This window comes from Trichloromonas sp. (assembly GCF_034006665.1).
In the GTDB taxonomy this organism is placed as follows: Bacteria; Desulfobacterota; Desulfuromonadia; order Desulfuromonadales; family Trichloromonadaceae; genus Trichloromonas.
Genome location: NZ_JAVESI010000005.1, coordinates 1 through 57671, shown reverse-complemented (window position 1 = coordinate 57671; position 57671 = coordinate 1). Strand labels below are relative to the sequence as shown.

54 protein-coding genes (1 of these 54 running past the window's edge) are annotated in these 57671 nt (G+C 60.4%); 23 read left to right on the top strand and 31 right to left on the bottom strand.

Going from position 1 to position 57671, the window contains the following annotated elements:
• The 8 genes from RBR25_RS03740 to rnc form a co-directional block, all read right to left on the bottom strand.
• Positions 1 to 567 carry the 5' portion of a chemotaxis protein CheW gene (locus RBR25_RS03740; RefSeq protein WP_432818190.1) on the bottom strand. It extends 66 nt beyond the left edge of the window, so the window shows 567 of its 633 coding nt (coding positions 1–567); its start codon is at positions 565 to 567; the stop codon falls past the left edge of the window.
• 17 nt (positions 568 to 584) lie between these two features.
• Complete coding sequence (locus tag RBR25_RS03735) at positions 585 to 2627, bottom strand: chemotaxis protein CheA (protein ID WP_432818189.1); 2043 nt, start codon at positions 2625 to 2627, stop codon at positions 585 to 587.
• Between the two features lie 9 nt (positions 2628 to 2636).
• Positions 2637 to 3005 (bottom strand): response regulator, encoded by a 369-nt coding sequence (locus RBR25_RS03730; protein WP_432818188.1) that lies wholly within the window; start codon positions 3003 to 3005, stop codon positions 2637 to 2639.
• A gap of 25 nt (positions 3006 to 3030) precedes the next feature.
• Positions 3031 to 4227, bottom strand: a complete 1197-nt coding sequence (locus RBR25_RS03725; RefSeq protein ID WP_432818187.1) for a DUF4388 domain-containing protein — start codon at positions 4225 to 4227, stop codon at positions 3031 to 3033.
• A 125-nt stretch (positions 4228 to 4352) separates the two neighbouring features.
• On the bottom strand, positions 4353 to 5675 hold the full coding sequence (der, locus tag RBR25_RS03720; RefSeq protein WP_432818186.1) for a ribosome biogenesis GTPase Der: 1323 nt from the start codon (positions 5673 to 5675) through the stop codon (positions 4353 to 4355).
• Positions 5676 to 5748: 73 nt separating this feature from the next.
• Complete coding sequence (gene era, locus RBR25_RS03715; RefSeq protein ID WP_432818185.1) at positions 5749 to 6648, bottom strand: GTPase Era; 900 nt, start codon at positions 6646 to 6648, stop codon at positions 5749 to 5751.
• Complete coding sequence (locus RBR25_RS03710; protein ID WP_432818184.1) at positions 6645 to 7673, bottom strand: elongator complex protein 3; 1029 nt, start codon at positions 7671 to 7673, stop codon at positions 6645 to 6647. The genes era and RBR25_RS03710 overlap by 4 nt, the downstream gene beginning before the upstream one ends.
• On the bottom strand, positions 7674 to 8384 hold the full coding sequence (gene rnc, locus RBR25_RS03705; protein WP_432818183.1) for a ribonuclease III: 711 nt from the start codon (positions 8382 to 8384) through the stop codon (positions 7674 to 7676).
• Positions 8385 to 8584: 200 nt separating this feature from the next.
• Between rnc and RBR25_RS03700 the strand changes: the two genes are divergently transcribed.
• Positions 8585 to 8875: a PxxKW family cysteine-rich protein gene (locus tag RBR25_RS03700; protein ID WP_432818182.1), complete on the top strand. Its 291-nt coding sequence runs from the start codon at positions 8585 to 8587 to the stop codon at positions 8873 to 8875.
• A gap of 81 nt (positions 8876 to 8956) precedes the next feature.
• Here the strand turns inward: RBR25_RS03700 and RBR25_RS03695 are convergent, their stop codons facing one another.
• The 17 genes from RBR25_RS03695 to rimI form a co-directional block, all read right to left on the bottom strand.
• Positions 8957 to 9646 (bottom strand): LrgB family protein, encoded by a 690-nt coding sequence (locus RBR25_RS03695; protein WP_432818181.1) that lies wholly within the window; start codon positions 9644 to 9646, stop codon positions 8957 to 8959.
• Positions 9639 to 9995, bottom strand: a complete 357-nt coding sequence (locus tag RBR25_RS03690) for a CidA/LrgA family protein (RefSeq protein WP_432818180.1) — start codon at positions 9993 to 9995, stop codon at positions 9639 to 9641. Before RBR25_RS03690 ends, RBR25_RS03695 begins: the two co-directional genes overlap by 8 nt.
• A gap of 10 nt (positions 9996 to 10005) precedes the next feature.
• Positions 10006 to 10791 carry a tetratricopeptide repeat protein gene (locus RBR25_RS03685; protein ID WP_432818179.1) on the bottom strand — a complete coding sequence of 262 codons (786 nt, stop codon included), beginning with the start codon at positions 10789 to 10791 and terminating at the stop codon, positions 10006 to 10008.
• An 11-nt stretch (positions 10792 to 10802) separates the two neighbouring features.
• Entirely contained in the window at positions 10803 to 12107 is a 1305-nt protein-coding gene (locus RBR25_RS03680; RefSeq protein WP_432818178.1) for a DUF512 domain-containing protein, read from the bottom strand.
• A 195-nt stretch (positions 12108 to 12302) separates the two neighbouring features.
• A complete protein-coding gene (gene hfq / locus RBR25_RS03675; RefSeq protein ID WP_432818177.1) occupies positions 12303 to 12536 on the bottom strand; it encodes an RNA chaperone Hfq in 234 nt (77 codons plus the stop codon).
• Complete coding sequence (gene miaA, locus RBR25_RS03670; protein WP_432818237.1) at positions 12529 to 13479, bottom strand: tRNA (adenosine(37)-N6)-dimethylallyltransferase MiaA; 951 nt, start codon at positions 13477 to 13479, stop codon at positions 12529 to 12531. The genes hfq and miaA overlap by 8 nt, the downstream gene beginning before the upstream one ends.
• Before the next feature lie 2 nt (positions 13480 to 13481).
• Positions 13482 to 15305 (bottom strand): DNA mismatch repair endonuclease MutL, encoded by a 1824-nt coding sequence (gene mutL, locus RBR25_RS03665; protein WP_432818176.1) that lies wholly within the window; start codon positions 15303 to 15305, stop codon positions 13482 to 13484.
• A 74-nt stretch (positions 15306 to 15379) separates the two neighbouring features.
• Positions 15380 to 16282, bottom strand: coding sequence for an ExeA family protein (locus RBR25_RS03660; RefSeq protein WP_432818175.1), 903 nt, complete (start codon positions 16280 to 16282; stop codon positions 15380 to 15382).
• 29 nt (positions 16283 to 16311) lie between these two features.
• Positions 16312 to 18570, bottom strand: a complete 2259-nt coding sequence (locus tag RBR25_RS03655; RefSeq protein WP_432818174.1) for a tetratricopeptide repeat protein — start codon at positions 18568 to 18570, stop codon at positions 16312 to 16314.
• A 111-nt stretch (positions 18571 to 18681) separates the two neighbouring features.
• Positions 18682 to 19395 (bottom strand): pseudouridine synthase, encoded by a 714-nt coding sequence (locus RBR25_RS03650; RefSeq protein WP_432818173.1) that lies wholly within the window; start codon positions 19393 to 19395, stop codon positions 18682 to 18684.
• Positions 19392 to 19955, bottom strand: a complete 564-nt coding sequence (gene scpB, locus RBR25_RS03645) for an SMC-Scp complex subunit ScpB (RefSeq protein WP_432818172.1) — start codon at positions 19953 to 19955, stop codon at positions 19392 to 19394. The genes RBR25_RS03650 and scpB overlap by 4 nt, the downstream gene beginning before the upstream one ends.
• Positions 19948 to 20712 carry a segregation and condensation protein A gene (locus RBR25_RS03640; protein WP_432818171.1) on the bottom strand — a complete coding sequence of 255 codons (765 nt, stop codon included), beginning with the start codon at positions 20710 to 20712 and terminating at the stop codon, positions 19948 to 19950. Before RBR25_RS03640 ends, scpB begins: the two co-directional genes overlap by 8 nt.
• A gap of 14 nt (positions 20713 to 20726) precedes the next feature.
• The gene (locus RBR25_RS03635) at positions 20727 to 21407 is read right to left on the bottom strand and encodes a site-2 protease family protein (protein WP_432818170.1); all 681 of its coding nucleotides are present in this window, start codon (positions 21405 to 21407) and stop codon (positions 20727 to 20729) included.
• A gap of 93 nt (positions 21408 to 21500) precedes the next feature.
• On the bottom strand, positions 21501 to 24161 hold the full coding sequence (locus RBR25_RS03630; RefSeq protein WP_432818169.1) for a CBS domain-containing protein: 2661 nt from the start codon (positions 24159 to 24161) through the stop codon (positions 21501 to 21503).
• Between the two features lie 57 nt (positions 24162 to 24218).
• Positions 24219 to 25154: a dihydroorotate dehydrogenase gene (locus tag RBR25_RS03625; RefSeq protein ID WP_432818168.1), complete on the bottom strand. Its 936-nt coding sequence runs from the start codon at positions 25152 to 25154 to the stop codon at positions 24219 to 24221.
• Between the two features lie 11 nt (positions 25155 to 25165).
• On the bottom strand, positions 25166 to 26023 hold the full coding sequence (locus tag RBR25_RS03620; protein ID WP_432818167.1) for a dihydroorotate dehydrogenase electron transfer subunit: 858 nt from the start codon (positions 26021 to 26023) through the stop codon (positions 25166 to 25168).
• Positions 26024 to 26083: 60 nt separating this feature from the next.
• Positions 26084 to 26545: a ribosomal protein S18-alanine N-acetyltransferase gene (gene rimI / locus RBR25_RS03615; RefSeq protein WP_432818166.1), complete on the bottom strand. Its 462-nt coding sequence runs from the start codon at positions 26543 to 26545 to the stop codon at positions 26084 to 26086.
• Between the two features lie 187 nt (positions 26546 to 26732).
• Here rimI and purM point away from each other — a divergent pair, with 187 nt between their 5' ends.
• From purM to rpmB, 5 genes are all read left to right on the top strand, one after another.
• Complete coding sequence (gene purM, locus RBR25_RS03610) at positions 26733 to 27782, top strand: phosphoribosylformylglycinamidine cyclo-ligase (protein WP_432818165.1); 1050 nt, start codon at positions 26733 to 26735, stop codon at positions 27780 to 27782.
• Between the two features lie 20 nt (positions 27783 to 27802).
• Complete coding sequence (gene purN, locus RBR25_RS03605) at positions 27803 to 28450, top strand: phosphoribosylglycinamide formyltransferase (RefSeq protein ID WP_432818164.1); 648 nt, start codon at positions 27803 to 27805, stop codon at positions 28448 to 28450.
• Complete coding sequence (locus RBR25_RS03600; protein ID WP_432818163.1) at positions 28447 to 28965, top strand: DUF523 domain-containing protein; 519 nt, start codon at positions 28447 to 28449, stop codon at positions 28963 to 28965. Before purN ends, RBR25_RS03600 begins: the two co-directional genes overlap by 4 nt.
• Positions 28966 to 28996: 31 nt before the next feature.
• The gene (locus RBR25_RS03595; protein WP_432818162.1) at positions 28997 to 30238 is read left to right on the top strand and encodes a hypothetical protein; all 1242 of its coding nucleotides are present in this window, start codon (positions 28997 to 28999) and stop codon (positions 30236 to 30238) included.
• Positions 30239 to 30325: 87 nt separating this feature from the next.
• Complete coding sequence (rpmB, locus tag RBR25_RS03590) at positions 30326 to 30517, top strand: 50S ribosomal protein L28 (RefSeq protein ID WP_432818161.1); 192 nt, start codon at positions 30326 to 30328, stop codon at positions 30515 to 30517.
• 75 nt (positions 30518 to 30592) lie between these two features.
• On the opposite strand, the gene RBR25_RS03585 is transcribed toward rpmB, so the two are convergent.
• From RBR25_RS03585 to RBR25_RS03560, 6 genes are all read right to left on the bottom strand, one after another.
• On the bottom strand, positions 30593 to 30979 hold the full coding sequence (locus RBR25_RS03585; protein WP_432818160.1) for a RidA family protein: 387 nt from the start codon (positions 30977 to 30979) through the stop codon (positions 30593 to 30595).
• Between the two features lie 38 nt (positions 30980 to 31017).
• Complete coding sequence (locus tag RBR25_RS03580) at positions 31018 to 33162, bottom strand: RelA/SpoT family protein (RefSeq protein ID WP_432818159.1); 2145 nt, start codon at positions 33160 to 33162, stop codon at positions 31018 to 31020.
• A 111-nt stretch (positions 33163 to 33273) separates the two neighbouring features.
• A complete protein-coding gene (rpoZ, locus tag RBR25_RS03575) occupies positions 33274 to 33483 on the bottom strand; it encodes a DNA-directed RNA polymerase subunit omega (protein WP_432818158.1) in 210 nt (69 codons plus the stop codon).
• Positions 33484 to 33518: 35 nt separating this feature from the next.
• Positions 33519 to 34145, bottom strand: a complete 627-nt coding sequence (gene gmk, locus RBR25_RS03570; protein ID WP_432818236.1) for a guanylate kinase — start codon at positions 34143 to 34145, stop codon at positions 33519 to 33521.
• A 27-nt stretch (positions 34146 to 34172) separates the two neighbouring features.
• Positions 34173 to 35051: a YicC/YloC family endoribonuclease gene (locus RBR25_RS03565; RefSeq protein ID WP_432818157.1), complete on the bottom strand. Its 879-nt coding sequence runs from the start codon at positions 35049 to 35051 to the stop codon at positions 34173 to 34175.
• 56 nt (positions 35052 to 35107) lie between these two features.
• Entirely contained in the window at positions 35108 to 35239 is a 132-nt protein-coding gene (locus tag RBR25_RS03560) for a hypothetical protein (RefSeq protein WP_432818156.1), read from the bottom strand.
• 45 nt (positions 35240 to 35284) lie between these two features.
• Between RBR25_RS03560 and RBR25_RS03555 the strand changes: the two genes are divergently transcribed.
• The 17 genes from RBR25_RS03555 to RBR25_RS03475 all read left to right on the top strand — a co-directional run bounded on the left by RBR25_RS03555 (position 35285) and on the right by RBR25_RS03475 (position 57515).
• Entirely contained in the window at positions 35285 to 35986 is a 702-nt protein-coding gene (locus tag RBR25_RS03555) for a Bax inhibitor-1/YccA family protein (RefSeq protein WP_432818155.1), read from the top strand.
• A 192-nt stretch (positions 35987 to 36178) separates the two neighbouring features.
• Positions 36179 to 37222: a 3-oxoacyl-ACP synthase III gene (locus tag RBR25_RS03550; RefSeq protein WP_432818154.1), complete on the top strand. Its 1044-nt coding sequence runs from the start codon at positions 36179 to 36181 to the stop codon at positions 37220 to 37222.
• A 158-nt stretch (positions 37223 to 37380) separates the two neighbouring features.
• Entirely contained in the window at positions 37381 to 38292 is a 912-nt protein-coding gene (locus RBR25_RS03545; RefSeq protein ID WP_432818153.1) for an alpha/beta fold hydrolase, read from the top strand.
• Positions 38271 to 39929 carry a fatty acid CoA ligase family protein gene (locus RBR25_RS03540; protein ID WP_432818152.1) on the top strand — a complete coding sequence of 553 codons (1659 nt, stop codon included), beginning with the start codon at positions 38271 to 38273 and terminating at the stop codon, positions 39927 to 39929. Before RBR25_RS03545 ends, RBR25_RS03540 begins: the two co-directional genes overlap by 22 nt.
• Complete coding sequence (locus tag RBR25_RS03535; RefSeq protein ID WP_432818151.1) at positions 39926 to 40921, top strand: NAD-dependent epimerase/dehydratase family protein; 996 nt, start codon at positions 39926 to 39928, stop codon at positions 40919 to 40921. The genes RBR25_RS03540 and RBR25_RS03535 overlap by 4 nt, the downstream gene beginning before the upstream one ends.
• Positions 40922 to 41016: 95 nt before the next feature.
• The gene (locus RBR25_RS03530; RefSeq protein WP_432818150.1) at positions 41017 to 41607 is read left to right on the top strand and encodes a 4'-phosphopantetheinyl transferase family protein; all 591 of its coding nucleotides are present in this window, start codon (positions 41017 to 41019) and stop codon (positions 41605 to 41607) included.
• A 304-nt stretch (positions 41608 to 41911) separates the two neighbouring features.
• Entirely contained in the window at positions 41912 to 42481 is a 570-nt protein-coding gene (locus tag RBR25_RS03525) for a TetR/AcrR family transcriptional regulator (protein ID WP_432818149.1), read from the top strand.
• Between the two features lie 31 nt (positions 42482 to 42512).
• Positions 42513 to 43085 carry a TetR/AcrR family transcriptional regulator gene (locus RBR25_RS03520; protein WP_432818148.1) on the top strand — a complete coding sequence of 191 codons (573 nt, stop codon included), beginning with the start codon at positions 42513 to 42515 and terminating at the stop codon, positions 43083 to 43085.
• Between the two features lie 105 nt (positions 43086 to 43190).
• Positions 43191 to 44381 carry an efflux RND transporter periplasmic adaptor subunit gene (locus RBR25_RS03515; RefSeq protein ID WP_432818147.1) on the top strand — a complete coding sequence of 397 codons (1191 nt, stop codon included), beginning with the start codon at positions 43191 to 43193 and terminating at the stop codon, positions 44379 to 44381.
• Between the two features lie 85 nt (positions 44382 to 44466).
• Complete coding sequence (locus RBR25_RS03510) at positions 44467 to 47616, top strand: efflux RND transporter permease subunit (protein WP_432818146.1); 3150 nt, start codon at positions 44467 to 44469, stop codon at positions 47614 to 47616.
• Between the two features lies 1 nt (position 47617).
• Positions 47618 to 49030, top strand: a complete 1413-nt coding sequence (gene adeC, locus RBR25_RS03505) for an AdeC/AdeK/OprM family multidrug efflux complex outer membrane factor (protein ID WP_432818145.1) — start codon at positions 47618 to 47620, stop codon at positions 49028 to 49030.
• Between the two features lie 26 nt (positions 49031 to 49056).
• Positions 49057 to 50133 carry an HlyD family secretion protein gene (locus RBR25_RS03500; RefSeq protein WP_432818144.1) on the top strand — a complete coding sequence of 359 codons (1077 nt, stop codon included), beginning with the start codon at positions 49057 to 49059 and terminating at the stop codon, positions 50131 to 50133.
• Positions 50130 to 52910: a ribosome-associated ATPase/putative transporter RbbA gene (gene rbbA / locus RBR25_RS03495; RefSeq protein ID WP_432818143.1), complete on the top strand. Its 2781-nt coding sequence runs from the start codon at positions 50130 to 50132 to the stop codon at positions 52908 to 52910. The genes RBR25_RS03500 and rbbA overlap by 4 nt, the downstream gene beginning before the upstream one ends.
• A gap of 2 nt (positions 52911 to 52912) precedes the next feature.
• Complete coding sequence (locus RBR25_RS03490) at positions 52913 to 54034, top strand: ABC transporter permease (RefSeq protein ID WP_432818142.1); 1122 nt, start codon at positions 52913 to 52915, stop codon at positions 54032 to 54034.
• A gap of 67 nt (positions 54035 to 54101) precedes the next feature.
• Positions 54102 to 55301, top strand: coding sequence for an MFS transporter (locus RBR25_RS03485; RefSeq protein WP_432818141.1), 1200 nt, complete (start codon positions 54102 to 54104; stop codon positions 55299 to 55301).
• A 312-nt stretch (positions 55302 to 55613) separates the two neighbouring features.
• The gene (locus RBR25_RS03480) at positions 55614 to 56753 is read left to right on the top strand and encodes an MlaE family ABC transporter permease (protein WP_432818140.1); all 1140 of its coding nucleotides are present in this window, start codon (positions 55614 to 55616) and stop codon (positions 56751 to 56753) included.
• A gap of 3 nt (positions 56754 to 56756) precedes the next feature.
• Entirely contained in the window at positions 56757 to 57515 is a 759-nt protein-coding gene (locus RBR25_RS03475; RefSeq protein ID WP_432818139.1) for an ABC transporter ATP-binding protein, read from the top strand.
• The last annotated feature ends 156 nt before the right edge of the window (positions 57516 to 57671 follow it).

Here is a 57671-nt window from a genome sequence, read left to right as displayed (position 1 = left end):
GCCGATGCCGGCGATGAATTCCCGATCAAGGCCGGAAAGCATGGCCGGCGCCGCTTCGATCTTGCGCTCATTGAGGCGTACCACTTGGGCGATGCTGTCGACCAGCAGTCCGATGAGACCTCCACCGTGGTGGCAAACGATGATTCGCGACTGGGCTCCGAGCTCCACCTGGCCGAGGTTGAGGCGCCGCGCCAGATCGTAAACCGGAACGACGATGCCTCTGAGCGAAACAATCCCCAGAATGAAATCGGGCACCCTGGGGATATCGGTAATCTCCCGGGGCTTGATGATTTCATTGACCGTTTCGATATCCATGGCATATTCCTCCCCTTGCAGGAAGAAGGTCAGCCATTGCCGATTCTGCTCGGAGAGTAAAAGCTCATCCGCCCGTGCCTCATCGGTGTTCGCGTCGCGAACCCGATCGATCCGATAGGGCGCGTTGAACAGGGCATCGATGGCGGTGGCCTGACGACCGTCGCCTTCCGCGGAAGAGCGAGCGGGAAGATGGCCGTTCGCCTCCGCCGTATCCCCTTGCGCGAAGAGTTTTTCATCCATGCTGTTACTCACGCCACCTTCCCTCCCGCTCAGGCGAAGAACGCCGAATCACCCCGCAGGGTTTCACTCATCAATCCGCCGACGTCCAGAACCAGAATCGTTTTCTGATTACCGAGATCGGCCGCGCCGGCGAATCCCTGGACAAAGGCCAGGGATTCGCCCAGGGACTTGATGACCACATCCTGCTGACCGAGCAGTTCGTCGACGACAATCCCGATTTTCTTCTCGGCGAAGCCGACCACCGCCACGAAAAAGCGCTCACGCCGGTCGCCGCGGTTGTTCAGCTGGAAAATATCTCCCAGCCACAAGAGCGGCAGAGTACTCTCCCGCAGTTCGATCACTTCCTTGCGTTCGATGGTTCGAACCGCCGAGGCCTCAACCATCATCGTCTCCATCACCGAATTGATCGGAATGGCGTAGGTCTTGTCGCCGATCCGGATAATCAGGGCCTTGATGATCGCCAGAGTGATCGGCAAGGTGATGGCGATCGAGGTGCCCATGCCGACTTCGCTGTCGAGTTCGATCATGCCGGAGAGCAGGGCGATGTTGTTCTTGACCACATCCATGCCGACTCCCCGTCCGGAGAGGTCGCTAACCGTCTCTGCCGTGGAAAAACCGGGCATGAAGAGCAGATCGTAAACCTGCTCCCGGGAAAGCTTGGCGGTTTCCGGAATCAGTCCCCGCTCCACGGCCTTGCGCCTGACCTTTTCCGGGTCAATGCCGCGACCGTCGTCGCGCACTTCGATGACGACATGATTCCCCTTTTGTGCGGCGGTCAGGCTGACCACGCCCTTTTCCGCCTTGCCCTGGAGACGGCGCTCCTCGGGGGACTCGATGCCGTGATCGATGGCGTTGCGAATGATATGCATAAGCGGGTCGGAGAGATCCTCGACGATCAGCTTGTCCAGTTCGGTGTCGGCCCCGCGGATTTCCAGGGCGATCTGCTTGCCGAGTTCCCGGGCGACCTTGCGGACAATGCGGTTCATTTTGTCGAAGAGCTGGGCCACCGGAACCATGCGCACTTCCATGACCCCTTTTTGCAACTCCTCCAGGCGCCGTTCGAGAACCCGGGTCGCCTTCTGCAGCTCGCTGGCGAGTTCGGTAACCCCGTCCCCTTTGAGCTTTTCGCAAACCCGGGCGATGGCGGCCTTGGCCAGCACCAGTTCGCCGACCACGTTCATCAGCAGATCGAGCTTGTCGATGTCGACCCGCACCGTACGGCTGATGGAACGGGCGGAAGATTCGGTAGCGGTGGAATCCACGGCCGGTTCCTGATCCGTCACCCCTTCCGGCTCGCCGTCGATGACCATTTCCCGAACGGACGGCGGCGAATCGAGAGGAGGGAGCAGATTTTCCACCGCGACAGCGGGGCCGACTAGGGCTTCCAGCTCGGCCGCGGCAAGGTCGGTGCCAAAGAGCAGCTGGAAGGCAATGCGGTCGGTCAAATCCGCGGCAAGGGGCAAGGTGCTGATGACCTCTCCCTCTTTCTTGAGAAGGTCGGTCAATACGGACAGCTCCTGATCGAAGCTGGCCAAATCGAAATCGACTTTGACTTTAAAGAGGTAGTGACGATTTTTGAGGTTTTCCCGCAACCGGTGTTCTTCGAACTCGGTCAGTACGGCGAGAATTTCCGGGTCGATCCGATCCATCGCCGAAACATCTTTTTCGGCGTCATCGCCGGCAAGAAACTGCTCGACCCGCCGGCGCATGGCCGTGACGTCGAAGGTGAAGTCGGGGTTTTCTCCCTTGCCTTCGACCAAGCGCGACAAAGTCTCGAAACCGTCCGTCAGCAACTGCACCAGATCGTCGCCCAGAGGGATCTTGCCCAAGCGCAAATGGTCGAGAAGATTCTCCAGATGATGGGCCAGGGAGGCGATGTCGTCGAAACCGAACATCCCCGCCAGCCCCTTGAGGGAGTGGGCACCGCGAAAGATCCGGTTGAGCAGATCGGGATCACAGTTCCCCTGCGCCGCACAATCGTCGAGCAGAATCAGGTCGTTATTCAGATTTTCAATGATTTCTTCGGCTTCACCGAGAAAATCACTGATCGCCCGGGACGATGAGGAACTCACCCTGTCCTCCTAACCGAGAAATTTCCGGATCAGTTGTTGCAATTCTTCGGGAGCGAAGGGCTTGACCAGATAGGCGTCGGCACCGAGGTCGAGCCCCTTGAGGCGATCCTTTTCACTCCCTTCGGTACTGATGATCACCAGCGGCAGATGTTTGTAATTGGCATTGCCGCGAATGAAGCTGACCAGCTCCAGACCGTTGATGTCGGGCATATTGATATCGGTGAGGACCATGTCCACCTTTTCCCGGGGAAGAATGCGCAAGGCTTCGAATCCGTTGGCAGCCTCGACAACTTCATAGTCGCCGATGGCGGCGATGGTCGAGCCGATCAGCGCGCGCATGGTGGAGGAATCTTCGGTTACCAGAATTTTTTTCGCCACAACAGCCTCGTCTCGACCTTGAACGCTAGGAAGCAAGTTCGCGAAGCCTGCGTTCCAGAAGATTTTTTTCCATGGTCAGCCCGGCATGCATAAGGAAGATCTCCAAGGCTTCCGTCTCCCCCACGGGAAGATTTTCCGGCAGATTGTCGCCGTAGAGGATAGCCACCACCCGGCCCTCGCTGAGCAGTGGGCCGATAAAGACCTCCTCGGGATCCCCGCCGCCTAAGGACTCCTTCAGATAATTGTCCCAAGGGCAATCTTCCAGAGCCAGTTTGCGGGCGACCTTTTCGTTGAGAACATCACTGAAAACCGAGGGTTCATCCGCAGGAATCTTGATTTTCCGGATCCTCACATCGGCCGATTCATCCTCGAACTCTATACCAAACTGTCCGAGACCGACAATCTCTTTTTCCTTGACCATAAAGATCACGGCACGGTTCATGAATTCACTGGCGAAGCGCAAAACGAGAAGAAGAATGCCCCCTCCCAGAGCCGCGTTGTTCAATTCCTGGACCATGCCCTGCAACTGTTTCAGCGCTCCGGAGCGGAGGCTCTTGGATGACGCGGCGACAGCATCCGCCTCACCGATCTCCTTGAGAAGATCCGAGGCAAAATCGTAAACCGAGGCCTCGCGCTCTTCCGGCCCGAAAATCGAGGTCGGTTCCCGGAGCGGAATCGGTGGCGCCAAGGAAACCTCGGAAAGATCGCGATGCCGGCACTCGTCGATCTTGCGGCTCCCTTCGATCGCCAGGAACTGGGTATTGAGTCCCTGATGAAGGATTGGGCTCCCCTCCCCGGCCAAGGAGTCCGCCCACTCCGCCATCTCTCCCAGTTCGAAGGCGAAGGTACCGTCCGACCAGCCGAAAAAGCTGAAGACCACTTCCTCGATCCGTTCCCGAAGCGCCTCCTGCAACAGCTGCGGAGAAATGCCGAAATTGTGGGAAAGAACCGCCTCCAGGGTAGGTTGCGGACTCAGGCTTTTCCGCAGAGCCCGCGCCCCTTTATAGGTCTCGAAATCAATCACCCCGCGGCGAATCAGAAAATCAGCGAACGCCTCGGGAAAGACGCTGGAGTTTGCTTGTACCACCTTGCCGTTCAGAAAAACGACCTTCCCCTCCCGGTTGCGACTGCGCAGGGTCAGGACTCCGGATTTCTGGCTGAGGCTGACAATCTGGAGGATATCTCCCAACCCCAGATCCTCAAGATTTCCGACTAGGCTCATGACTTTGGTATCCGACCGTGAAAGAGCTCCGGGAAGTTCTTCAGTGTGCGTGTAACAAGCAGAAATTAAATGATTTTTACTATATAGCAAGGAGTTCTTCCCTGTAAAGACCTTTCCCGACTTTTTTAATCCTTGGTGTCACGATCCCGGTCCCGGTAGTGAATGCGGATAGGAACCCCGGAAAAGCCAAAGGCCTCACGCAACTGGTTGGCCAGGTAACGTTGATAGGAAAAATGCACCCCTTCTGCCTTGTTGACAAAGACCACGAAGGTCGGCGGACGGGTTTCGACCTGGGTCATATAAAAAAACTTCAGGCGCTTGCCCTGAAAGACCGGGGGCTGATGGCTACGCTCCGCTTCTGCCAACACCTTGTTGAGCATGGCCGTGGGAATGCGCCGATCGAATTCGGCGGCGACTTTTTCCACTTCCGCCATGATCTTCGCCACCCGCTGTCCGGTCAGAGCGGAAACAAAGATAACCGGGGCGAAACTCAAAAACTTGAAAGTGCGCTGCAATTCCTCCTGGTAGCGTTTCATGGTGGACTGGTCCTTAGCGACCGCATCCCACTTGTTCACCACCAGAATAATGCCGCGTCCCTTCTCAAAGGCATACCCGGCCACGGTAAGATCCTGTTCGGTCACCCCCTCGACGGCATCGATCACCATAAGCACCACATGGGCCCGATCCATGCCCTTGAGCGCCTGGATCACACTGAACTTTTCCAGCTTCTGGCTGACCTTGCCCTTGCGCCGGATGCCCGCTGTGTCGATCAGCACATAGCGCCGCCGGTTGTAGGTAAAGGGGGTATCGACACTGTCACGGGTGGTGCCGGCCTGAGGATTGGCTACCACCCGTTCGTAGCCGAGCAACCGGTTGACCAGGGAAGATTTACCAACGTTGGGCCGACCGATGACCGCCAGGCGGGTCTCCGGCTCGCTTTCGGCATCGCCTGGGGCTTCGGGGAGATGCTCCAGCAAAGCGTCGACCAGATCCGGTATCCCCCGGCCGTGCTCGGCGGATACCGTGTGCAGTTCCCCGACCCCTAGGGCATAGAATTCGGCGGCGATATTTTCAAGCTTGTCGCTGTCCACCTTGTTGACCACATAAAGCACCGGTTTTTCCACCCGACGCAGCATGGCGCAGACTTCGTGATCGGCGGGGGTGAGCCCCTCGCGGCCATCCATGACGAAGAGAATGAGATCCGCCTCCTCCACCGCCAACTGAGACTGCTCCCGCATCTGCACCAGCAGGCGGTCTTCGCTCACGGGCTCAAAACCGCCGGTATCGACCAGAGTGAAGGGTTTGTCGTAACGGGTCACCTCGGCGTAATGACGATCGCGGGTCACGCCCGGAAAGTCCTCCACCAGCGCCTTGCGCTGGCCGAGAATCCGGTTGAAGAGAGTCGATTTGCCGACATTCGGGCGCCCGACGATAGCTACCAAAGACATAAAAGAACTTTCTTTTTCAAATAAGTGGAAGCATTTCTTAAGAAATTGGATGAAGGGCTCAAAAACCCTTTCATCAATAGCCGAATTCCTTGAGCAGGCGCTCGGATTCGGTCCAGTTCTTCTGAACCTTGACGAAGAGTTCGAGGAAGACGCGGGCATCGAGCAAACGCTCGATATCGATCCGGGCGGCTTTGCCGATAGCGCGGATCGTCGCTCCCTGCTTGCCGACCAGAATGCCTTTATGGGATTCCCGATCGACGATGATCACCGCCTGGATCACCACCAGATTCTTCTCCGGCTTCTCCTCAAAGCGTTCCACCAGGGTCGCAACCCGGTAGGGAATTTCCTCGTGGGTCTGCTTCAGCACTTGCTCGCGGATCATCTCGGCGACAATAAAGCGCTCGGGCAGGTCAGTGATCATGTCCTCAGCGTAGTAGGGCGGCCCCTCCTTCAGGTAACGGGGGAGCAGCTTCAGCAGATAGTCGACATTCTCCCCGCTCTGACCGGAAACGGGTACAATCTCGCGGAAGGGAAAGCGTTCACCGTAGGCGGCCATCAGTTCCAGTTGCCGCTCCTTGGGCAACTGGTCGATCTTGTTGATGAGCAGAATCACCGGCAGTTGCGACTGGCGCAGGACATCGAGAATGAAATCGTCGCCGGGGCCGGGGCGGTCCTTGACTTCGACGACGTAGAGGATCAGGTCGACACCGGAGCAGGCGCTCAGGGCCTGATCGACCATGAAGCGGTTGAGCTTGCCGACGGCCTTGTGAATGCCGGGGGTGTCGATAAAGAGCAACTGCGCGCCGGGCATGGTGTGAATACCGAGAATCCGGTTGCGTGTTGTCTGGGGCTTGTTGGCGGTTATAGCGATTTTCGTGCCGAGAATCCGGTTGAGCAGGGTGGATTTACCGACGTTGGGACGACCGATAATTGAGATGAATCCGGATCGAAAAGGCGTGGTTGATTCAGTCAAATGACCAGCTCCTCTGGGGAATAGGCGGAAAAAGACCACAGCGAGGCCTGACCGGCGGCGCTGCGCAGGGTGTGGGGCTCAAGATTGGGATCGCCAAATAGGACAAAACCCGGATAACGCTCCCGCAGGGAACGAAGATTGTCGCAACGGTGCCCCTGGGCGTCACTGAACTCGACCCTCGGCACGGTCACTTCGCGCTCCCCTTGCGCAGCCAGAACGCTCAGCGCCCTAAACCAGAGCCGCGCCCGCACCAGCTGTCCGAAGGCCGGATGCCAGGGACCGGCGAGCAGCGTTGCCCCGTTCGTAAGTTCCGGCTGGTTGTGCAGTCCCCAGCGGATGACCGGCACGTTTTGGTGCCGGCAGCGCCGGGCCATATCGGCGCAGAGATCCACGGCCAATTCAAGGGGCCAGGGACGATAGCGACCGGCAAGATATTCATTGGCCAGGGGCGTGCCCCGCAGCACCACTGTAGGATAGATCCGGAGAAAATCCGGGCTCAACGCCAGAGCTGCATCGAGAGAGCGCAGAGCCTCGGCGCGATCGCCGCCGGGGAGTCCCGGCATCAGCTGCAGACCGACCTGAAGGCCGGCGCGACGCAGGCGCGGGACAGATGAAAAGACCGCCTCGGCGCCGTGCCCCCGTTCGCTGCGCTGCAACACCTCCGGCGCAAAAGACTGGACGCCGATCTCCACGGTCGTCACGCCCCACTCCCGCAGAAACGCGACCTGTTCTTCGCCAAGGGCATCGGGACGGGCGGAAACGCGAATGCCGTCGACGCGTCCAGAGGAAAGGCTCGGTACCACCGCAGCCAGATAGGCTTCTTGGCTCGCCGGTGACAACGAAGTGAACGACCCCCCATAAAATGCGACCTCGCCACCCCGACGACCAGTGAGCATCTGTTCGAGTTGCGTGCCGACAGCAACCGGATCAGGAGGAAAAAGACGGCCGCTGATCTTCTCCTGCCGACAGAAGATACAGCGATGGGGACACCCGGCATGGGGGATGAAGAAGGGATAGATGCGCACCTATTCCCCCAAAGCTTCGAGGGCCTGGCGGGCGGCCTGCTGGGAAGCCGCCTTCTTCGTCACGCCGGTCCCCATGCCAATGCCGCGTCCTCCGTGGAGAACCTCGATGGTATAGGTCCGGTCGTGATCGGGGCCCTCGGCTCGTACCAACCGGTAGGCGGGAGGCGAACACTGGCGCGCTTGCAGAACTTCCTGCAGACGGGTCTTGTAATCGATTCCGGACTTGCGGCGAAAGGCCTGATCGGTAGCGGCGGCAAAGAAGCGATCCACCACCGGGTCCACCGCCTCCAGTCCCCCATCAAGAAAGATGGCGCCAAGCAGGGCTTCGACGGCGTTGGCGATAAGACTCTCTTTGTGACGGCCGCCGCTCTTCTCCTCGCCCCGCCCCAGCCACAGACAATCGCCGATGCCCAAGCGCCGGCCCACCGCCGCCAGGGCCGGTTCGCTGACCACCTCGGCACGGATGCGCGTCAGTTCGCCTTCGGGAAGTTGCGGGTAATCGAGGAAAATACGCCGACTGATCACCATGTCCAAAACGGCGTCGCCGAGAAATTCGAGGCGTTCGTTATGTCCGGGAACGGTGTCCGGGTGTTCGTTGCTGTAGGATTTATGCGTCAGGGCTTCGCGTAACAACTGCTCGTGCCTGAATGCATAATCGACCTGAGCCGCCAAGGATGCAGATCGGGCGGAAATCGCGGGACTATTTTCCATGACGAGGGGAGTTCCAGGCTAATGATTAAAAACTGGCGGTAAGTATACAGAAGCATGCCCGAAGTGGCAACGATTCCCCGTGGGTTTTAGAGGCGATGGTTGTGAAAAAAGGATTTTGAAAAAAGAATTGACAAATGACTTAAGGGAGACTATAAGCAGACTTTATTTCGTAAAAACCGCATACGCAAGGAGATCGACCCATGCAATGTCAAACCGTTCTTCCCGGTACTGAATGCACCTTCTGGTCCAAAAAAGGTTGTACTTTTGAAGGCAACAGCTGCCAGCTGGTGATCGACAAGTGCCAGGGTTGCGAGCGCATCGTCGAAGGAACGATCGGTCAGGTCTGTTCGGTGGCCCCCTCCCCCGCGCAAAAGTGGCGAGGCGGTCTGTGTAACTTCGCCACCCACCAGAAGATCGAAATCAAGAGCGTCGAAGCCAAGGTCAACCCCCTCAAGGCTTCCAAGAAAGCGGCCAGCAGCAAGAAGAAGTAAGTCGACCGTTTGCAACCAACAAACACAAAAAACCGCCTCACCGGCCTGTTCCGGGAGGCGGTTTTTCTTTTTGCCTTAATTTCAAAAGAAGACAAAGAGTAATGGCAGCAAAAAGGCCGTCGTCAGGCCGTTGAGTCCGATGGCCAACCCGGAAATCGCCCCGCCCAGGCGATCGACCTCAAGCATACGGGCGGTTCCAACCCCATGGGTCGCCGTACCTACCGCCAGACCCATGGCTGCACCGTCACGGATGCCGATACTTCGGCAGAACTCGGGACCGCACATGGCACCGAGACAGCCGGTGACCACCACCAACGCGGCAGTCAGGGGGGGGACGCCGCCGATCTTTTCCACGATGCTGATGGCGATCGGTGTCGTCACCGATTTGGGCGCCAGAGAAAGCACCACTTCGCGGCTTCCGCCCAGAAGCCAGGCCAGGCCCGAGGCGGACAGGATTGAGGTCAGTGAGCCCGCAAACACTCCGACCAGAATCGGCAGTTTACGCGCCAGAATCTCCTTGCGCCGGGCATAGAGGGGAAAACCGAGGGCAACCACCGAAGGCCCAAGGAGAAAGAGGATGTACCGTCCTCCCTCGGCATAGTCTTCATAGGGAATATCCCCGAGGAGAAGCAGGCCGATGATGGCCAGCACCGCCACCGCCACCGGATTGAGAAGAATATGCCGGGTACGGGCATAGAGCTTCTGTGCCAAGGCGTAGACGATCAGGGTCAATGCGATGCCGAAGAGTGGCGAGCCGAGAATTTCATTCATTTTCCACCCTCCCGCCGCGCCGTTCGAGCCAGAGGGCGACCCAGCCGGTGACCGCCATGACCACGAAGGTACTGAGAAACGTCGCGACTACGATGGGCAGCCATTCCGCGGCAAGCAGATCGAAGTAGACCATGACCCCGACCCCGGCGGGAACAAAAAAGAGAGCGAGGTTGGAAAGCAGCAGATTAACCGCCTCTTCCACCCATTCGGGACGAACCAGTTTGAAATTGAGGGCAAGCAATAGCAGCCCCATGCCGAGGACGTTGCCGGGCACGGGGAGTGCCAGCGAGGAAGACAGCACCTCCCCGAGCAACTGCAGCAGCAGCAGGATGGCAAAACCCCGGACCATGCGCCCGCCCCTAACCTTCGCCCTTGAGACCATCGATCACCGCCGCAACCTCGTTGCGTAGATCGGCGGAATCGGCGGCGTTTTCCAAACGGAGAAATTCGCGGAAATGGGCAAGGGCTTCCTTCGGCTCCTCATCATCAAGACAGATGTAGCCTAGGGTGAGATGGGCAAAGGCGAATTCGGGATCAAGGCGTAAAGCCTCGCGGCAGGCCTTTTCTGCCTCCGCCAGATCACCCTGATCGTAAAGCAGTTCGGCAAGATTGTAATGTCCCTGTGGGTCTTCGGGATCAAGCTGAATGACCTGACGGTAGCAGGCGACTGCTTCCTCGACACGGCCGGCGGCGGCCGCCGCATCCCCCAGAGAATTGAGAGCGAAGGCCGACTCGGGATCGATCTCCAGAGCGCGGCGGTAGCACGCCTCGGCGTCGCCCAGTCGTTCTTGGCTGAACAGCACCAACCCTTGGCTGACCAGCGCATCCGCTTCGGACGGGTCGAGCTCAATGATTCGCCCGTAAGCATTCAGTGCCCGCTGCGGCTGACGCGCCTCGAAGCAGGCATCCCCCAACAGATAGAGACTGTCGATATCGTCCGGTGCCAGGGCCAAAGCCTTGTCGAGCGCCGTAACGGCCTCACCGGCAGCCCCTTCCTCGCTCAGGGCCTCACCGAGCAGGCGCCAACCTTCGGGGCGCTCCGGAAGCGCTTCCGTCGCCAGGCGGAAGGCCCGCGCCGCCTGGGTGAAAGCTTCGCTCTCCAAAGCGCGCCGACCTTTCTCCAAGAGCAGTTCGTAGTCCTGCATAGGTTTCATCCTTATCGCTGAAAATTGTCGCGTGAGATATGATCCAAGGCCTCGACCAGCCCCCAGGGGCTGCTGTCGAAGGTCGTCATCGGCACCTTCAGTTCCCGGGACAGATCCTCAAGGCGCAGGTCGTCGAGAAAGACCTCTTCGCCGTCCCGCAGCATCACTTCGGGAACCAGCAACCGTTTACCCACGGTCACGCCGCGCAGTTGGTGGAGGATGTCGCGACCAGTGACCAGGCCCGCCACAGTCACGCCGCCGCCGAAAAATTCGTTGCGGATCACATGGACAAAGATCGTCGTGCCGACGGCAGCCTCCAGAGCCGAAGCGAAGCGCACGACCTCGGCGGCGGCCGATTCCCCGGTCAGCACGGAGAAAGGTCCAGGAGGAAGCTTGTCCACCTCCGCGAGAACCTGTTCCGCCTCCTCGCGGAAGAGGGGGATCATCCCAACCCCGTTTTCCAGTTGACCCAACTCTTCATAATCGTCGATAGGGGGAAAAGGCAGCCCAGCGCGCAGGTAGAGTTCATCGGCGGCGAAGACGAAACGGGAGCCCCCCTGACGCAGGCACTCCCGCTGGAAGTCGTGGATCATGGCCAGCGTTTGACGGGCCTCTTCGATGGTGGGCAGACGCAAGGTCGGCAGATTGCGGCGATGGCCGGTCAACCCTACCGGCACCACTGCCAGGGAGAGGATGTTCGGCCCGAGGGCATGAAGATCGGTCAGGGTTTGGAGTAGCGCCGGTCCGTCATTGAAGCCCGGGCAAAGCACCACCTGGGTGTGCAGCTGGATCCCCCCTTCGACCAGCTGTCGCAGCAAAGGAAGGACGGCCGGCCCCTGGCGACCGAGGAGACGCTGCCGCAATGCCTCGTCGGTGGCATGGACCGAAACATAGAGGGGGGAAAGGTGCTGTTCGAGGATCCGCCGGATGTCCTCTTCGCCGATGTTGGTCAGGGTTACGTAAGCACCGTACAGGAAGGAAAAGCGATAGTCATCATCCTTGACGTAAAGGGATTTGCGCATACCCCGGGGCAACTGGTGGACAAAGCAGAAAAGGCACTGATTACCGCATTCCTCCGGATCGGGGTGAGGAACATCGATACCCAGGGGCTCTTCGGCATCCTTGTCGAATTCAAGAAGCCAGGTTTCGCCATCTCGCTTGAGCAACTCGATGCGCAGATCCTCGGCTTGGTCGGCCAGGGCCACATCGAGCAGATCAACCACCGGCCGCCCGGCGATGGAGACCAGACGATCTCCCCTTTCCATACCGAGTTCCGCCGCGATACTGCCCGGATCGACCGAAAGAATCTCAAGCATGAAGAAGATCCTCAAAAAGGGCGGACAAAACGTAAGCAGCCAATCCCTGAAGATCGATCACCACAAGCCTTCCCGCCGGCACTGAGAAAAAAGAAGTATTAGCTACAAAAAACCCGCCCCCGGACGCCCCGCTCAGATAAGCGTCGGGAGTCCGGGACCGGGCGGTTCTTGCCGGATGCTAGCGGACGAAAGAGATCAATCCTTGCCGCCGTGCAGACGGAAGGAACCGTCGGACGAGGTGATGGAAGAGATGGCATGCTTGTAGAGCAGAATGTCGCCGCCGCTTTCGATCAGCAGGCAGAAACTGTCGAAGGATTTGATATATCCTTCGAGTTTTTCACCCGACATCATGACAACGGTCACCCTTACCCGCTCTTTGCGCGCCTGGTTGAGGTATTGATCCTGGATGTTAAAAGGGGTCTTAGCCATATCCGCTCCTTGTACGTAGCAAAAAAAGTTCAATTAACTTTAGGATATTAGCAGACTCGCTACAGGAATCAACCCAAATTATCGCCTCATCCCCACGAAACCATGTCAACTGGCGCTTGGCATAATGCCGACTGTTTCGCTGGATTAAGGCCGTCGCTTCCGCCAGGGAGATTGCCCCCCGCAGATGGCATATCATCTCCCGGTAACCGATGGTGCGCAGCGCCTTGCTTTCGGGATCGCAGCCCCGCTCAAGGAGGCCGCGCACCTCCGCCGCCAGACCCTGCTCCAGCATCAATTCGACGCGCCGATCAATGCGCCGGTAAAGCTCCTCCCGAGGCGGAGCAAGGGCTATCTTCAACGTAACGTAGGGACGTTCGGCGAAAGCATGCTCGCGTTGGAAGTCGGAAAGACGGCGCCCAGAAAGCCGGAACACTTCGAGAGCGCGCACGGTGCGGGTCAAATCCCCCGGTTGAATCCTGCCAGCCAGGGGAGGATCGAGCTCTCGCAGCAGCCGGTAGAGGGTCCCCCCCCCTTCCCGCCTTTCACGCTCCAGCAGTTCGGCGCGCAACGCCGGATTCCCCGCGGGGGCCGCGACCAGCCCCTCAGTAACGCCGCGCAGATACAGACCGGTGCCGCCGAGCAACACCGGTACCTTGCCGCGCCTATGAATGGCAGCGATCGCCGGATGCGCCAGACGAATGAAGTCGGCAACGGAAAATTCCTCGTCCGCTTCCACGAGATCGAGAAGATGATGAGGAACCCGGTGACGCTCCTCGGCAGTCGCCTTGGCGGTGCCGATATCCATCCCCCGATAGACTTGGCGGGAGTCGGCGGATACGACCTCGATGGGATAGTACCGGGCGAGCTCCACCGCCAGAGCCGTCTTTCCCGAAGCGGTCGGGCCGCAGATCACCAGCAGGGGGGAAGATTCCCGAGCGTTCATCATCAGGTTCGCTTAAAGAGCTTTTCGATCTCGGTGAGCCGCTGGCGTACCATCACCGGCCGGCCGTGTGGACACTGGGCCCCGAAATCCACTCGGTCCAGATCGCGCAATAATGCGGTCATCTGCGGCGGCGAAAGGGGTTGGTTTGCCCGGATCACGCCATGACAGGCCATCAGGATCAGCACCTGCTCCAAGGCGTCTTCCGCCAGGGAACTGCTGCCGATCTGGCGTAACTCGGCGGCCAGATCGCGCAGCAGTTGTTCGGCCTGGCCGGCATCGAGCAGTTGCGGAATTTCCTTGAGCACGTAACTCTTGCCCCCGAAGGGTTCGACCACCAGGCCGAGACGTTCGAGGTGGGGAAGAGCTTCGCGCAGGGCCTCGGCTTCGCCGTGATCGACCTCGATGATCACCGGAAAGAGCAGGGACTGGCTGGGGATGCGTCCCTGGCGGTACTGGCTGCGCAATCGTTCGAAACCGATGCGTTCATGGGCCGCGTGCTGATCGATCAGAACAAGATCCGACCCGTCCTGACAAACGAGGTAGCTGTTGCGATACTGGCCGATCAACCGCAGGGAGGAAAAGAATCCGTCTTCCGCCGTTGTCGGCGGCAGGGGAACAACGACCAGCGAAGAAGATATGGGCGCGGCGCCGGAGGAAGGCGCGGTAATCGCCGGGCGCGTCACGAAAGAAGCACCGCGGGCGTAGGTCTCCAGGGATTCCTGCACCTCTTGGCGCGGGTCGCGCGACGGAGGAGGAGAGGCCAGGGGAGAAGCGGTAACGGGTGAAAAAATTTCGGCAGTGGTGGTGGCACTATCCCGAACCTCCAGCCAAGAGGAGGATTTCAGGGTGGCGCGCACCGCCTCGGCGATGAAGTCGTGGACCTGGCGCTGGTCGCGAAAACGGACCTCATCTTTGGTCGGATGCACATTGACATCGACCCGTGCGGGATCGAGTTCGAAAAAGAGGACCACGACCGGATAGCGACCCCGGGGCAGAACGTGACGGTAGCCTTCAAGCAGGGCGTGACGCACCACCCGATCCCGAACGTAACGATGGTTGATATAGATATGGAGAGCACCGGTCGTCGCCCGCTGTACCGCCGGTTGGCTGATGAAGCCGGAGAGCCGCAGTCCTTGGCCGTCGTCCACCTCCAACTCCAGCAGATCGGTAAGCAGAGGCCGACCGAGAAGAGCACCCACGCGATCGGCGAGACGATGCTGCCGGTAGGCATCGACCAGCGTGCGCCCATCGTGAACTAGGCGAAAATGGACCTGAGGTGCCGCCAGCGCCAGCCGCGTGACCAGATCGGCGATATGGCCGAATTCGGTCTCTTCTTTGCGCAGGAATTTCCGCCGCGCCGGGGTATTGAAGAAGAGGTCGCGAACCTCGACAGTCGTACCCGGCGGCATGCCGCAGGCACCGGCGCGACGGATGACGCCCCCTTCGGCGTAGATCTCCCAGCCGCTCTCCTCAACTGCGGCATGGGTCCGCAACAGGAGTCGACTGACGGAAGCGATGGAGGGCAAGGCCTCACCGCGAAAACCCAGGGTACGTAAAGCAAAGAGATCGTCGGCGGCGCGGATTTTGCTCGTCGCATGCCGCTCAAGGCAGAGAAAAGCATCATCTTTGCCCATCCCCCGGCCATTGTCGATGACCCGAATCAGCCGCCGTCCCCCCTTCTCTACCTCCACGACGATATCGGTAGCACCGGCATCGAGAGCGTTCTCCAGCAATTCCTTGACCACCGAAGCGGGGCGCTCAACGACCTCGCCGGCGGCGATCTGATTGCACAATTGTTCGGGAAGAATCTGGATGGTTCCGGACATGCGCCGCTCGCGTAAAAAGGAAGAGGCCGGTGCGACCGGCCTCAAAGAGTAAGTGGCTGGCGATAAATCGCTAATCAGATCTGCTGTTCGAGGCGGTCAAGCATGGATTCGATCTCGTCGAGATCGTCAAGATCCGGCTCCGGACTTTCGGCAAAACGCGGCCGGTTAAAAAGCCCGAGATCCCCAGCGACACTGTGAACCGTCTTCAGATCGACATCCGTTTGTTTAAGCATGAAAGCCTCAAAGAGACAGTTGTCGCAGAGGGTATTGATCAGCCGCGGCACCCCTCCCGAATAACGGTGAATCATCGGAATCGCGTCACTCTGGAAAAGCATGCGCGTCGCCCCGGCGACCTGCAGCCGATGCTGGATATAGGAACGGGTGGTGTTCAGCGAAAGGGACTTGAGATGATACTTGACCGCGACCCGCTGCGACAGAGGTTCATCCAGCCGCAAGCTCTCCTCCACCTCGGGCAACCCGAAAAAAACAATATTGAGCAACTTCTTCCCGGGAATCTCCAGATTCAGCAGTCCCCGGAACTCCTCCATCAACTCCCGGGTCTGAAGCATCTGCGCTTCATCAATAAGAACCACCGCCTTTTTTCCGGCAGCATCGATAACGAGCAGCCGTTCATAAAGCTGATTGAGCAGCGGCAGCCGGTCTTGGGCCGGATTTTCCACGCCCAGCTGCATGGCGATACGGGTGAGAATCCAGTCGGCGGTGATCCCGGAATGAACCATGACCAGCAGTGACGATTCGTAGTGCTCTTCATCGAGGCCGTCCAGCATCTTGCGCGCCAGGGTGGTCTTGCCGGTGCCGACGCCGCCGATGCAGACCGCCAACCCCTTGTTGGAATCGACCGCGTGCATCAACCGCAGCAGGGCCTGGCTGTGCTGCTCGCTGTTGAAGTAGAAACGGGCGTCCGGGGCATTGGAAAAGGCCTCGCGATTCAGCCCGAAATACTCGATGTAGGACACGCGCGTCCTCCCTCTGGACGAAAAGGGGATCAGATATAGGAAACCCGGCCTTTGCCGCCGCCGGGTCCGCCGGGACCTTCATGATCTTCGACCCCGAGACCCAACTCCCGGCGCAGGGAGAGGATCTTGGCCTGAACGTCCCGGTAAAACATATCGACATCATGCACATTCTGAAAGCATTCCAACGCTTCCAAAGGGCGCTGAACAAGTTCATAAACCTGTCCCAAATCGTAATAGATGCTCATGCGCTGGGTCGCACTCAACCCCGGCAAAGCCAGACCCATCTTGAGGGTGGCTTCGGCCCCCTTGAAATCCCCCTTTTCCCCCTGGCACAGGGCGATCAGGGTCACGCTGTCAAGACAGCGGGCGGCATCGTTCATCGCCTGTTCGAACTCGCCAATGGCATCATCGAGCAGGCCCATCTCCTTGTAGGCGATGCCGAGATTGAAATGGGATTCGACGTCGTTGACATCGATCTGGGCACGCACCCCTTTCTTGAATTCGGAAAAGACCCCTTCCATGCCGTAGCGGTCCTTGCCCGAGGGGATGGTTTCCGGAATGGGAAGGTTCTCTTCTCCCAATTCTTCAAGAACCTCGGCGCCGAAATCGAAGAAATGATTTTCAGCCAAGGACTCGGGAGAGGAACCTTCTCCCTCTTGCGAGCGGATATCGGCGAGGAGTTCCTCGACATCACGACAACCGGGCTCGACGGCAAGCAACTCACGGCAGAGAGCACGCGCCTCGCCAAAGCGGCCCTGCGCCGCCAGAAAGCTGGCCTCTTCGAGCTTTTCCGCAAAACCAGAGGCTTCACTGACAAGCGGTTCGGCAACGGCATCAGCGACCGAGAAGTCAAAATCGGGTAGCGCTGTGCGCTCTTCCGAGGGAGACAATTCCGCCGGTTCGTCATCGAAACTCAGCGAAAGCTCATCACTGTCGAGATCAAAGGGAACCATTTCTTCCGGTTCCCCCTTCACCGCACTCCCGTCAACCGGTGCGGCCGGAACTTCTTCCGCAAGATCAGCGAACGCGTCGTCGCCGGGAAGATCGAGAACAAGCGGAACTTCCACGGCCGGATCGCCGTAATTTGCAGCGACGGGGGAAGTTTCGAGGGATTCCAGAAACTCCAGGGCCATTTCTTCCGAATCCTCGGCGGCGGCCGGCTCGATTCCTCGAATATCCGGCGCAGTCTCGTCAAAGACGAGAGGCGGCATACCTTCCTCCGGAAGAGAGGCAATTTCAGCGGACTCTTCGGCCATAGTGTCGAAGAGTTTCCCCCCCTCGCCGCTGAATTCATAGATGGTGCGCAGAGTCGCAGTCACCAGGGGTTCGTCGGGCAGTCGGTCGCGCAAGGACTCGTAAAATCCCCGCAGCACCGTCAAACGTCCGGCTTCGAGGAAATCGGCCTTGGTCGCTTCGAGCTGGTCAAGAGCTTCAATCGCGGCCTCCCCGGCAAGGCAAGCCCTGACCAGACGCTCGCGCAGATCGAGATCACCGGGAACAAGTTCGACCAACTCTTCGAGCAACGTCTGTTCACGACCGTGATTGCCGAGCAGGTTGTAACCCCTCGCCAGGGCAGCGATAAGCGTTGGATCCTCGGGGGCGTTTTCGCGCAGGGATTCAAGCAGGGCAATGCCCCGCGCCGGATCCCCCTGATGAATCAAAGAGATGCCCAGCCCGATCTGGATCAATGCTTCGTCGGGGAAAAAGCGGGCAAAAATTTCATAAAGTTTGTGAATCTTGATCTGGTCGTTCTTGGACTGCAACACCTTGAGGACATCCTGAAAGTCCTCCAAGGCCTCGTCCTTCATGCCGGCGTCGGCCAGGGTTTCCCCCAACTTGACCCGAATATTGAGATTTTCCGGGTCGATGGTCTTCATCCGGCGGAGCACGGCAATGACCTCGTCCCTATGTCCCGCCTGTTCATGACAGGCGATCAGCTGACGATACTCAGCGAGAGCGTTACCGATCAGGCCCTGCTTGACGTTGAGCTCAGCCAGACGGGTATAGATATCGAGATTGTCGGGGGAGATGCGCTGGATCTGCTTGAAGACGGCGATGGCTTTCAGGTAGAAGCCGTTGTCCGCATAGTGGTTGCCGACCCTGTGATATTCTTCCAGGGCCTGGGCCGTCTGTTTGGCGCGATTATAGAGTTCGGCGAGCTTCTGCCGGTGACGAATGTCCTTGGGTTCAAGTTCGACCAGTTGCTGGTAATCCTTGATGGCCTTGGCGATCTGCCCCTTTTGGATGTTCTTTTGCGCCGAATCGATGAGCTTTTCTTTTTTGGTCAAAACCGCCATCCCTCTGAAAAATAAAAAACAATTTGAATCTAAACTAACCTCGCCATGGGTGTCAAGACAAAGCCGGAAGAACGGAGCCGGGCGCGGGGGAGAAACGCGGCGTCAGGCAAGCGCTTTCAAACGGCGGATTTCCTCGGGAGTCAGCCGCCGATACTGACCGGGGCGCAGATTTCCCAGATCCAGAAAGGCCAGGCGAATGCGCTGCAGACGGCTCACCGGATGGCCGACCGCCTCGAACATCCGCCGCACCTGGCGATTGCGCCCCTCGCGGATGCTGATCTCGACCCAACCGTGGGAGCCCCGCGCGGGAAGGATCCGCACCCGGGCCGGGGCGGTCGGTCCGTCTTCGAGGTTGACGCCACTTTCCAGGCGGCGCGTTTCTTCGCCGGTAAGATGTCCGCGAATGCGCGCCAGATAGGTCTTTTCCACCTTGTGCCGGGGATGCATCAGGCGCTGGGCAAGTTCGCCGTCGTTGGTCAGGAGCAACAACCCGCTGGTGGTAAGATCGAGGCGGCCGACGGGATAGAGCCGCTCCCGAAACTCCTTGACCAGATCGACCACCACCGGGCGCCCTTGGGGATCGCGGACGCTGGTGACGTAGCCCGTCGGCTTGTGCAGCAGCAGACAGATCGTCTCTCCCCCCCCCGCCAAGGAACGACCATCAACCTCGATGCGGTCCACGGCCGGATCGGCACTCTCACCGAGGCTGGCCGGGCGGCCGTTGACGCTGACCCGGCCGGCGGCAATCCAGGTTTCGGCCTGGCGACGGGAGGCCAGGCCGGCATTGGCGATAAGTTTTTGCAGACGTTCTCTCATATGGACTCGTTCGTCGCGATGCCGGCTTCAACAACGGACAGATCGAGACTGAGCTGATCGAATTCCTTGAGGGTCGGCAGTCCGGAAAGATCGTTCAATCCGAAGAGTTCGAGGAAGTCCCGGGAGGTGCCGTAGATCATCGGTCGGCCGGGGATATCCTTCTTCCCGAGAATGCGTACCAGATGCTTGTCGAGGAGGGTTTTCAATACCCCTCCGGAATCGACGCCGCGCAGATATTCAATATCGGCTCGGGTCACCGGCTGGCGGTAGGCGATAATTGCCAGGGTTTCCAGGGCCGCCCGGGAAAAACGGAAAGGTTTGGCGCGGCTCAGACGCCGCACCCATTCAGCGTAGCGGGCGCGGGTCCGGAACTGGTAGCCGCCGGCCACCCGCCGCAATTCGAAGCCGCGGTCGTTTTCTTCGTATTCCCGGCAGAGTTCGAGCAGCACCGCACCGACCCGGGCCTTTTCCAGATCGAGAGCCTCGGCGATCTGCTCGGCTTTCAGCGGCGTTTCGGAGACAAAGACGAGGGCTTCGACAATCGCTTTGAGATCATCCATAACCCAACGTCTCCTCATCCAGTTCAAAATCACCGGAATGGTCGGCAACCGCCGGGTAAAGCCAGATGGTGCCGTAGCGCGTTTCCTGAAGCAGCCGCGCCAGGCGCAGCTTGACCAGTTCGAGCATGGCCAAAAAAGAGACGACCACTTCGTGGCGGCTGGGCGCTTCGCCGAAAAGTTCGCTGAAAGGGAGTCGCTCTCGATCGGCCAGCCGGGTGAGGATCTGGTTGATCCGTTCGCTCACCGAGAGTTGCTCGAAGGTCACCTCGTGGTAGCTTGCCTGGGGACGCCGACGCAACAGGGCGCGCATCGCCTCGACCAGATCGTAAAGACCTACGGCGACAAATTCGTCCTCCTCCTGCTCCCCCAACTCCGGTGACGGAAAGGTCCGGGCGAAGAGTTCGCGGCCAAGCAGCTCCCGTTCATCCAACTCCCGCGCCGCCGCCTGATACTTCTGATATTCGAGGAGACGGCGCACCAGTTCCGCGCGGGGGTCTTCCTCATCCTCCTCGACCTGCTCCTCTTCCGGCTTGGGGAGCAGCAGCCGCGATTTGATATGGAGCAGGGTCGCGGCCATGAGCAGGAACTCGCCGGCGACATCCAGATTGAGGCTCTGCATGGTGTCGATGGTCGCGAGATACTGGGAAGTTATTTCGGCAATGGGAATGTTGTAGATGTCCATCTCGTTCTTGCGAATGAGATGCAGAAGCAGATCGAGGGGTCCCTCGAAATTATCGATCTTGATGTCGTAGGACATGCGGATCGCGACTCTTAGTGACCGAAAAGGAATTCGATGACCCGCGCTACCACCAGGGTATCGTTCCCAGCCATAACGGCGACGATGAAATGGATGACCGGTTGCAGAACCAGCGACCAGACCGGCGTGGCAAAGATGACCAGCAGCAAGATAACGAAACCGAAAGACTCGAAACGGGCGAGGAAATCCCCCTGTTTCTCCGGCAACAGGCCGATCAGCACCCGCCCGCCGTCCAGGGGCGGAATCGGCAGAAGATTGAAGACCGTCAGGATGACATTGATGTAAAGACTGAAAGCCGCCATCAACGAAAGAGGATGGAAAACCCGGGCCAGGTTCCCGTCGGGAAAGAGATGGCCGAGGAAGCCTAGAAACTTGAGCAAAAGCACCGAAAGAACCGCCAGCCCCAGATTGGTCAAAGGACCGGCCAAGGCCACCCAGATCATATCTTTTTTGGGATGCGCCAGATTGTTGAAGTTGACCGGCACCGGCCGCGCCCAGCCGAAGCCAACGAAAAGCAGGGCCACCGTGCCGATGGGATCGAGGTGCTTGAAGGGATTCAAGGTCAGACGCCCAAGCAGTCGGGCGGTAGGATCGCCGAGTTTATCGGCGAGAAAGCCGTGCGCCACCTCATGGGCCGTGATGGCCAGCAGCGCCGGCACCAGCATAATGGAGATTTTCGCGAGGAGATGTTCCATTTTCGCTCGTTGGCGCCGGAATCGCGCCATAGGCAAAAAAACGTTGGAATTCCAGAAAACTGCAGGCCTTTGTAACAGAAGCCCGGAAGGAAGTCAACGCGCGCCGGGACCTCCGAAACGGTGTCGAACCAGGGCAATTTCATCCTCGAGGCTGTGGATCCGACCATCGAGACGAGCGGCAAGAAGGGTCGTGAGAATCTTTTTGTACTGTGGCCCGGGGGAGAAACCCAGCTCTTTCAGAGCGTGGCCGTCGAGCTGAACGGTCGTATGACGCAGATGGGTAATGAAATGGGCGACCCACTGTCGTCCTCGCTCGTCGCCCAACCGCGCCAAAATGTAGAGCAGAACTTCGTCGGCGAAACCGTTCAGCAGCCGGTGCATTTCACTGGGGCGAGGTTCCTCGCCCTGCCCGAGCCGGCGCGCCAGCCGGCGGATGACGCGATGAGCCTCACCGCGCTGGAAGCGCAGCCGTTCGCGAAAACGCACGGGGACGTCGAGCCGCCGGACGACGCCGGGAACGGCGCGATAGTCGAGATCGGAGATCAGGCAGAGAAAATAGACCTCCCAGCGCTGCAGAGGCTTGCCGGGATGCTGAAATTCGTACCAGAGCACCGCCTGGCTCGCTGCTTCGAAAAGCCGGCGTTTGCGTTCCCCCAAGGTCAGGGCGGGATGGATGCAGGGGAGCAGGCCCAGTTCCGCCAGACGGAAGACTGCCGGCAGGGGATTCGCCTCCCTGAAGATGATAGTGAGCTCGTTGAAGAGCCGGACACCGCTGACCCGGGACATAAAACCCATCTGGATGGCGCTTTTGAGCAGCTTTTCGGTGTGGGCGCCGAGATGGAAGCCGAGGCGCTGTTCAAAACGGATCGCGCGAAAGACCCGGGTCGGATCCTCGACAAAACTCAGGTTGTGCAATACGCGCAGCACCTTGTCCCGCAGATCGCGCTGGCCGCCGAAAAAATCGAGCAGTTCGCCGTGGCGTTTGCCGTTCAGGGCGATGGCCAGGGTGTTGATGGTGAAATCCCGGCGATAGAGATCAAGCTTGATGGAGGAATGCTCCACTGTGGGCAGGGCACCCGGTTCCAAATAATATTCCATGCGCGCCGAGGCGATATCGACCTTGCTGCCGTCGGGGAAAATTAGTATCGCAGTACCGAACTTGTGATGACTGCGCACCCGGCAGGGATGGCGACGGGCGAACTCCTCGGCAAAGGCGATGCCGTCCCCTTCCACCACCAGATCGACATCAAGGTTCTCCTGGCGCAGCAAAAGATCGCGGACAAAGCCACCGACTGCGTAAACCGGCATCTCCAGGGCTTCACCGACGGCACCGCAATCCTTGAGAATTTTCTGCAGATCGGGGGAGAGAAGCTCACGAAAGAGGCGCTCGACCTGACGCGCCTTGAGGCCTCCGCGATGGGTCGCCGGCTCGGGCTCCTGCTGCACCAGCGGCATCGAGCGCACACCGGAGACGAGATGGCGCAAGAGATCGGTGCGGGTGATGGCGCCGACCATGAGCCCCTCTTCCAGCACCGGGACGAAGCGCTGATTCTCACCGACAATAAGCTCTTTGAGGTGTTCCACCGGGGTCTCGGGAGTGACGGTGCGAAACTCACCGGTCATGTATTCCCGCACCGAAACCGCTCCCAGATGGTGATGGGCGGCCTTTTCCGCGACCTGCCGGGTGATGATGCCGACCACCGTACCGTCGTCGGCAACCACCGGCAGAGCGCTGAAGCCGTAACGGGTAAGAATGCGCCGGACCTCACCGATATCGGCACTTGCGGAAATGGATTTGACCGGGGCGGACATGAGATGACGGGCCAGCCAGCGGGGATTGACGTGGCGCTTGAGCACCACCGGCAGGCGTTCCAGCAACTGGATCAAGGTCAAATCACGAACCGTCGCGGAAGCGGCGAAGGCATGGCCGCCCCCACCGAACTCGGCGAGGATCTCCCCCATGGGCACTTCCGGCAAGCGGGAACGACCAACGACGAAGATCCTTTCCTCCATGCGCACGGCGACGATCAGGGCATCGAAGTTTTCCATATCCCTGAGCTTGTGGGCAAGCACCGCAAGGTCGCCGACATAGTGGTCGACCGAAGCATGGGCCAGGGTCACGTCGATACCGCTGATATTGAGAACGGTGCTGGTGTTGATCAGTTCGTTGAGCAGCGAAACCTGCTCACTGGTGAGATCCTGCTGAAGAAAATCGGCGACCAGGTTGAGATTGGCGCCGTGTTCCCGCAGATAGGCGGCGGCCTGAAAATCCCGAACGGTGGTTGAAGCAAAGAGCAGACTGCCGGTGTCTTCGTACAGACCGAGCATCATCAGCGTCGCCTCTTCCGGCGTCGGTACGATCCCCCGCGCCATGAAGAGATGGGTCAGCACCGTAACCGTCGCTCCCACCGGCTCAACATGTTCGAGGGACCCACGCAGATCCCCTTCCCCATTCGGATGATGATCGTAGATATGCAGTTCGACCCCCGGGCGCCGGGCAACGGCGGCGAAGGGACCAATGCGCTCGGCCTGGCGCACGTCGACCAGAATCAGGCGGTTGACGCTATCGAGGTCGATGTCGCGGATACGTTTGAAGCTGTGGGCGTAAAAGGCGCTTTTCAGGAAGAAATCCCGCAGGCTGCGCTCCTGGGCGCCGGCAAAGACCATCTCCGCCTCGGGATAAAGCCGTTTGGCGGCGACCATGGCGCCCAGGCAGTCGAAATCGGAATTGACGTGGGTGGTGATGACGTCCATAAAACCTGTGCGGGTTGCAGGGGAAAGGGCGGAGAGTGTCTCCCCGCCCTCCTTGCTTCAGAGTTGCAGGGAGCCGATCAATTCGCCGATGTCGCCGATCCCCTCCTCGATGCAGAACTGCTCGATCCCTTCGATGATGGTCAGCATAGCCGCCGGATCGATGAAATTGGCGGTGCCGACTTGCACGGCACTCGCACCGACGATGAGAAACTCCAAGGCATCGGCGGGACGGACGATGCCGCCGACGCCGATGACGGGAATCTTCACCGCTTGTACCACCTGATGGACCATGCGCACGGCAATGGGGCGGATGGCGGGACCGGAAAGACCGCCGGTCTTGTTGGCCAGACGCGCCTTGCGGGTCTTGACGTCGACGGCCATGCCGGTGATGGTGTTGATGCAGCAGAGGGCGTCGGCCCCCGCCTCTTCCACCGCCCGGGCGATCACCGTAATGTCGGTGACGTTCGGGGTGAGCTTGACGATCAGCGGCTTCTGCGACCGGGAGCGGACCAGGCTCACCACCTCGGCGGCAGCCTTCGGGTCGGTGCCGAAGACGATCCCCCCCTGCTTGACGTTGGGACAGGAGATGTTCAGCTCCAGCCCCGCCACTTCCGGCAGGTCGGCGAGCCGGGCCGCGACCTCGCCGTATTCATCGAGGGTGTTGCCGAAGAAGTTGACGATGACCGGGGTATTGACCTCGCGCAGAAAGGGGAGCTTAAACTTGATGAAGTCATCGATTCCCACATTCTGTAAGCCGATGGCGTTGAGCATGCCACTGATCGTCTCGGCGATGCGCGGCGTCGGGTTGCCGGCCTTGGGACGCAGGGAGAGACCCTTGGTGACGATCGCGCCGATCCGCTCCAGGTCGAGATAAGGGGCGTACTCTTCGCCGTAGCCGAAAGTGCCGGAGGCGGGCATGACCGGATTCTTCAGATGGATGCCGGCAATGTTCACGGCCAAACTCGGCCGTTTTACGGTGGTTTTATCGTTCATGGCAGAATCCGTCATGATTTGCACCCCTCGCAAGTCCCCTCTTCAGCAGCTAGTTTGCTCCAGTCCAGCCGCTCGGCGCGAAAGACCGGCCCCTCCTTGCAGGTGCAGAGGTATTGGGGGTTCTGTTCACTGTGCCCGGCCCCCTTGACCACGCAGCCAAGACAGGCGCCGACGCCGCAGGCCATGAGGGCTTCCAGGGAAACCTGCAGGGGAACGTTCTCGGCGGCGCAAAGATGCTGTACCGCTTCGAGCATCGGCATGGGGCCGCAGGCAAAGACCTCGGCCTGGGGATATTTTTGCAGCTTGCGCTCGAGCACCCTGGTCACGAAGCCCTCCTCCCCGAGACTGCCGTCCTCGGTAGCGATGTGGGTATTGACGCCGAGGCGCTCGAATTCGGTCACCATGATGATGTCGTCACGACGCTTTCCGCCGATCAGCAGCCGTACCCGGCTGCTTTTGACCAGTTCCTGGGCGAGCATGTACAGCGGTACCAAACCAATGCCGCCACCAACCAGAATCTTTTCACTGCCGGCGGCACCAAGGTCAAAGCCCCGCCCGAGGGGGCCAAGGACCTCGACGCGATCGCCTTCGTGCAGGCCGCTCATGATGGTGGTGCCACGACCGACCACCTTGTAGAGAATTTCCAGATATTCCTTCGGCGGCTGCCCTTCGCAATCGGCGGGCAGAAAACCGGTGCGGAAGATACCGAAGGGACGTCGCAGCAAAGGCGGAAGCGACGTCTGCACCCGGAACATGACGAACTGCCCCGGCTTGCCGATCTTGCTGAAGCCCGGCGCAAGAATCCGCATCCGGTAATAGCCGGAGGAAATCTCCTGATTGGAGAGGACGATGGTCTTGTAATTTTTCATGTGCTGAGGCATCTCTCCTTCGAAAAAACGTAAACAATCATGCAATCGTCGTGGAGTGTTTCAAACTGGGATGTCTGGGATGTCCGCGATCTCCAATTCCATCAGGAGCGCGTCCTCGCCGTCGGGATAATAGCCTTTGCGCCGCCCCGCCTCGCGAAAACCGAAGGCGCGATAGAGCGCAATCGCTCCGATATTACCGACACGCACTTCGAGGAAAACCCGCTCTAGGCCGGTTTCCCGGCATTCGTCGATGATTCCCCGCAAAAGTTTTATCGCCAGTCCTTGTCGGCGGAAAGGAGGCCGGGTGGCAATGTTGTGAATGTGCAGTTCGCCGACAAGATACCAGGCGCAAAGATAAGCGGCCGGTTGTCCGTCGAGATGGAGCAAACGCAAGCGCGAAACCGGATTGGCCAGTTCCCGGCGGAAGATCTCCGCCGACCAAGGGTGGCTGTAGCACTCCCCCTCGGCCCGGACGATCTCGTCCAGATCCTTTTCTTCCATGGGACGAATGCGATAGTCCACGTGTGTTCCCTGTCCCTCTCCAGCCCTGTTCTGATCACGCAAACAGCTTTATATCATAATCCGGCCGGCTTCTAACTGTAAACACTTATTCTCTTCCAAGGCCCTTTTCACGGGACTTTGCGATTGACAAAGCTGCGCGAAATGTTTTAAAAAATAGCGACTTTTTAATAGATGAGGAGCCCTACCATTGAGCACGCGGAAGAGTTCGACCTACAAAGATGCCGGGGTGGATATCGATGCCGGCAATCGCTTCGTACAGATGATCAAACCCCTGGTCAAGGCCACCACCCGGCCGGAGGTTCTGACCGATATCGGCGGCTTCGGCGGTCTCTTTTCGCTGAACGCCGACAAATATCAGAAGCCGACCCTGGTCGCTTCCACCGACGGCGTCGGGACCAAACTCAAACTGGCTTTCATGACCGACAAACATGACACGGTCGGTATCGACCTGGTCGCCATGTGCGTCAACGACATCATCGTCCAAGGGGCCGAACCCCTCTTCTTCCTCGACTACCTGGCCACGGGCAAGCTCTCCCCCGAAAAAGCCGTGGAAATCGTCAAAGGTATCTCCGAAGGCTGCCTGCAGGCGGGCTGCGCCCTGATCGGCGGCGAAACGGCCGAAATGCCCGGCATGTACGGTGACGGTGAATACGATCTGGCCGGCTTCACCGTTGGCGTGGTCGACAACGCCCGGATCATCGACGGGTCGAGCATCACCGTCGGCGACAAGGTCGTCGGTATCGCTTCCACGGGACTCCATTCCAACGGTTTCTCCCTGGCGCGCAAGGTCTTCTTCGAGCGCATGGGCCTGACCGTCGACAGCCTCGTACCCGAACTGAAGCAGCCCCTGGGACTGGAACTGCTCACCCCGACCCGCATCTACGTCAAAACCATTCTCAACCTGCTGCGCGATTTCCAGATCAAAGGGATGGCCCACATCACCGGCGGCGGTCTCACCGAAAACCTGCCCCGCGTCCTGCCCCGCCAGTGCCAGGCAATCGTCGAAAAGAACAGCTGGCCGAAACCGGCGATCTTCGAGTTGCTGCGCGAAGGCGGTGAGATCGAGGAAGGGGAGATGTACCGCACCTTCAACTACGGCATCGGCATGGCCCTGGTGGTGCCCGCCGCGGAGGCCGACGATATCATGGTCCGCCTCTCCGGGCTCAAGGAACAGGCCTTTCTCATCGGCGAAATCGCCAAATGCGGCGCCGAGGACGAAGGCGTCGCCCTGATCTGACCTTTTCCGAAGGATTTTCTGTGATCAAGAGACTGCGCATCGGCGCCCTCGCCTCCGGCGGGGGGACCAATCTCCAGGCGATCATCGACCACTGCCAAAGCGGCAAACTCGACGCTGAAATCGTTCTCGTCCTCAGCAACAATCCCGATGCCGGCGCCCTGGATCGAGCCCGCCGAGCCGGGATCACCTGCCGCTGCATCGACCATCGCCGGTTCGCCGGCCGCGAAGCCTTCGACGCCGCCTTGGTTCAGTCTCTGCGGGAAGCCGAGGTCGAACTCGTGGTGCTGGCGGGGTTCATGCGCATCATCACCCCGGTCTTCGTCGATGCCTTTCCCCACCGTATCATGAATATCCACCCCGCTCTCCTTCCCGCTTTTCCTGGCCTGCATGTCCAGCGCAAGGCCCTGGAATACGGCGTGCGATTTGCCGGCTGTACCGTTCATTTCGTCGATAACGGCACCGACACCGGCCCAATCATCATCCAGGCGGTGGTGCCGGTGCATGATGACGACACCGAAGAGACCCTTTCGGCACGCATTCTCGAACAGGAACATCAAATCTATCCCCGAGCCATCCAGCTCTTCGCCGAAAGACGGCTGCACGTGGAGGGCCGCCGCGTTCTGGTGGATCGCTCGGGGCCTCCAACAGGCAGCCTGATCAACCCGTGAGCGATCCGATTCCCCCTTTCTTCCCCACCGAGGAAAAGCCCCTCCTTTCACCGGACGCGCAACACCCACCGCGACCGATCTTGGTCAGCGCCTGCCTGCTCGGTCTTGCCACCCGCTATGACGGTCAAAGCAAGACCAACGCCCGGGTTCTTGATTATCTGCGCACCCGAAACCTGTTGCCGATTCCGGTTTGCCCCGAGCAGCTGGGTGGACTTGCCACCCCCCGTCCTCCGGCCAAATTTCATTTGGGGGACGGTGAAAGCCTCTGGGAGGGACAAGGAGAACTGGTCAATCAGGAGGGGAAATCGGTCAACGCCCCCTTTATGCGCGGAGCCGAGGAAACCCTACGCATTGCCCGGCTGACCGGCTGTTACGAAGCCATTCTCAAGGAACGCAGCCCTTCCTGCGGCGTACATCGCATCCATCGGCGGGAGGAACGAACCGCCGGTTCCGGTGTCGCCGCCGCCCTCCTCCGACGGGCGGGAATCGTCCTCATCAGCGACGAAGACCTCTAGCGTCCCGCCCAAAGGCATCAGGAACCCTCTAGTGCATCAGCATCATTACGACATCATCCTGCTCGGCGAAAGTCTTGCTTCCCGTATCGCCGGGGTACTGCTCGCCAAAGCCGGGCAACGGGTACTCACCTTCCAGGGAAAACATCCGGCCGATTTTGGCTGGGTCTTCGCCGACAGCCATCTCGTTCGTCTGCTTGAGCAGCTCGGCTACCGGCAACCACTGGAGAAAACGCCGCGTCTGCATATCCTCAACGGGCAGACGCGTATCGAGTTGCATGGCCGCTACCCTCTGGAGGAGGAAATCCGCCGCGAACTCCCCAGGGATGCGGAAGCTTTGCTGCTGATCTTCAACCATCTGGATCGCCTGGGCGAAAATCTCGAATCTCAGTTGCTGGATCAGGCAGGCGCGCCCCTCGGCAGTCTGATGGACCGACTGAGGTGCAGGGCCTGGAATTGGCTTTCCGAAACGGGCCAACGCGCCTTGAGTAAACCGCTTTGCGACCTGTTTGCTCCCCTTGCCGAGGCATCGCGCACCTGGGTCCATACCCTCTTTTCCGGGCTGACCCTCGCCCCTGTCACGAAACTGACCCTGGCCGAAGGGGCTCTCCTCTGGCATGGCCTGACCCGGCCTCAGGCCATGGAAAGAAGTCGGCTTGGCGATCTTCTGGCCCGGCGCTACCAACAATTTCACGGATTCAGCGAGCCCTTAGCGAAAATCGCGGAAATCACCGACGGCCGGCGTCTGCAACTCCATGACGGCCGTGAGTGTTCCGCAGGTACCCTGATCATCGGCCAGGCCGAAGCGCTCCCCCCGAAAATCGCCGCCGCCCTCCCCCCCTTCCGGCGGCCGTCCGCGCCAGAACGCTGGGACAGCGGTCCCTTGAACCCCGCACCGTCTACCGTGTTGGCGCCCCGTATCATCCATGGCGAGAATCCGGCCCTGCGCAGCACTCTCCTTGACCACGCCGGGGAGCTGCATTGCTTCTGCGAAACCCCGGAGAATGCCCCTCGGGAGGCAGTGGCTGGGGAACTGCGCGCCCTGTTCCCCTTCTCCGCCCTCGCTCCCCGCTTGCTGGAAGCACCGGCCGACCAAGATGACATCAGGCCGCGCCGAAGTTTCGCCGCCTTTCCCGGCGTCGCGCAAAACCCCTGGCTGAGGCCCGACTTGGTGCTCTGCCAGGGAACCTGCATCTTCCCACACCTGGGGGAGACCGGGGAAGTTTTGACCGGGTACGCTCTCGCCGGCCGACTCGCCCGACGCGGCAAAAAATAAGCCGCGGTCTTTCGGGAAAAAATGGTTGCAATACCTCGGCTTCCGTGGTATCTACTCACGTTCAAAAATTCCAGGAGGATATTGAAGATGGCGAGAATCTGTGAAATCTGTGGGAAGAAACCGTCGACTGGCAACAATGTCAGCCATGCTCATAACAAAACTCGGAAGGTCTGGTACCCCAACCTGCAGAAGGTCAAGGCCCTGCACCAGGGCACGGTCCGCACGATCAAGGTCTGCACCCGCTGCATCCGCTCCGGCGCGGTGGTCAAAGCTCTCTGAAAAAAAAGGGAACCCGCCGGGTTCCCTTTTTGGTTTCCTCATACCGGACAACCTGTAGGGTTGTCCGGTATTTTTTTATGCTCCGCGATAGGCTACCCACTCGATTTCGATCGCCGCCCCTTTCGGCAAGGCCGCGACCTGGATCGTGGAGCGCGCCGGGTAGATGCCGGAAAAGCGCGCTCCGTAGAGTTCGTTCACCAAGGCGAAATCGCCAAGATCCGCAAGAAAGATGGTGGTCTTCACCACCTTGCCGAAATCGAGACCCGCCGCCGCCAAGACCTCTTCCATATTGGCCAACACCTGCCGGGTCTGGGCCTCAATCCCCCCGGAAACCATCTCGCCGGTTTTCGGGTCGAGAGGGATCTGCCCGGAGAAGAAGAGGTAATCCCCTGCCTGCACCCCCTGAGAGTAGGGTCCGATGGCTGCCGGAGCGGCCGTGGTCGCTATCTTTTCGATACTCATGTTTGCTCTCTCCTCTGTTTGCTGGATACCGCGTGCCGTCAGTGGCGCATCCGCTCCACCCGATACACCCCCTTGACCTTAAGAATCGCCTGGATTACCCGGTTGAGATGGTCGAGATCCTGCACATCGATCTCGAAGATGTTGACCCCCTGGCCGTCGGGGGTCGATTGAACATTAGCGCTGGTAATGTTCGCTTCGCAGTTGGTAATCGCTCCGGTAATGCCGGTGAGCATCCCTTTCTGATTGACGCAGTGCACCCGGATACGTACCGGCCGGGTCGCTTTTTTCTTGAGATCCCATTCGATCTCCACCCGCCGCTCGGGATCGAGTTCCTGGACGTGAGGACAATCGAGAGCATGGACGGTGACGCCCCGTCCGCGGGTAATGAATCCGATCACCGGGTCACCCGGCAACGGACTGCAGCACTTGGCGAAGCGCACCAGGATATCCTCAACGCCGTCGATGCGAATGGCGCTGGACGGTTTCTTTTGGGAACGATCCGCGCTCTTTTCCGGTTTCGGGCGCTCGGCCTTGAGTTTTTCCTGGGGGACGACCCGGCCGATGACCTGCCCCAAGGGAACCTTGCCGTATCCAACAGAAGCGATCAGGTCTTCCACCTGCCGGAAACCGAGATCCTCGGCGGCGTGCAGCAGATCGTCGGAAGCCAGCATACGCTTGAAACTGGTGTCGTACTTGCGCAGTTCCTTTTCGAGCAGCCCCTTCCCCAGCTCGATACTCTTTTCCCGCATTTCCTGCTGAATCCAGCTGCGGATCTTGTTGCGCGCCTTGGAGGTCCGTACAAAAGCGAGCCAGTCCTTGCTCGGCGTCTGGTTGGGGGAGGTCAACACCTCGACCATGTCGCCGTTCTTCAGGACCGTCTTCAGCGGAACCATTTTGCCGTTAATTTTAGCGCCGACACAACGACTGCCGACATCGGTATGGATGCTGTAAGCGAAATCGACCGGGGTTGAGCCCTTGGGCAGCTCCTTGACGTCGCCATTGGGGGTGAAGACGTAGACCTCCTCGGGGAAGAGATCGATTTTCACCGAATCCATGAACTCCCGGGAATCCTTGACCTCCTGCTGCCATTCCAGAAGCTGGCGCAGCCAGCGGAAACGGTTGTCGTCGCGATTGGCCAGGGCTCCGGTGCGCCCTTCCTTGTATTTCCAATGGGCGGCAATCCCCTCTTCGGCGATCCGATGCATCTCCTCGGTGCGGATCTGCACCTCCATGCGATCCCCGTGGGGACCAACCACGGTGGTGTGCAAGGACTGGTACATATTCGCCTTGGGCATGGCGATGTAGTCCTTGAAACGACCGGGGATCGGCTTCCACACCGAATGGATGATACCGAGGACGGCGTAACACTCGCGGATGGTCTCGACGATCACCCGAAAAGCGATGAGGTCGTAGATCTGGTCGAGATCCCCCCCCTGCCGCAACAGCTTCTTGTGGATGGAGTAGAGGTGCTTGGCTCGCCCCGAGACATTTCCCGGGATACCGTGTTCGACGAGCTTGTCCCGAATCAGCCCTTGCACCTCCTCGATGTAGCCCTCCCGCGCCTTCTCCTTTTCACTCACCTGCCCGCGCAAGTCCGCATAGGCTTCCGGTTCGAGGAAGGAGAAAGCGAGATCCTCCAGTTCCCCCTTGAGCCAGCTGATCCCGAGACGGTTGGCCAAAGGAGCATAGATATCGAGGGTTTCCTGGGCGATCTTCTGGCGGCGGGCTTCCGGCTGGAAGCCGAGGGTACGCATGTTGTGGAGGCGATCGGCGAGTTTGATGAGGATGACGCGGATGTCCCGGGCCATGGCCAGGAGCATCTTACGGAAGCTTTCGGCCTGGCGCTCCTCGCGGGTGCGGAAGGTCATCTTGCTGAGCTTGGTGACCCCGTCGGCAAGATCAGCGATTTCGTTGCCGAAGAGGTTCCGCAGCTCATCGTTGCTGGTGAGAGTATCCTCAAGGGTGTCGTGCAGCAAGCCGGTGACGACGGTCGGCACATCCATCTTGAGCTGGGCAAGGATGTAAGCCACTTCCATGGGATGGGTCAGATAGGGCTCACCGGAAAGACGGGTCTGCCCCTGATGGACTTTGGCGCTGTAGACATAGGCCTTGCGCACCGCGTCCAGGTCGGCGCCGGGGTTGTAAGAGAGGATTTGTTCGAGGATATCGTCCAGTCGAATCATAGGGAGCAAATGACTTCCGCCCCGAAACGGGGCGAAACAAGACGAAAAAAGGAATCGAGCTGGATCGGGCGCGCGGGAGACGACGGGCGCCCCCGCGGCGCATAAGCAAAATTACGATTTCTTGCGGGTAGGAATTTCGAACTCGATCTTGCCGGCGGCAATTTCCCGTAGCGCCAAAACGATCTTCTTGTTGCCGGCCTTATTCTCGATCAGGGGCTGGCCGCCCTTGTAGAGCTGTTTGGCGCGTTTGGCGGCAACCATCGCCAAAAGGAAACGGTTAGGAATCTGACGCAGACAATCTTCTACGGTAATACGGGCCATTATCGATACTCCTTGAGGGTTTGGTTTAAGTTTTATCAGGATTCGGCCAAGCCGAATTCATCCGGGAGGGTGGGAAGCACCCGCGCCGAACGACAGCCTTCGGCGAGGATGATCGCCCGTAGTTCCTCCCGAGCCTGGGCGAAATCGTCGTTGACGACAAGATAGTCATACCAAGCCGCCTGGAGGATCTCCCCCCGGGCATTGTCGATGCGCCGGTTAATGATATCGACGCTGTCGGTTCCCCGCCCTTCGAGGCGGCGGCGCAATTCCTGAATGCTGGGCGGGAGAACAAAGATAAAGACTCCGTGCCGATAGTTCCGTTTGATCTGAGCCGCCCCTTGGCAATCGATTTCGAGGAGCAGATCATAACCACCGACCCGGGCCTCTTCAAGGGTAGCGATCGCCGTGCCGTAGCCATTGCCGTGAACTTCGGCCCATTCGGCAAAGCGCCCGGCGGCCGCCATGCAATCAAAGGCGTCCCGGGCAACGAAATGATAATCCCGACCATCAACTTCACCGGCCCGTGGTGGGCGCGTCGTGTAGGAGACAGAATGCCGCAAGCGCGGGAAGAAGTCAACGATCTCCTTGCATAACGAGGTTTTGCCCGCTCCCGAAGGGGCCGATACGACGAAAAGGTTACCCGCCGCCCCCGGTCTTTTCACCTTGGCATCTTCCGCCACCCGTTCCCCCTATTCGATATTCTGAACCTGTTCGCGAATCTTTTCCAGTTCAGCCTTCATCGCCACCACCGTGCGCGTCAGTTCGGCATCGTTGGATTTGGATCCCATGGTATTGACTTCCCGATTGAGTTCCTGCACGAGAAAATCCATCTGCCGCCCCACCGGTTCGGCCTGGGCAAAGAGGGCGCGGAACTGAACGAGATGACTTCTAAACCGGGTCAGTTCCTCGCTGATGTCGCAGCGGTCGGCAAAGATTGCCAATTCCTGAGCCAGCCGCTGCGGATCATAGTCGAGATCCTTGTTCAGCTTGGTCAGCCGCGCCTCCAGCTTGGCCAGCCATTCCCCGGGCACTTGGGGAGCTCGCTTCTCAACCGCCGCGAGCATCTCCTCCAGCAGGCGCAGGCGCTCATCCATGTCCGTGAGCGTCGCTTCCCCTTCGGCGCGGCGCATTTTCATCACCGCGTCGAGCGCAGCCCCGAGGGCGCTCTCAAGACACCGGCGCAGAGCGGCTTCATCCAGATCCCCCTCGCGCAGGGTAACGACATCCTTCTGCGCCGCAAGCAGGGCAAGGGAGAGTTCGCCGCCAAGCCCGAAGGTCTCACACATCTCCTCGAAGACCTTGACGTAAGCCGCCGCCAGGGGGCGATTCAGAGCCGGGGCCAGGCCCCTTTCCGAAGCCGCTTCCTGGGTGATGAAAAGATCGATCTTGCCCCGTTTGAGAACCTCGCCGACACGCTTTTTGATGTCGTTTTCAAAGGCAAAGAGAAAACGGGGACTTTTGACCGTCACATCGCCGTAGCGATGATTCACCGTCTTGATCTCCACGGTCAGGCAGAGCCCGTCCACCTCCGCCTGTCCCTTGCCGTAACCGGTCATACTTGCGATCATAAGACTTTGCTTTCTGGTAGAAATCGGCCGATTCCTGCAGATGGCCGAAAGGTTTTTCATCCATCGGTTCCGCCGCGGCGTGCATAGTACACATCCGCCACGGGAAATTCAACGTCCTTGCGCGACAGATCTTCTTCCGGTCGACGAAAAGACTTGCTCGCGCCGCCCATGTTGACGACAATAGCCAAAAGAGATCAAATCCGAACTTCATTAATTTCCGACAAGGAGTCCTCATGCTCAATCGCAACATTCCCTATGAAAGCAGCCCGGCGATTGTCGCCGTCAACGGTTTCTTCCCCCGGGTCTACGGCTGGATGACCGCCGGCCTGGCACTGACCGCCCTGGCCTCGCTCCTGACCCTGTCCAGTCCGGCCCTGCTTCAGGCGATCTTCGGCAACAAAATCGTCTTCTTCGGGCTGATGATCGGCGAACTGGCCCTGGTTATCGCCCTGTCGGCAGCTATCAACCGCATCGGCGCCGCAACCGCCACCTTGATGTTCCTACTTTATTCGGCCCTGAACGGCGTCACCTTCGCCGCCATTTTCGTGGTCTACACCGAAAGTTCCATCGCCAGCACTTTTCTGATCACCGCCGGCACCTTCGCCGCCATGAGCCTCTACGGCGCGACCACCAAACGGGATCTCACCGGACTCGGCAGTTTCATGTTCATGGGCCTGGTCGGCATCATCATCGCCTCAGTGGTCAATATCTTCATGCAGAGTGCGATGATCACCTGGGTAGTCAGCTATCTCGGCGTCCTGATCTTCGTCGGTCTTACCGCTTACGACACCCAGAAACTCAAGATGATCGGCCAACAGGGCTTCGCTGACGGTGCTTCCCTGCAGAAAGCGGCGATTCTTGGCGCTCTCACCCTCTACCTCGACTTCATCAACCTCTTTCTGATGCTGCTGCGGATCCTGGGTGACCGGCGCTAGAAATCTAGCGCTTCCCCTGCCAAAGCCGGCTCCTCTCAACCCTGCCTTGACCGCCTTTTCCACTCCGGATGAGGCGGTTTTGCTTTTCCCGCATAGGGTTTTATGTTACAAAATGAAGTTCCGTCTGGCCCATGAACTTTTTCCATGGCGAAGCCTCGGGGGCCAGACAATTCAAATTCCGGATATTCATTGATGAGATATTCCCGCGTTTATATTGAGTCGGTCGGCTACGAACTGGCGCCCATCGTCGTCACTTCGACGGAGCTGGAAACCCGGCTTAAACCTATGTACGATGCCCTGCACATCGCCCCGGGCCAACTGGAAGCGCTGACCGGCATCCGCGAACGGCGCTGGTGGAAGCCGGGGGCCACCATCTCTGAGGGCGCCATCGCCGCCGCGAAAAAAGCCCTGCAGGGACGGGAGATCACGCCCCAGGAAATTGGCGCCCTGGTCTACGCCGGGGTCTGCCGTGAGCATTTTGAACCGGCCACGGCTTGCCAGGTCGCCGCTGCCCTCGGCATCCAGGGGAACGCCGCCGTCTACGATCTCTCCAACGCCTGTCTCGGAGTGCTCAACGGCGTGCTCGACATCGCCAACCGCATCGAGCTTGGGCAGATTCGCGCCGGGATGGTGGTGGCCTGCGAAAGCTCCCGGGAAATCAACGAAATCATGATCCGGCGGATGCTCGACAGACCCTCGATGCAGCTTTTCACCACCTCCCTGGCGACTCTCACCGGCGGTTCCGGAGCGGTGGCAGTCCTTTTGACCGACGGCTCCTTCAGCCCCTCCCGGCGGCCGCGTCTACTCGGCGGGGTGAACATCGCCGAGCCCCAGCATCATGCCCTCTGCCGTTGGGGTCTCTCCGCCGAGTCTCCGGAGAATCATGTTCCCTATATGAACACCGACGCAGTCGCCGTGATGAAGCATGGCGTCGAACTGGGCAAAAAGACCTGGGCTGCCTTCATGGCCGAACTGGAACTGAGCACCGAACGCATCGACAAGGTGATTTGCCATCAGGTCGGCGAAGCCCACCAGCGACTGATCCTGCAAACCCTCGGGGTCTCAAAGGAGAAGGATTTCACCACCTTTGAGTTTCTCGGCAACATGGGCACCGTCTCTTTGCCGGTGACGGCGGCTATCGCCAAAGAAAGAGATTTCCTCATCCCCGGCGACATCGTCGGTTTTCTCGGCATTGGCAGCGGTCTCAACTGTCTGATGCTGGGAATCCAGTGGTGATGGCATCGCCAATAACGCCAACGGCTACGTTGCCGTCATTTTTTCGCTGCTTCGCCGAAGACAACTACACTTCACTGGTCGCAAATGGCGTGCCTCGCATTGGGCGCTTTTAGCTGAGCCATCGACCTCGATACTTTTCACGAAAGCATCTTCTGTTCATGCAGGCCTTCTATCCCTTCAAAAGTCATTTTCTCGATCTCGACGGCCTCAAGTACCATTATCTCGACGAGGGCAAAGGCGATCCGGTCGTCATGCTGCACGGCAACCCGAGCTGGTCCTTCTACTATCGGGAACTGGTGCGGGAGCTGCGCAACGGCTATCGCACCGTCGTCCCCGACCACATCGGTTGCGGACTCTCGGACAAACCGGCCGACTCCTACTATTCCTTCACCCTCAAGCAGCGGGTCGATGACCTCGAACGGCTTCTCGACCACCTCGGTATCGACGAGCGCATCACCCTGGTGCTCCACGACTGGGGGGGGGTGATTGGCATGGCCTACGCCGCCCGCCATTCGGAACGCATCGCCCGGCTGGTGATTCTCAATACCGCCGCCTTCCACCTGCCGAAGGAGAAGAAATTCCCCCTGGCACTGAAAATCTGCCGGGATACCCAGCTCGGCGCCTTCCTCGTGCAGACCTTTAACGCCTTCGCCCGGGGCGCCGCCTGGGTCGGCTGTAAACGCAAACCGATGAACGCCGAGCTGCGCCGCGCCTATTGCAGCCCCTACGACAACTGGCACAACCGCCTGGCAACCCTACGTTTTGTCCAGGACATCCCATTGCTCCCCTCCGACCCCAGTTACGCCCTGGTCAGCGAAGTGGAAGCGTCCCTTCCCCGCTTCGCCGATTTGCCCATGGCGATCTTCTGGGGGGAGCGGGATTTCGTCTTTGACCGGGTCTTCCGCGACGAATGGACGCAGCGCTTCCCCAAAGCCGAGCTCCATTCCTACCCCGACGTCGGCCATTACGTGCTGGAGGATGCCGGCGAAGAAATCATCCCACTGATTCGCCGGTTTCTTACGAACCATCCCCTACCGACCGTTCCGCCATGGAAACAAAAACAGCGCTAACCAACATCGCCGCCTATCTGCCGGAGATGGCCAGGCTTCATCCCCTGTCCCCGGCGGTCTACTTTCCCCAGGGGAAGGACCGCCGCGGCCGCGTCGCCTACACCCATTACACCTTCGCTCAGCTCGACCGCGAGAGCAACCGCATCGCCCATGGTCTGGAGAGCCTCGGCATCCGTCGGGGAACGCGCACGGTGCTGATGGTGCCGCCAAGCCTCGACTTCTTCGCCCTGACCTTCGCCCTCTTCAAGATCGGCGCGGTACCGGTGCTGGTCGATCCCGGCATGGGCGTAAAAAACCTCAAGACCTGCCTGACCGAAGCCGAACCGGAAGCCTTCATCGGCATTCCCAAGGCCCATGTCGCCCGCGTGCTCCTCGGCTGGGGGAAGGCGACCCTCCGCATCCTGCTCACCGTCGGGCCGCGCCTCGGCTGGGGCGGCGCCACCCTCACCGACTTCGCCGGCTGTTCCGCCGACTACGCCATGGCCGCCACCGCGCCCGAGGAGACCGCCGCCATCCTCTTCACCAGCGGCAGCACCGGCGTTCCCAAGGGAGCGATCTACAGCCATGGCAACTTTCTCGCCCAAGTGGAAATGCTGCGCAGACTCTACGACATCGAACCCGGTGAAATCGATCTGCCGACCTTCCCCCTTTTCGCCCTCTTCGCGCCTGCTTTGGGGATGACTTCGGTGATCCCCGACATGGATTTTACCCGTCCCGGCGCCGTCGATCCGCGCAAGATCATCGCCGCCATCGAGAGTTTCGGCGTCACCGGCATGTTCGGCTCACCCGCCCTTATCAACCGTGTCGGCCGCTACGGCCAGGCCCAAGGCATCCGCCTGCCGAGCCTGCGCCGGGTCATTTCCGCCGGCGCGCCGGTGCCGGCGCAGGTGTTGGAACGCTTCGCCGGCATGCTCGACGCTGCCGCCCGCATCCACACCCCCTATGGCGCCACCGAGGCGCTGCCGGTCGGCTCCATTGATCATCGGGAGATCCTCGGTAAAACCCGGACCCTCACCGATCAGGGGCGCGGCGTTTGCATCGGCCGTCCGGTGCCGGGGATCACGGTGGAGATCATCGCCATCGACGACGGCCCCATCGCCGCCTGGGATGAAAGTCTGAAAGTCGCCAACGGCGTCATCGGCGAGATCGTCGTCCAGGGCCCGCAGGCCACGGCCGCGTACGTCAACCGCCCCGAATCGACGGCGCTGGCCAAGATCGCCGATCCTGAGGGCGGCTTCTATCACCGCATGGGCGATCTCGGCTATCGGGACGAGCAGGGGCGTCTCTGGTTCTGCGGCCGCAAGGCGCATCGCGTGGTCACCAGCGAAGCAACCCTCTTCACCATCCCTTGCGAGGCCATTTTCAATACCCATCCCCAGGTCTTTCGCTCGGCTTTGGTCGGCGTCGGCGAAGCGGGACGACAGCGGCCGGTGATCTGCGTTGAGTTGGAAAAAGGCACGGCGAAGAGCGAGCACCCGCGCATCCGACAAGAGCTGCTGGAAATCGGCGCCCGCCATGAACTCACTGCCGGTTTGCGCGAGCTGTTCTTTCATCCCGCCTTTCCCGTCGATATCCGCCACAATGCCAAGATCTTTCGGGAAAAGCTGGCAATCTGGGCGCAGGAGCAGTTGCGATGAAAGTGCTGGTCACCGGCGGCGGCGGTTTTCTCGGACAAGCGATCGTCAAGCGCCTGCGGGAGCGGGGAGACGAAGTGCGCTCCCTGGCCCGTAACGCCTATCCCGAACTGGAAGCCCTCAGTGTCGAACAGTTCCGGGGGGATCTCGCCGATGCCGGGGTGGCGATCGAAGCGGCGACGGGCTGCGATCTCGTCCTTCACGTCGCCGCCAAGGCCGGGGTCTGGGGAAATTATCAGGATTACTACCGGGCCAATGTCGTCGGCACCGCTAACATCATTGCCGCCTGTCGGGCCTGCGGCATCGCCAAACTGGTCTACACCAGTTCGCCGAGCGTGGTCTTCGACGGCCGGGACATGGAAGAGGTCGACGAATCTGCCCCCTACCCCGCCCACTTTGAAGCCTATTATCCGCGGACCAAGGCCGAGGCCGAGAAGCTGGTACTGGCCGCCAACGGCTCGGAATTGGCGACGACGGCGCTGCGTCCTCACCTCATCTGGGGGCCGGGCGACAACCATCTGGTACCGCGCATCCTCGACCGCGGCCGCCGGGGACGGCTGCGGCGCATCGGCCGACGTCCCTGCCCGGTCGATACCCTCTACATCGATAACGCCGCCGAAGCCCATCTTCAGGCCGCTGACCGCCTCGCCGTCGGTTCGCCGGTTGCGGGCAAGGCCTATTTTCTTGCTCAAGGCGAACCCAAACCGGTCTGGGAGGTGGTTGACCGTATCCTCGCCGCCGGCGGTCTGCCCCCCGTGACCCGGGTCATTTCTCCACACCTCGCCTATGCCGCCGGTTGGTTCCTGGAAAAGATGTACACCCTGCTGCGGCTCTCCGGCGAACCGCCCATGACCCGTTTCGTCGCCCGGGAACTCTCCACCGCCCACTGGTTCGACCTGAGCGCCGCCCGCCGCGACTTCGGCTATCAACCTCAGATCAGCTTCGATGAAGGGATGGAACGTCTGGCCGCCTGGCTCAAGGAGTATCCCCGCTGATACCCCCGGTATCCTGGCGGCAACCGCCCGCCGCGCCTCGCCTCGCCGCTTTGGAACTGCACCTCTGGCGCTTTCCTCTCGATGTGCCTCCAGACATGATTGCCGGCCTGCGCACCCTCCTCTCCCCCGACGAAGCGGCCCGCGCCGAACGCTTGCGCGTCCCCGCCAAAGTACATGAATTCATCGCCGCGCGCGGGTATCTGCGCCGGATTCTCGCCCGCTATCTCCACACCCCACCCTCCTCTCTGAACTTCGCATACGGTCCCGCCGGAAAACCCTTTCTCGACTCCCCCAGGGTCCCCCTTTTCTTCAATCTCACCCATGCCGGCACCTGGGGCCTGCTCGGTATTGCCGATGACCAGGAAGTCGGCATCGACGTGGAATGGTTGCAACGCCCCGTCGATATCCGTCAGATCGCGTCCTGGGCCTTTGCCGGAGAACTCTGCTCGGAACTGGAAAGCCTGCCGCCGGAAATAAAAAGGGCGCGTTTTCATCTTCTCTGGACAGATCGGGAAGCTCGTCTGAAAACCTTGGGCATAGGCTTTTCCCACCCCGTTCCCGCCGGATTCGACGATCTTGCAAGCGGCCACTTCCTGCTCGAACCCGATTATCTCGGGGCCTGGGCAACGGCCGTTAGCCCCAGGCTGATTTCCTATTGGGACGAAACTCTGCGGGATTCGGAATAATCCTTCCTATCTATTCCTGAAATGATCATCTATCGCGGCGCTCCTTTCCGTCGACCGCATACGCTCATTCATCCTTCGGTTCATCATGGCCTTTTTAGGTAGGAAGACCGCTTCAGCGTGGGTATCCAGGGAATTGACCAAACCGCACCAGAAAATTGATAGCGATGCTCAACGAAGTGGTTGACGCCATGCCGGCCACGACATGAGGGGGGATCACTAGGCGCTTTTCATTCCGGATAAAATTGTTGACAGATTAGTTTTTCGGCATTATTTTTTCGACTGAGTAGTCAGTCAGGAGAAATCTATGCCCCCATGCAAACCCGAAGACAAACGCTGCGCCCTGCTTCACGCCGCCCTGGAACTCTTCGCCACCCAGGGTTTCGACGGTACCGCCACGGCCCAGATCGCCAAACAGGCCGGGGTCGCCAGTGGTACCCTTTTTTTCCATTTCAAGAGCAAGGAAGAGTTGATTCAGGAACTTTTCCGGGAAGTGCGCAACAAAATCGAACAGGAATTGCGGGAACCGGACGGTACTTCCGCCTCCCTGCGCGAGCGCCTGCTGCGCTCCCTGGAAAAACTGCTCCTTTTCCTGCTGAACAATCCCCGGGAATTCAAATTCATCGAGCACTACTACTTCTCTCCCTTCAGCGAACGGGAAGTGTTTCGCATCGAGGAACATAACATCATCCACCATCTGCTCGTCCAGGCCCGCGACGGGCAGATTGTCAAGGAGGCCCCCCTGATGGTCCTGGAAGCCGTCGTTTTCGGCCCCATCACCGCTCTGGCCAAGGAACACGCCAACCGCAGCGCGGTCATTGATGAGGAAATCTGCCGGTTGACCATCCAGGCCTGCTGGGACGGCATCAAACGCTGAGCACGGCATCGTAACGAAGGAACCGCCCCCTATGACTGCACCGAACAGACGGGAAACCATTCTCCATGTCGCCAAGGAACTGATCGCCGTCAACGGTTTTCACAACACCCCCATGAGCATGATCGCCGACAAGGCCGGCATCGCCACGGGGAGCATCTATCGCCACTTCACCAGCAAGGACAAACTGATCAACGAGATCCACCGGGAACTGAACGACCGCCTTGTGCGCTCTCTGCTCAAGAACTACCCCCGGGGGGAACCGACGTCGGTGCGTTTTCACTCTATCGGCCGGTCCTTTGTCCATTACTGTCTGGCCGCCCCCTTCGATTTCAGTTTCCTTGAGAAGTTTCACAACTCCCCTTACGGGGTGGCCTATCGCCGGGAACTGGTTTCGCAAGAAAAAGAGCAGAGCCCGATCGACGAACTTCTCGCTGCGGCCGCCCGGGAAGAGGTTATCAAACAGCTGCCCCGCACGGTACTGAGCGCGCTGATCTTCGGCCCCCTGGTCGGTATCGTGCGCGACCACATCCTCGGTTTCAACCGTCTCGACGAGGAGACCATTGAACGGACCGTCGAAGCCTGCTGGGATGCGATTCGTATTTGAAGCAGGGGTAAAAAGAGAGTAATCTTTCGCGGTTTTGACCCTGACCGACATTTCTCCGGTTGCCCGGAAAGTCTCCGGCAATTCGTCACCCACAAGGATCAAGCAATGAAGATCAACGACAAATCCCGCTGGCTGATCACCGGGCTCTGCGCCCTGATGCTGTTCATGAACGGCTGCAAAAAAGAGGCGGCCACACCGGTTGCTCCGGCCCAGGCACCGCCACCGGCAGTCGGGATCATCACGGTGACTCCCCAGTCCGCACACCTGACCAGCGAGCTGCCCGGGCGGACCGCGCCCCGGCTGATCGCCGAGGTGCGGCCGCAGGTGAGCGGCATCATCCAGAAACGGCTCTTCACCGAAGGAGCCGACGTCAAGGCGGGCCAGGTTCTCTATCAGATCGACCCGGCTCTCTATCGCGCCGAGGTCGACCGCACCGAAGCCACCCTGACCCGCGCCATAGCCAATGTCACCTCCATACGCCAACGCTTCGAGCGTTACCGAGAATTGGTGAAGATCAATGCCGTCAGTCAGCAGGATTACGATGACACCAGCGCCGCCTTGCGTCAGGCTGAGGCCGAAATCGAAGTCGCCAAGGCCGCCCTGCAGACGGCGCGTATCAATCTCGACTACACCACGCTCAAAGCGCCGATTTCCGGGCGGATCGGCCGCTCCGCCGTGACCGACGGAGCCCTGGTCACCGCCAATCAGCCCCAGGCTTTAGCCACCATTCAGCAACTCGATACCATTTACGTCGATGTCGTCCAGACCTCCGCCGAGATGCTCAATCTGAAGCGGAACCTGGAAAGCGGCCTGCTGCAAGGCAGCAACCGGGCCACGGTGGATCTGCGCCTGGAAGACGGCACCGCCTACCCCCTTCCCGGGGAGTTGAAATTCTCGGAAGTGACCGTTGAGCCGAGCACCGGTTCGGTTACTCTGCGGGCCATCTTCCCCAATCCAAAGATGCAGCTGCTGCCCGGTATGTTCGTACGCGCGATCGTTACCGAAGGCACCAGCGACGCGGCACTGCTGGTGCCGCAACGGGGGATCACCCGCAACCCCGCCGGCGAGGCCATGGTCATGCTGGTTAACGCCGAGGAGAAGGTCGAGCCGAGAGTCATCCAGGTCGCCCGCACGGTGGGGAATCAGTGGCTGGTTTCCGGTGGTCTTGAAGCCGGTGACCGGGTGATCCTCGAAGGCATCCAGAAAGCCCGGCAGGGGACGGTGGTGAAAACCTATGTCTTCGGCGAAAAAACGGATGAGGCACCGCCGGCGCCGTCCACCGACAAGAAGGAATAACCCTCCCCCCTGCCTCAATCCTTATCGAGGATGGAGCAGGACCGGCGGTCAGCTTTCAATGTAGATTTTTCAAGGAGCTTCCCCCATGTCCCGGTTTTTCATAAATAGACCGATCTTCGCCTGGGTTCTCGCCATCATGGTCATGCTGGCGGGTCTGCTGGCGATCAAAACCCTGCCGGTCTCCCAGTATCCGCCCATCGCACCGCCGCAGATCAGCATCAACGCCATGTATCCCGGGGCCTCGGCCCAGACCGTACAGGATACGGTCACCCAGGTCATCGAGCAGAAGCTCAACGGCATCGACGACCTGATCTACATGTACTCGACCAGCGATTCGGCCGGGGCCGTTTCCATCAACCTGACCTTCAAGGCCGGCACCGACCCGAATATCGCCCAGGTTCAGGTGCAGAACAAACTCCAGCTCGCCACCCCCCTGCTTCCCCAGGTGGTACAGAAACAGGGGATCCAGGTGGTCAAATCGACCAAGAACTTCCTGGTCATCGTCGGCCTGATCTCCGAGGACGGTTCCATGAGCCGCCACCAGCTGACCGACTACATGGTGTCCAATGTCCAGGACATTGTCAGCCGCGTACAGGGGGTCGGTGAGGTCACGGTTTTCGGCTCCCAGAATGCCATGCGCATCTGGGTCGACCCCGACAAAGTCAACAGCTACAAACTCACCAGCGACGACGTGATGGACGCCCTGCAGGCTCAGAACGCCCAGGTTTCCGCCGGTCAGTTCGGCGGCTCGCCGGCCGTCGCCGACCAGCAGCTCAACGCCACCGTCACCGCCCGCACCCTGCTGCAAACCCCGCAAGAGTTCGACAACATCATCCTGCGCACCAATCCCGACGGCTCGACGGTCCGTCTGAAGGATGTCGCACGGAGCGAGATCGGCACCGAGAACTACGACATCGAAGCCCGCTACAAGGGGATGCCCCTCGGCGGCATGGCCATTCGCCTCGCCGCCGGCGCCAACGCCCTCGACACCGTCGAGCGGATCAAGAGCAAGATGGAGGAACTTTCCCGCTACTTCCCCGCCGGGATGAAAGCCGTTTACCCCTACGACACCACCCCCTATGTGGAAGTCTCCATCAAGGAGGTGGTGCGGACCCTGATCGAAGCGGTTTTTCTCGTCTTTGTCATCATGTTCCTCTTTTTGCAGAACATCCGCGCCACCCTGATTCCCACCATCGCCGTGCCGGTCGTTCTGCTCGGAACCATGGGGGTGTTGTCGGCCGCCGGCTTTTCCATCAACACCCTGACCATGTTCGCCCTGGTCATCGTCATCGGCCTGTTGGTGGATGACGCCATCGTCGTCGTCGAGAACGTCGAACGGATCATGTCCGAAGAGGGGCTATCCCCCCACGATGCCACGGTCAAATCGATGGGGCAGATCACCGGCGCTCTGGTCGGCATCGCCACGGTTCTCACCGCCGTCTTTCTGCCTATGGCTTTTTTCGGCGGCTCCACCGGGGTCATCTACCGACAGTTCTCCATCACCATCATCTCGGCCATGGTCCTTTCGGTGCTGGTCGCGCTCATTCTCACCCCGGCCCTCTGCGCCACCCTGCTCAAGCCGGTGACCAAAGGGCACGAAGCCTATGAAAGCGGCTGGTTCAGCGGCTTTTTCCGCTGGTTCAACAAGGCCTTCAATTTTGGCCGGGGGAAATACGAAAAGATCGTCGGTCGCTCTTTCGGCAAGCCGCTCCGGTACTTGGTCGTCTACGGCGCCATTGTCGCGGTCATGATCTATTTTTTCGTCCGTCTGCCCACCGCTTTTCTCCCCGATGAGGATCAGGGTTTCATCATCTGCCAGATCCAGCTCCCCGCCGGGGCAACCAAGAACCGCACCATTGGGGTCATCGAGCAGATCGAAAAACATTTTCTCGAAAACGAGACCAAGACGGTCGAGGCACTGGTCACCGTGGCCGGTTTCAGTTTCGCCGGTCGCGGCCAGAACATGGGTCTGGCCTTCGTCAAACTCAAGGACTGGGAACTGCGACCGACCCCCGAGCTGCGGGCCCCGGCCATCGCCGGCCGGGCAATGCAGGCCTTCTCCCAGATCCGCGACGGCCTCGCCTTCGCCTTCTCGCCGCCGGCAGTGGTGGAGTTGGGGCAGGCCAACGGTTTCGACTTCATGCTCCAGGACCGCGCCGGTCTCGGCCACGCCAAGCTGATGGAGGCCCGCAACCAGCTTCTCGGCATGGCCATGCAGAACCCCAAACTGATCGCCGTGCGCCCCAACGGTCAGGACGATTCCCCCCAGTTCAGACTCGATCTCGACGATGTGCGCGCCGGCGCCCTCGGGATTTCTCTCAACGATATCAACAGCGTACTGAGCACCGCTTGGGGCAGCTCTTATGTCAACGATTTCATCGAAAACGGCCGGGTCAAAAAGGTCTACGTGCAGTCTGCCCAAGAGTTCCGCATGGTGCCCGAAGACATCAACCGGTGGTATCTACGCAACAACAAAAATGAGATGGTCCCCTTCTCGGCCTTCGCCACCGCCCACTGGGAATACGGATCCCCCCGCCTGGAACGCTACAACGGCATTCCCGCCGTGGAAATCATGGGACAGGCGGCGCCGGGCGTAAGTACCGGCGAGGCGATGCTGGCGATGGAAGAAATGGCCGCGAAACTCCCCCCCGGAGTCGGTTTCGAGTGGACCGGCCTCTCTTACGAGGAGAGACAGGCGGGCGCCCAAGCCCCGGCCCTTTACGCCATCTCGCTGCTGGTCGTCTTTCTCGCCGTCGCCGCCCTCTACGAAAGCTGGACCATTCCTTTCGTCAACCTGCTCATGCTCCCCCTGGGACTGGTCGGCGCAGTTACGGCGGTCACCCTGCGCGGCCTGCCCAACGACGTCTATCTGCAGATCGGCCTCTTGACCACCATCGGCCTTTCCACCAAAAACGCCATCCTCATCATCCAGTTCATCAAGGAACTGCTCCGTCAGGGACATAGCCTGGTCGAGGCCACACTCATGGCGGTAAAAATCCGGCTGCGTCCGGTCATCATGACCTCTCTGGCCTTCTTCTTCGGCACGCTGCCCCTGGCCCTGACCAAAGGAGCCGGTTCCGCCGCGCAGAATGCCATCGGCACCGCCGTCACCGGCGGTCTGCTCTCGGCGACCTTTATCGACCTGCTCTTCATCCCCTTCTTTTTCGTCTTGATTTCGCGTATTTTTGGACGCCAGAAGACAGCGGTCGCCACCCAACCCCTGGAGGTGCATTGATATGACCCGCGCGCTGACCAAACTTATTCTGATGATGGGAGTCCTTTTCCTGCCGGCGGGCTGCGCGAGCATGGCGCCCGACTATAAACAACCGGAACTCCCCGTGACCGAAGCCTGGCCGCAAGGGGAAGCCTACAGCGAGGCCACGGACGGCCCGACGGCGGCGGAACTGCCCTGGCGGGAATTTTTCCGCGACGAACGTCTGCAGCAACTCATCGAACGGGCGCTGGAAAACAACCGCGACCTGCGCGTCGCCGCCCTTAACGTCGAACGCGCCCGCGCCCAGTATCGCATCCAGCGCAGCGAACTCTTCCCCGACATCGGCGCCGGCGGCAGTTTCAACAAACAGCGGCAACCGGATGTCACCGGTTTCGGTCGGGTCATGCATTTCGAGCAGTACGGGGTAAACCTCGGGCTGGCCTCTTGGGAGCTCGACTTCTTCGGCCGCATCCGCTCCCTCAAGGAGCAGGCGCTGGAGTCCTACTTCGCCACCGAGGAAGCCCGTCGCGCCGCCCGCATTGCCCTCATCGGCGAAGTCGCCAACGCCTATCTGAACCTGGCCGCCGATCGCGAACGGCTGGCCCTGGCCGAGGAAACCCTCGCAAGCCACCAGGCCACCTACGATCTGACCCAACGCCGCTTCGACCTGGGCGTCGCCAGCGCCTTGGAAGTGCGTCAGGCGCAGACCAGTGTCGAGGGGACGAAGGTCGACATCGCCCGCTTTACCTCCCTGATTGCCGAGGATGAAAACGCCCTGCGTCTGCTCACCGGCGGAGAAGTGCCCACAGACCTCTTCCCCGCCGCGCCCCTGAAGGCCGCAACCACCCTGAGCCCCCTTTCCGCCGGTGTGCCTTCAGAGGTTCTGTTGCAGCGCCCGGATATTCTCGCCGTCGAACATCGCCTGAAAGGGGCCAATGCCAATATCGGCGCCGCCCGCGCCGCCTTCTATCCGCGCATCGCCCTGACCACCAACGGCGGTTTCGCCAGCACCGAACTGTCGGATCTTTTCACCAGCGACGCCCGCGCCTGGGCCTTCACCCCGCGCATCGACATTCCAATTTTTAACGCCGGACGCCTTCAGGCCCAGCTGGAAACGGCCGAGATCGACCGGGACATCCTCATCAACCAATACGAAGGCGCGATTCAGACGGCCTTCCGGGAAGTGGCCGACACCCTCGCCCAGCGGGGCACCATCGACGAACAACTCCAGGCCCAGCAGGCGCTGGTCGAAGCGACCAGCGAAACTTACCGCCTTTCGGAAACCCGTTTCGATAAGGGAATCGACAGCTTCCTCCAGGTCCTCGACGCCCAACGGGCCCTCTACGGCGCCCAGCAGAACCTGATCAACATCGAACTGGCCGATCTCGCCAGCCAGATTAACCTTTACAAGGTACTCGGCGGAGGATCGAAGTAACTTCCTTTGGACAAAAGGCCTTTTCCATGATCCCTGTAATAAAACGGCTGTTCGGCAACGGCTATCTGCTGATTCTGCTCGTACTTGCCATCGCAGCGGGCGCCCTATGGAAATACAGCCAAAAGGATGAACCGGTCGGACTCGTCAGCGGTAACGGCCGGATTGAGGCGGTGGAGATCGATATCGCCAGCAAACATCCCGGACGGCTTGAGGATGTGCTGGTGCGCGAGGGGGATTTCGTCACCGCCGGTGAAGTGCTGGCAGTGATGGACACTGAGGCGCTTTCCGCACAACTGCGCCAGGCCGAGGCCCAGCTGCGGCAAACCCATAGTTCCGTGGCCACGGCAAAAAGCCAACTGGCCCAGCGACGAAGTGAAAAGGCAGCGGCTTTGGCCTACGTCAAGCAACGCCAAGCCGATCTCGATAATGCCCGCAAGCACGCCCAGCGCTCGGCGGCGCTGGTCGCCGAAGGCGCCATCTCCCGGCAAACGGCTCAGGACGACGAGAGCCGGGTGCTCAGCGCCGAAGCGGCCCTCGCCTCGGCCCTCGCCCAGGTTTCCGCCGCCGAAGCCGCCATCGCCACCGCCGAAGCCCAGGTCATCGGCGCCCAGTCGACCATCGAAGCGGCCCAGGCCACGGTCGAACGCATTCAGGCGGACCTCGACGACAGCACCCTCAAATCCCCCCGAGACGGACGCGTCCAGTACCTCATCGCCCATCCCGGCGAGGTTCTCGGGGCCGGCGGTCGGGTTATCAGCTTGGTCGATCTGAGCGATGTCTACATGACCTTCTTTCTGCCCACCGCCGCCGCCGGACAAATTGCTCTGGGGAGCGAAGTCCGGCTGGTTCTCGACGCTGCTCCCCAGCATGTGATCCCCGCTAAAATCTCCTTTATCTCCGATGTCGCCCAGTTCACCCCGAAAACGGTGGAAACGGCCAGCGAACGGGAAAAGCTCATGTTCCGGGTGCGCGCCCAACTGCCCGTCGAACTGCTGAAAAAATACATCACCCAGGTCAAGACCGGCCTGCCGGGAATGGCTTATGTGCTGATTGACCCGCAAGCGCAATGGCCGGAAAATCTGCGGGTGACCGTGACGCCATGAGCTCTCCGGCGTCCTCCGGCGACATCAGGGAGACCCCTCCGGTCGCGCGATTGCGGGATGTTTCTCTCCGTTACACAAAGACCCAGGCCCTGGATTCCATCTCCCTCGACCTGCCGAGCGGCCGCATGGTCGGTTTCATCGGTCCGGACGGCGTCGGCAAATCGAGTCTTTTCTCCCTGATCGCCGGGGCCCGTGCCATCCAGACCGGCCGCATCGACGTGCTCGGCGGCGACATGGCCGACCGCCGCCACCGCCGTCAGGTCTGCCCCCGGGTGGCCTACATGCCCCAGGGTCTCGGCAAGAATCTCTATCCCACCCTCTCGGTCTTCGAAAATGCCGAGTTTTTCGGCCGGCTTTTCGGTCAGGACCGCCAAGAGCGGCAGGAACGCATCGCCGATCTGCTCGCCGCCACCGGCCTCTCCCCTTTCGCCGGGCGCCCCGCCGGCAAACTTTCCGGCGGCATGAAACAGAAACTGGGTCTCTGCTGCGCCCTGATCCACGATCCCGACCTGCTGATTCTCGACGAACCGACCACCGGCGTCGATCCTCTTTCCCGCCGTCAATTCTGGGAACTGATTGACCGCATCCGCCGCAACCGCCCGGGAATGAGCATCCTGGTCGCCACCGCCTACATGGAAGAATCGGCCCGCTTCGACTGGCTGGTGGCCATGAACGACGGACGCGTCCTTGCTACCGGCGCTCCCGCCGAACTGCTCGAACGCACCGGCGGAAAAAGCCTCGAAGAAGCCTTTATCGCCCTTCTCCCCGAGACCCAGCGGGAGAACTACGAGCCCATCGTCATTCCGCCCCGACATATGGACGACGACGGGCAAACGGCCATCGAGGCGCGGGGATTGACCATGCGTTTCGGCGACTTTACCGCCGTCGATCAGGTCAATTTTCGTATCCTGCGCGGGGAAATCTTCGGGTTTCTCGGTTCCAACGGCTGCGGCAAGACCACAACCATGAAGATCCTCACCGGCCTTCTCCCCGCCAGTGAGGGGGAAGCCAGGCTTTTCGGCCACAAGGTAAACGCCCACGACATCGAAACCCGACGCCGGGTCGGTTACATGACCCAGGGTTTTTCCCTCTACAGCGAACTGACGGTACGCCAGAACCTGGTTCTGCACGCCCGACTCTTCCGCATGCCCGAGAAGAAAATCCCGGCACGGGTGGCGGAGATGGCGGAGCGTTTTGGCCTGAGCGGCATCATGGAGAGTCTTCCCGATGCCCTGCCCTTGGGCCAGCGTCAGCGACTTTCCCTGGCGACAGCGATGATTCACGCCCCGGAAATGCTCATTCTCGATGAGCCGACTTCGGGGGTCGACCCGGTGGCGCGGGACGGCTTCTGGCGGATCATGATTGATCTGGCGCGGCGGGAGAAGGTCACGATCTTCATCTCCACCCATTTCATGAATGAAGCGCTGCGTTGTGACCGGATCTCCCTCATGCATGCCGGCAAGGTACTGGTCAGCGATGCGCCGCGGGCGCTGATGGAAAAGTGTGGCGCGGCGACCTTGGAGGAAGCCTTCATCAACTATCTGGAAGAGGCCTCCGCCAGCCCGAAAAGCGCCGCCTCACCGCCGCCCGAAAAGGCTCTGCCGACGCCGCCCGCGCCGTCCCGAGATAAAAAGCATCCTTCCGACGGAATCTTCAGTCTCCGCCGTCTGCTCAGTTACACCCGCCGCGAATCCCTGGAGTTGCGCCGTGATCCGATCCGCCTGACCCTGGCCCTGCTCGGCACCTTCATCCTCATGTTCGTCATCGGTTACGGCGTCAACATGGATGTGGAGGATCTGACCTTTGCCGTCCTCGATCGCGATCAGTCCGCCTTGAGCCGAGATTATGCCCTGAATCTAGCGGGTTCCCGCTATTTCATCGAACATGCGCCGATCCGCGATTACGCCGATATGGACCAACGGATGCGCGCCGGCGAAATCAGTCTGGCCATCGAAATCCCCCCGGGCTTCGGCCGCGATCTGCGGCGCGGCAACGCGGTTGCCATCGGCGCCTGGATCGACGGGGCCATGCCGCAAAGGGCCGAAACGGTAAGCGGTTACGCGCAGGGCATGCACGCCCATTGGCTGGCGTCCGTCAGCCGTCAGACCCAAGGGGAGGCCGCGACGGCCGGCACGGTCAACATTGAGACCCGCTTTCGCTATAACCCGGATGTCAAGAGCCTGCCCTCCATGGTTCCGGCGGTGATTCCCCTCTTGCTGATGATGATTCCGGCCATGCTCACCGCTTTATCCGTGGTACGGGAAAAAGAGCTGGGTTCCATCGTCAACCTCTACGTTACCCCCGTTACGCGCCTGGAGTTTCTGCTCGGCAAACAGATCCCCTATCTGGCTCTGGCGATGCTCAACTTCCTGCTTTTGACGGCTTTGGCGGTCTTCGTCTTCAAGGTACCGATCACGGGAAGTTTTGCCGCCCTGAGCGCAGCCGCCCTGTTGTATGTCAGCACCGCCACCATCCTGGGCATGGTGATTTCGACCTTCATGCGCAGCCAGATTGCCGCCATTTTCGGAACGGCGATTCTCACCATTTTGCCGGCGGTGCAGTTTTCCGGCATGCTTGATCCGGTTTCCTCCCTGGAAGGAACCGGAGCGGCGATCGGCAAGATCTATCCGACCACCCATTTTCTCACCATCGCCCGGGGAACCTTCGCGAAAGCCCTCGGTTTCGCCGATCTGCAAGCGTCCTTCATCCCCCTGCTGCTGGCCGTCCCCATCCTCATCGGGCTCGGTGCCGTCCTGCTCAAGAAACAGGAGCGTTGATCATGGGCCTCGCCAACATCCGCCATCTCGGCGTTAAAGAACTGCGCGGACTGCTCCGGGACCCGATGATGCTCTTCCTCATCGTCTACGCCTTCACCTTCGCCGTCTACGCCAGCGCCACGGCCATGCCCGAGACCCTGCACAAGGCGCCGATCGCCATCGTTGACGAAGACCATTCGCCCCTTTCCCGGCGCATCGTCGATGCCTTTTATCCCCCGCGCTTTCTTCCGCCGATTCTGATCGACCAGGCGCGGATGGATGCGCGCATGGATGCCGGTCTCGACACCTTCGCCCTCAACATCCCTCCCGATTTCCAACGCGATCTTCTTTCCGGACGCGTCGCCACGGTGCAAATCAACGTCGACGCCACACGCATGAGCCAGGCCTTTACCGGCAATGGCTACATCCAGCGCATCATCAGCGATGAAGTGAACGCTTTTCTGCGCGGTCACCAGAACGCCACCGCGCCCCCCGTCGAACTGGCCCTGCGTGCCCGCTTCAACCCCGAATTGAACAAAACCTGGTTCGGCGCCGTAATGAAGGTCATCGACAACGTCACCATGCTCTCCATCATCCTCACCGGCGCTGCGCTGCTGCGGGAACGAGAACACGGTACCGTCGATCATCTGCTGGTGATGCCGGTCACCCCCTTTGAAATCATGGCCGCCAAAATCTGGTCCATGGCCCTGGTCGTTCTGCTTGCCACCGCCGCGTCGCTGGTTGTGGTCGTGGAAGGACTCTTGCGAGTGCCCATCGAAGGCTCGATTTTCCTTTTTCTGCTCGGCACCGGCCTGCATCTCTTCGCCACCACCTCTCTCGGCATTTTTCTCGGCACCCTCGCCCGTTCCATGCCCCAGTTCGGGCTGTTGATGATGCTCTTTTTGCTCCCCTTGCAGATTCTCTCCGGCGGCACCACCCCCCGGGAAAGCATGCCCGACATCGTCCAGCACCTGATGATGAGCGCGCCCAACACCCATTTCGTCATGCTCGCCCAGGCGATCCTTTATCGCGGCGCCGGCCTCTCCGTCGTCTGGCCGCAATTCGTGGCCCTGGCGCTGATCGGCACGGTCCTGTTTTTCCTCTCTTTGGCCCGCTTCCGCAAAACCCTCGGGACGATGGCTTGAAAACGGTGAGCGTTGGGTTTTACTTGCTTTTGAACTGATCGGCAATCGACTGCCGGAGGCAACGTCTATGAGCCGTCTCAATCTTCCCAAAGGCGTTATCGCCCTCGGCCTGGTAAGCCTGTGCATGGATCTCTCCTCGGAGATGATCCACAGCCTGCTGCCGGTCTTTCTGGTCACCGTCCTGGGTGCCGGTGCGCTGTCGGTGGGCCTGATCGAAGGGATCGCCGAAGCGACGGCGGCCATCGTCAAGATCTTCTCCGGGGTGATCTCCGATCGGATCGGGCGGCGCAAGCCCTTGGTGCTCGCGGGTTACGGCCTGGCGGCGCTGACCAAGCCGCTGTTTCCGCTCGCCTCCGGGCTCGGTCTCATCCTCACCGCCCGCTTCGTCGATCGCATCGGCAAAGGGATTCGCGGGGCACCGCGCGACGCGCTGATCGCCGACATTACCCCGGCGGAAAGTCGTGGGGCGGCATACGGTTTGCGCCAGTCGATGGACACCATCGGCGCCTTCGCCGGGCCGCTGCTGGCCATGGCGCTGATGGCGGCAACCAGCGACAATTTCCGTCTAACCTTCTGGGTAGCCACAGTGCCGGCCGTCCTCTGCGTGCTGCTCATCGTCTTCGGCGTCGAGGAACCGGAATCAGCTCCTCGCGCCACCTCAACAAAATCGCCAATCTCCCATGAAAATCTGGGGCGTCTGCCGGCCCATTTCTGGTGGGTGGTCGCCTTCGCCGCCGTGCTGACCCTGGCCCGTTTCTCCGAGGCCTTCCTGCTGCTGCGGGCGCAGAATCTGGGACTCGCCGTCACTTGGGTGCCGATGGTGCTGATCGTCATGAACCTGGTTTACGCGGCCAGCGCCTACCCTGTCGGCAAACTCTCCGACAACAGCAACCGTTCCGGCCTGCTCGCCTGGGGCATCGGCTTTCTCATCCTCGCCGACCTTGTCCTCGCCGCCGCCAGCGGCATCTGGGCGGTCATGCTCGGCGCCGCCCTGTGGGGCCTGCACATGGGCGCCACCCAGGGGCTGCTTTCGGCCCTGGTCGCCGACGCTGCCCCCGCCGATCTGCGCGGCACCGCCTTCGGCGTCTTCAACCTCGCCGGCGGCCTTGCCCTCCTCGCCGCCAGCGTCATCGCCGGAGCTCTGTGGAGTCGGTTCGGCCCGGCCATGACCTTTTACGTCGGCGCGATCTTTTCGGCGGTGGCGTTGGCCGACTTGGTCGCGAATGTACGAAGAAGCAGGCTAAACGGGCATGCCGCCAGCCAGTGAGCACCGTCGCTCCCACAAGAGAATTGACAAGGCCCCGGTTTAGGTTCACTTAAGACCAATGCCATGCTCATGTGATTTGTCGCTTTTCAACTGAGGGGAGGCAGAGACATGACGAATCGTCGAAAAACTACAAAGCCACGTTATCGACTATCGGTCACGTGGTTTTCTGCGTATCTGGATCAGGAGTTGAATATACGGTTCCCAGAATTAGACCATGATCGATAAAACCCCTAGCAAACAATGAGTTTTTGTCCGTTGTTACATCTGATAGACTGATGGGGTAGACAAGCAAATTTGACAGGGGAGAAAACCGTGACGATCTCCGAGACGAGCGAGAATCCTTCAGACCTTATCCGTCTCAAGGACGGCACGTTCCAGTTGCGCCTGGCCGGCGACTGGCTGGCGGGAAGCCTTCCCCTCCCCCTCGATGACGTGGAGGCGGCCATGGCCGGGAAGGCGCCGGTCACCCTCCGCTTCGAAACGGAGGATCTGCACAGCTGGGACAGCGGCCTGCTCACCTTCCTCAGCGGCCTGAAAAAGCTTTGCGATGAACGGGGGATCGCTTTCGACGACGGCAACCTGCCCGACGGCGCCCGACGCCTGCTGGCTTTGGCTGCGGCCGTTCCCGAGCAGCAGGCTGCTACCGGCCAGGCCCGCGCACCCCTCCTCGAGCGGGTGGCTGACCGCGCCCTCGGTGTCTGGAAGTCCGTCGTCGACATGCTCGATTTTCTCGGCGAAGTCACCCTCGCCTGCGGCCGCCTACTGACGGGTCGGGCCCGTTTCCGACGCACGGACCTCTGGGAGATCATGCGCGAATGCGGCGCCGGCGCTCTGCCCATCGTCTCTCTCATCAGTGTGCTGGTGGGATTGATCTTCGCCTTCGTCGGCGCGGTGCAGCTCTCCATGTTCGGCGCCGAAATCTATGTCGCCAGTCTGGTTGGCATCGCCGTCGTGCGGGTCATGGGGGCGATCATGACCGGCATCATCATGGCCGGCCGTACCGGCGCCGCCTTCGCCGCGCGCATCGGCACCATGCAGGTCAACGAAGAGATCGACGCCCTCGCCACCCTCGGCATTCCGCCGGTCGATTTCCTCGTTCTCCCGCGCATCATCGCCCTCACCCTGATGATGCCCCTGCTCTGCCTCTACGCCGACCTCATGGGGATACTCGGCGGACTGGCCGTCGGCGTCTTCATGCTTGATCTGAACCTGGGGGAATATCTGGAAATGACCAAACTGGCGGTGGGGCTCAAGGATTTCTGGATCGGCCTCTTTCACAGCGCTGTTTTTGGCGTGCTGGTCGCCCTCTCCGGCTGCCTGCGCGGCCTGCAATGCGGACGCAGCGCCTCGGCGGTGGGGGATGCGGCGACCTCGGCGGTGGTCACCGGTATCGTCAACATCATCGTGGCGACGGCGATCATCACCGTCATCTGCAATATTCTGGGGATCTGAGCCATGGCGACGACGGCAGCGGCCATCGAAGTGCGGGATCTGACTATGGCCTACGGCAGCCGGGTCATCCAGCGGGATCTGACTTTTACCGTCAACCGCGGGGATATCTTTATTATCATGGGCGGCAGCGGCTGCGGCAAGAGCACCCTGCTGCGCCACCTCATCGGCCTGCAAGTGCCGGCGACGGGGAGCGTCCATTACGGCGAAACGGATTTCTGGAACCTGCCCGCCGACGACCGTCAGCGCTTCATGCGCCGTTTCGGGGTGCTTTACCAGAGCGGCGCCCTGTGGAGTTCCATGACCTTGGCGGAAAATATCGCCCTGCCGCTGGAGGAATATACGGATTTGTCGAAGGCCGAGATCGCCGATCTGGTCGACCTCAAGCTCGCTCTGGTCGGGCTGGCCGGTTTTCGCGACTATTATCCGAGCGAAATCAGCGGCGGCATGAAGAAACGGGCGGGACTGGCCCGAGCCATGGCCCTCGACCCCGACATCCTCTTCTTCGACGAGCCCTCGGCCGGTCTCGATCCGATCAGTTCCCGCCTGCTCGACGATCTCATTCTCGAACTGCGGGACAGCCTCGGCGCCACGGTGGTGATCGTTACCCACGAACTGGCGAGCATCTTTGCCATCGGTAACAACTGCGTCTTTCTCGACGCCGGAACGAAAACCATGATCGCGACCGGCGACCCGAAAAAACTTCGGGACGAATCGGATAATCCGCTGGTGCGGCGCTTTCTTACCCGAGGCAAGGCGAATTAGGATGATGCGGTGACAAATGGAACCGCATCGTAACTATTCACCCGCCAGCGACAGGCCATCGGATTTTGGTCGCACGTCACCATCCGGCGACATGAAATCCGGCTGCTTGCCTTCGAACAGTAGACGCAAGGCTTCGGCGGCCGTGATGCCGTTTTT

Bases quoted from the DNA above. Each gene is read 5' to 3' on its own strand.
- RBR25_RS03725 (WP_432818187.1), bottom strand. From the start codon at position 4,227: ATGAGCCTAGTCGGAAATCTTGAGGATCTGGGGTTGGGAGATATCCTC.
- der (WP_432818186.1), bottom strand. From the start codon at position 5,675: ATGTCTTTGGTAGCTATCGTCGGGCGCCCGAATGTCGGCAAATCGACT.
- rnc (WP_432818183.1), bottom strand. From the start codon at position 8,384: ATGGAAAATAGTCCCGCGATTTCCGCCCGATCTGCATCCTTGGCGGCT.
- RBR25_RS03700 (WP_432818182.1), top strand. From the start codon at position 8,585: ATGCAATGTCAAACCGTTCTTCCCGGTACTGAATGCACCTTCTGGTCC.
- RBR25_RS03695 (WP_432818181.1), bottom strand. From the start codon at position 9,646: ATGAATGAAATTCTCGGCTCGCCACTCTTCGGCATCGCATTGACCCTG.
- RBR25_RS03690 (WP_432818180.1), bottom strand. From the start codon at position 9,995: ATGGTCCGGGGTTTTGCCATCCTGCTGCTGCTGCAGTTGCTCGGGGAG.
- RBR25_RS03685 (WP_432818179.1), bottom strand. From the start codon at position 10,791: ATGCAGGACTACGAACTGCTCTTGGAGAAAGGTCGGCGCGCTTTGGAG.
- RBR25_RS03680 (WP_432818178.1), bottom strand. From the start codon at position 12,107: ATGCTTGAGATTCTTTCGGTCGATCCGGGCAGTATCGCGGCGGAACTC.
- hfq (WP_432818177.1), bottom strand. From the start codon at position 12,536: ATGGCTAAGACCCCTTTTAACATCCAGGATCAATACCTCAACCAGGCG.
- miaA (WP_432818237.1), bottom strand. From the start codon at position 13,479: ATGAACGCTCGGGAATCTTCCCCCCTGCTGGTGATCTGCGGCCCGACC.
- mutL (WP_432818176.1), bottom strand. From the start codon at position 15,305: ATGTCCGGAACCATCCAGATTCTTCCCGAACAATTGTGCAATCAGATC.
- RBR25_RS03650 (WP_432818173.1), bottom strand. From the start codon at position 19,395: ATGAGAGAACGTCTGCAAAAACTTATCGCCAATGCCGGCCTGGCCTCC.
- scpB (WP_432818172.1), bottom strand. From the start codon at position 19,955: ATGGATGATCTCAAAGCGATTGTCGAAGCCCTCGTCTTTGTCTCCGAA.
- RBR25_RS03640 (WP_432818171.1), bottom strand. From the start codon at position 20,712: ATGTCCTACGACATCAAGATCGATAATTTCGAGGGACCCCTCGATCTG.
- RBR25_RS03635 (WP_432818170.1), bottom strand. From the start codon at position 21,407: ATGGAACATCTCCTCGCGAAAATCTCCATTATGCTGGTGCCGGCGCTG.
- RBR25_RS03630 (WP_432818169.1), bottom strand. From the start codon at position 24,161: ATGGACGTCATCACCACCCACGTCAATTCCGATTTCGACTGCCTGGGC.
- RBR25_RS03625 (WP_432818168.1), bottom strand. From the start codon at position 25,154: ATGAACGATAAAACCACCGTAAAACGGCCGAGTTTGGCCGTGAACATT.
- RBR25_RS03620 (WP_432818167.1), bottom strand. From the start codon at position 26,023: ATGAAAAATTACAAGACCATCGTCCTCTCCAATCAGGAGATTTCCTCC.
- rpmB (WP_432818161.1), top strand. From the start codon at position 30,326: ATGGCGAGAATCTGTGAAATCTGTGGGAAGAAACCGTCGACTGGCAAC.
- RBR25_RS03585 (WP_432818160.1), bottom strand. From the start codon at position 30,979: ATGAGTATCGAAAAGATAGCGACCACGGCCGCTCCGGCAGCCATCGGA.
- RBR25_RS03580 (WP_432818159.1), bottom strand. From the start codon at position 33,162: ATGATTCGACTGGACGATATCCTCGAACAAATCCTCTCTTACAACCCC.
- rpoZ (WP_432818158.1), bottom strand. From the start codon at position 33,483: ATGGCCCGTATTACCGTAGAAGATTGTCTGCGTCAGATTCCTAACCGT.
- RBR25_RS03565 (WP_432818157.1), bottom strand. From the start codon at position 35,051: ATGATCGCAAGTATGACCGGTTACGGCAAGGGACAGGCGGAGGTGGAC.
- RBR25_RS03555 (WP_432818155.1), top strand. From the start codon at position 35,285: ATGCTCAATCGCAACATTCCCTATGAAAGCAGCCCGGCGATTGTCGCC.
- RBR25_RS03550 (WP_432818154.1), top strand. From the start codon at position 36,179: ATGAGATATTCCCGCGTTTATATTGAGTCGGTCGGCTACGAACTGGCG.
- RBR25_RS03545 (WP_432818153.1), top strand. From the start codon at position 37,381: ATGCAGGCCTTCTATCCCTTCAAAAGTCATTTTCTCGATCTCGACGGC.
- RBR25_RS03540 (WP_432818152.1), top strand. From the start codon at position 38,271: ATGGAAACAAAAACAGCGCTAACCAACATCGCCGCCTATCTGCCGGAG.
- RBR25_RS03535 (WP_432818151.1), top strand. From the start codon at position 39,926: ATGAAAGTGCTGGTCACCGGCGGCGGCGGTTTTCTCGGACAAGCGATC.
- RBR25_RS03530 (WP_432818150.1), top strand. From the start codon at position 41,017: ATGATTGCCGGCCTGCGCACCCTCCTCTCCCCCGACGAAGCGGCCCGC.
- RBR25_RS03525 (WP_432818149.1), top strand. From the start codon at position 41,912: ATGCCCCCATGCAAACCCGAAGACAAACGCTGCGCCCTGCTTCACGCC.
- RBR25_RS03520 (WP_432818148.1), top strand. From the start codon at position 42,513: ATGACTGCACCGAACAGACGGGAAACCATTCTCCATGTCGCCAAGGAA.
- RBR25_RS03515 (WP_432818147.1), top strand. From the start codon at position 43,191: ATGAAGATCAACGACAAATCCCGCTGGCTGATCACCGGGCTCTGCGCC.
- RBR25_RS03510 (WP_432818146.1), top strand. From the start codon at position 44,467: ATGTCCCGGTTTTTCATAAATAGACCGATCTTCGCCTGGGTTCTCGCC.
- adeC (WP_432818145.1), top strand. From the start codon at position 47,618: ATGACCCGCGCGCTGACCAAACTTATTCTGATGATGGGAGTCCTTTTC.
- RBR25_RS03500 (WP_432818144.1), top strand. From the start codon at position 49,057: ATGATCCCTGTAATAAAACGGCTGTTCGGCAACGGCTATCTGCTGATT.
- rbbA (WP_432818143.1), top strand. From the start codon at position 50,130: ATGAGCTCTCCGGCGTCCTCCGGCGACATCAGGGAGACCCCTCCGGTC.
- RBR25_RS03490 (WP_432818142.1), top strand. From the start codon at position 52,913: ATGGGCCTCGCCAACATCCGCCATCTCGGCGTTAAAGAACTGCGCGGA.
- RBR25_RS03485 (WP_432818141.1), top strand. From the start codon at position 54,102: ATGAGCCGTCTCAATCTTCCCAAAGGCGTTATCGCCCTCGGCCTGGTA.
- RBR25_RS03475 (WP_432818139.1), top strand. From the start codon at position 56,757: ATGGCGACGACGGCAGCGGCCATCGAAGTGCGGGATCTGACTATGGCC.